Origin of the sequence: Pseudomonas sp. M47T1 (genome assembly GCF_000263855.1) — a bacterium.
Classification (GTDB): domain Bacteria; phylum Pseudomonadota; class Gammaproteobacteria; order Pseudomonadales; family Pseudomonadaceae; genus Aquipseudomonas.
The window spans coordinates 1-55587 of record NZ_AJWX01000035.1 but is presented as its reverse complement, the minus strand read 5'-3'; the positions used below and the strand labels follow the sequence as shown (position 1 = coordinate 55587).

The following is a 55587-nucleotide window of genomic DNA, read 5'->3' as shown; positions in this document are numbered from 1 at the left end:
GGCCAGGGTTTCCAGATGTTGCTCGATACGGTCGGCAATTTTCAGTAGCACCAGCGAGCGGGCCTGCACCGAGGTACTGCCCCAGGCGTCGGCAGCCGCGTGGGCGGCGTCCAGCGCTTTATCGATGTCTTCGGCAGTGGAACGGGGAAATTCGGCAATAGGCTGGCCATTGACCGGCGAAGTGTTGGTGAAGTACTGACCTTTGACCGGCGCGACGAACTCGCCGCCGATGTAGTTACCGTAACGGCTCTTGAAGTTGACCAGAGCCCCTTCGGTACCAGGATGTGCGTAACGCATGGTGAGTATCTCCTTGGTTTTTTGTACTTTTGGCTGGAGGACGCGCTTGCGGCGTTTAATAGCGTAGAGCAAGTGTCGGGCCAGTGCCTTGAAACCCCGTAAAGTCAGGGGGTTCAGGCCGCTCTGGAGGAAAAGTTAGCGGGCTGTCGTGGCAAAGCCGCTACAGGCTGGGTGACACTTTGTGCCATGGATGGGACAGCTGTGACCCATGGGTCGAAGGTGGCATTGCATTGGTCCAGCGCCTGGAGGATGCTTGAGCGGAACTCCACGGGAGAATAATAAAAAGTGCACAGTGATCATCTCAGCCGTCACGCCCGCCAGGTTCTCACCGTCACCCGGGGCCAGGCGTCGGCGCGCGGCCCTGCCAGCGACCCCTCCATTGCCCGTTCGTGGTTGCGTTGTCTGGAGGACTACCACCTGGATCCCTCCCTGGCCATGGCGCCCACAGTGCTGGAGCATGGGCGCATCCTTGAAAGCCGCGAACGCATGCGGCAGGTACTGCAGATTGCCGGCAGTGAAATGGCCAGTCTGCACCAGCAATTATCCGGCGCCGGCCATGCGGTGCTGTTGACCGACGCCTGCGGCATCATCCTCAACTGCGTCACCGCGCCCACCGAGCGCAAGGTATTCGAGCGCGCGGGCCTATGGCTGGGCGCCGATTGGAGCGAGGCCAGCGAAGGCACCAACGGCATCGGCACCTGCCTGGTGGAGCGCCAGGCCCTGACCATTCACCAGGACGAGCATTTCCGGGGCCGCCATACCGGGCTGACCTGTTCGGCCAGCCCGGTGTTCGACCCCAGCGGCGAACTGCTGGCGGTATTGGACGTTTCCTCGGCGCGCACGGATGTGTCTCGGCAGAGTCAGTTCCACACCATGACCCTGGTCAACCTCTCGGCCAAGGTGATCGAGAGCTGCTATTTCATGCGTCATTTCGAAGATCAGTGGCTACTGCGCTTCCATTTGCAGGCCGAGTCGGTTGGCATGTTCAGTGAAGGGCTGCTGGCGTTCGACGAGCAGGGGCGTATTGCAGCGGTCAACCAGAGCGCGCTGAACCTGCTGGGCCGGGGGCGCGGTAGCCTGGTGGGGCAGCCGGTTGAGGCATTTTTCGACTGCGCCCTGGGTGAGTTGTTGGCCCGCGCGACCAGCGAGGCGGGCGCTTGCTGGCCACTGCGCAGTCGTGATGGCCGCTCCTTGTTCGCCAGCCTGCGGGGGCGTCCGCGAGCCTTGGCCATTCCTGTGTCGCTGCCAGTGGCAACGCCGCCCGCCCAGGACATCTGCCTGGGCGACGCGCGTCTGCAACAGGATTTTCGCCGGGCGTTGAAGGTATTCGAGCGCGATGTGCCGCTGATGGTCCATGGCGAAACCGGTTCAGGCAAGGAGGCGTTCGCCAAGGCCGTACACCAGGCCAGCCAGCGCGCGGGCAAGGCCTTCGTCGCGCTCAATTGCGCCTCGCTGCCCGAAACCCTGATCGAAAGCGAACTGTTCGGCTACCGCGGCGGCAGCTTCACCGGCGCGCGCAAGGAAGGCATGCGCGGCAAGCTGCAGCAGGCCGACGGCGGCACCTTGCTGCTCGACGAAATCGGCGATATGCCCCTAGCCTTGCAGACCCGCCTGTTGCGCGTGCTTGAGGACCGCATGGTGGTACCACTCGGCGGCGAGGCGGTGGCCGTGGACGTGCGCATCATCAGCGCCACCCACCGCAATCTGCTGGAGCGCGTGCGTGATGGCAGTTTCCGCGAAGACCTTTATTACCGCCTCAATGGGCTGGAGATCGACCTGCCGGCGCTGCGCGAGCGCACCGACAAGCCGGCGCTGCTGGCTTTCATCCTGGCCCAGGAGGCGGGGGGCGAGCCTATTCACGTTGACCAGCAGGCCACCGAGGCGTTGCTGGCGTTCCACTGGCCGGGCAACGTGCGGCAGATGCGCAACGTGCTGCGCACCTTGGTGGCCCTGAGCGAGGGCGGTCGCGTGACATTCGCTGACCTGCCGGGTTACCTGCGCGAGCATGCCCAAGTGGCGCCATCGCCCGAACAGCCCTTGGCCGAGGCCGAGCGCACGGCGCTGATCAACGTTCTGGAGCGCCAGCGCTGGCACATGACCCATGTGGCGGAAGAATTGGGGGTAAGCCGCAACACGCTCTATCGCAAACTGCGAAAGCACGGCCTGAGCCGCCAGATCAACGCCTGAATGGCCACGCCGCGCCTATAGGAATCAGGTCACTGCACAGGAGTGAGGACATAATCAGCGCGTGAGATTTTTCCTACCCTACGTTAACCTGCCTCGATGTTTCGCGAGGTCAATCATGCATATTCACATTCTCGGTATCTGCGGCACGTTCATGGGCTCGCTGGCGGTACTCGCCAAAGAACTGGGCCACCACGTCACCGGTTCCGATGCCAACGTCTATCCCCCCATGAGCACGCAATTGCAGGCCCAGGGTATTGAGTTGACCCAAGGCTACGATGCCGGCCAACTGAATCCGGCTCCCGACCTTGTGGTCATCGGCAACGCGTTGTCGCGTGGCAACCCGGCGGTGGAGTATGTGCTGAACAAGGGCCTGCCCTACGTGTCGGGCCCGCAATGGCTGGCCGACCACGTGCTGCAAGGTCGCTGGGTGCTTGCCGTTGCCGGTACCCATGGCAAAACCACCACCAGCAGCATGCTGGCCTGGGTGCTGGAGCATGCCGGTATGGCGCCGGGCTTCCTGATCGGGGGCGTACCACAGAATTTCGCGGTATCGGCGCGCCTGGGCGATACGCCATTCTTCGTGGTGGAAGCCGACGAGTATGACAGTGCGTTCTTCGACAAACGCTCCAAGTTCGTCCACTACCGCCCGCGCACGGCCATCCTCAACAACCTGGAATTCGACCACGCCGACATTTTTCCGGACCTGGCCGCCATCGAACGTCAGTTCCACCACTTGGTGCGTACCATTGCGAGTGAAGGGCTGGTGGTCCACCCTACCACCGAGCCGGCACTCAAGCGTGTGATCGAGATGGGTTGCTGGACCCCGGTGCAAACCACGGGCGCCGGTGGCGAATGGCAGGCGCGGCTGCTGAGCGAAGACGGCTCGCATTTTGAGGTGCTGTTCAACGGCAAGGTCGAGGGCACGGTGAACTGGCCGCTGACGGGCCAGCACAACGTGGCAAACGCCTTGGCCACGCTGGCCGCTGCCCGCCACGTGGGCGTGGTCCCGGCCATGGGTATCGACGCCCTCAGCGCCTTCAAGAACGTCAAGCGCCGCATGGAAACCGTGGCCCAGGTTCACGGGGTTACCATCTACGATGACTTCGCTCACCACCCTACGGCCATTGCCACTACCCTGGATGGCTTGCGCAAGCGAATCGGCGATGCGCCGTTGATCGCCGTGATCGAGCCGCGCTCCAACTCCATGAAGCTGGGTGCCCACCGTGACGGCCTGCCGGATAGCGTGCGCGATGCCGACCAAGTGATCTGGTACGCACCACCGAACCTGGGCTGGGACCTGGCGGCCACCGCCGCGCAGTGCCCGGTTCCGGCCATTGTCGCGGATTCGCTGGAGGCGATCATCGCCCGGGTCAAAAGCCAGGCGCAGCCAGGTACCCACGTGGTGATCATGAGTAACGGCGGCTTCGGCGGCCTGCACCTGAAGCTAGCCGAGGCGCTCGCATGAGTGGCCCGGAACGCATCACGCTGGCCATGAGCGGTGCCTCTGGCGCCCAGTATGGCCTGCGCCTGCTTGATTGCCTGGTGCGGGAGGACCGTGAGGTGCACTTCCTCATTTCCAAGGCGGCCCAACTGGTGATGGCGACGGAAACCGACGTTGTCCTGCCGCCCAAGCCCCAGGCAATGCAGGCGTTCCTGACTGAATACACGGGGGCGGCGGCGAACCAGATCCGCGTGTACGGCAAGGAAGACTGGATGTCACCGGTGGCGTCGGGTTCCGGCGCCCCGGCGGCGATGGTGGTGGTGCCGTGTTCCACGGGTACCCTGTCGGCCATCGCCACCGGCGCCTGCAACAACCTGATCGAGCGCGCTGCCGACGTCACCCTCAAGGAGCGTCGGCAACTGATCCTGGTGCCCCGTGAGGCGCCGTATTCCACGATTCACCTGGAAAACATGTTCAAGCTGTCGCAAATGGGCGCGGTGATCCTGCCGGCATCGCCAGGCTTCTATCACCAGCCGCAGACCATCGATGACTTGGTGGACTTCGTGGTGGCACGGGTACTGAACCTGCTCAATATCCCCCAGGACATGCTGCCGCGCTGGGGCGAATACCACTTGGGCGGCGATGAATAAGTCGCTGGTCTGCCTGCTTGCAGGGTTGCAACTGAGTGGTTGTGCCAGTGTTCGTACGCTGGATGCGGCCAAACCCGGTGCGCCGATTGTCTATTCAGGGGCGCGCCTGGATTGGTATGCAATAGAAGGGGGGTGCTGCCCTGTGGACAAGTTCGGCGCCGAACCGCCGGCCTGGCCCCAGGTGGACTTGCCATTGAGCACGCTGCTGGACACGTTGTTGCTGCCCCTGTCGGCGCTCACGGTACTGGGCTTCGGCGTGCAGGCCCAGGGCGGCCTGTAGCGTCGTGGCTCCAGGGCGGGCGGGATAAACTATTTGCCCAACCTGCGCAGTTCATCCGATTCCACCACGCGTATCCCATCCTGCTCTTCCAGCGCCAGGCGCCACAGGGCACGGGCCAGTTGGCAGGCTTCGATGCCACGGTATTTGCCGGGGATCAGCTTGGCAAGCGGCGCCACCAGTTGCTCGCCCAGGCGCGGTTCGATGCGGCTGCCCAACAGCAGTGACGGCCGAGCGATGGTCAACTGTGGCCAGCCCTGCGCCTTCAGATCGCGCTCTGTCTCGCCCTTCACACGGTTGTAGAAGATCTTCGACGTGTCGTCGGCATCAATGGCGCTGATCACCAGCAGGTGCCGTGCACCCATGTCCCGTGCGCGCTGGGCGTAGGCCACCACCATGTCGTGGTCGACTTCACGAAACGCTTCCTGAGACCCAGCCTGTTTGATGGTGCTGCCCAGGCAGCAATAGGCGACGTCGACCCGCCCGTCCAGACCCGGCAGCAAGTCGCTGAATTTACCCACTGGATTTTCCAGGTGCGGGTGTTCGGCAAGGGGGCGACGGGTAGGCGCCAGAACCCGGCTGACCGTGGGTTCATTGAGCAGGCGGTCGAGCAAATGCTCACCAGTGAGACCGGTGGCTCCAGCAAGCAGGATGTGCTGCGGCGTCAAGTACATGATGTCTCTCCCTTGATACAACAAGCTTAGTGGCTTGCTGTACTTTTTGCCTGTTGCGCGCTTAGTGCCGCACTTTGCAGCGCTCGCTTGGCCTGCTGCTGGCGAAGCCGCTGCCAGTGGGCCAGAACACCTTTCGGAGCCCAGATCTGCGGGTCGGACGCTTCGAAACTGTCCGCTGCTTCACGTTCGGCAACATGCTTGCGGGCAAGTTCGAATGCTTGTTGCAGGTCATCGGTTTCGTTCAGCGCCTGGGCAAACAGGGCATCGCCGAAGTAGGTGAAGTCTGACTCTTCCGAGCAGCCGAACGACACGCGGTCGGCCCTGGACGCTGTCATCACCAGTGTATGCTCATCCTTGAGTGCCGGGATGAAACCTCCGGAGTAGCACGCTGATATCACCACGATCTTGTCGCGGTTCTTCAAGGGTGCCAGCACTGCGGCCAATTCGTCCGGTTGCAGGTCGGAGAGCTGCAGGCGCGGCTGGTCCAGCACCAGTTCGTGCTCATGGGTGCCGTGGCTGGTCAGGTAAATAAACACCAGGTCTTCGGCGCCGCTGCGCTGGGCAATGGTTTGCACCGCCCGGCTGAGGGTTTCGCGGCTGGCCATGGGGCGGTCATTCAAGTGATCGCGATGGTTGACCAGGTTCACCTGTCCGACCGCGCCGAAGCGGCTGGCCAGCATGTGATTCACGTAGTCGGCTTCGCGCATGAAGACACTTTGCTTGCCGTCGCCGGCCAGCGTCAGGCTGTACAGCTGGATTTCGCCATTGGTGGACGCAGGCACCGCCGCCAGCGCTTTTTCCAGCAGTGCGCCCTGGTTTAGCAGGCCCAGCTCCAGGGTGTCGGGCAGTAGTTTGCCTTCGGCGTTGCGTACGCGCTGGCCGTTGGTCCACAGGCCGGTTTCAACCTCGCCGTCCTTGTGGGTCAGGGTGCCTCGGCCGTCGTAGGTGTCGTTGTCGAAAGTGCCCACGTAGCTGCTGCCGTCGGCCAGCGACAGGCTGCCCGGCCCGGCAAAATGCCAGTCATCGAAGCGGCCCTTGTAGTGGCTACCGTCGCTGCCGAACATTTCGCCTTCGCCGGTCAGCGCGCCTTCCTTGAACTGGCCGATCCACACGTCGCCTTCGGCGCTTTCGTAGCGCCCGCGGCCTTGCAGCTGATTGCCGTGGAAGTCGCCAATGTATTGATCGCCTTCCGAGCTGCTGAAGGTGCCATGCCCCTCCAGCTCGCCATTGACGAAGGTGCCGGTGAACTGGTTGCCGCTGGCGTCGCTGCGCACGCCTTCGCCGTTGGGTTTGCCGTGGGCAAACACGCCCTGGTAGTCGCTGCCGTCGTCCAACTCCAGGTGCCCGGCACCGGAATACTGGTCGGCCTTAAATTCACCGCGGTAGGTTTGGCCGGGCTCCTTGAGAGTGCCTTCACCATCGCGGCGGCCCAGTTTGAAGGTGCCGGTGTAGGTGGTGCCGTTGGCGCTCAGCGTGCCCTGGCCATGAAACAGCCCCTGCTGGAAGTCGCCGCGATACACCTCGCCGTTGCTGCCATGCCATTCGCCCTGGCCATGCCATTGGCCGTTGAGGAAGGCCCCGGCATACCAGCTGCCGTTGGGGTAGTCGATCCGGCCCTGGCCCTGCAACAGACCATTGACCACCTCGCCACGGTAGCGGCCGCCATCGGGCAAGCGTGCATCGGGAGGGGAAAGGGACTCGCCATCGCCGCAGGCGGTGATCAATAAGGTCAGGGCGAGGGGAACGAGTGGGCGCATGGCGGGATCCGGGCAAGTAAGGCGCCGAGTATGCCGCACAATGACCCCGGTGAAACAGCCACCGGGGTGGTTTGAACGCTGGCCGGTATTAAACGAAGCAGAGCGACAGCGGTTCAGCTACATAGGCCGGTTTTTCCTGGCCTTCGATTTCCAGGGTAGCGACGGCCTTGAGCAGCCACTGCCCCGGTTTTTTCTCGGTGACCTCAGTCAGTTCCACCTTGAGGCGAACGTTCGAATCCACTTTCACCGGCTGGATAAAGCGCACGCTGTCCAAGCCGTAGTTCACCACCATTTTCAGGCCTTCAGGCACTACCAGCAGGTCCTCCATCAGCTTTGGAATCAGCGACAGCGACAGGAATCCGTGGGCGATGGTGCTGCCGAACGGGGTCTTGGCGGCTTTTTCCGGGTCTACGTGAATGAACTGAAAGTCGCCAGTGGCTTCGGCGAACAGGTTGATGCGTGCCTGATCAATCTTCAGCCATTGGGAGTACCCCAGTTCCTTACCTACGTACTGCTTGAGTTCTGCAACGGGTACAAAGGGCATCGAGACTCTCCTTGTTAAGTGGCGCGTGCCTAGATCAGCATGGCGAACCAGGCTGGTCAAGCTTCCATGGCTTTGGCGAATGGCGGTTTATAGCCGCCAGCCTTGCGTGCTTATAATGACCGCGCATGCCGGGGGCGGAGAGAATTATGTTGTTACGTGGTTTGACATGGCTGATCGTTTTCCAGTTGCTGGGCACCGCCCTCAACCATCTAGTATTGACCATGCTGCCGGGCCCCATCATTGGGCTCTTGCTGTTGCTGGGTTTCCTGATCATCCGGGGCGAGGTCGGCAAGCCGCTCAGCGAAGCCTCCGCCAGCCTGTTGCGCTACCTGCCACTGCTGCTGGTACCGCCGGCCGTGGGCGTGATGGCCTATGCCAGTGATATTGCCGCCGACTTCTGGGCCATCGTCGGCACGCTGTTCATTTCCGTGCTGGTGTCCATGGCGCTGGCCGGCTGGCTGATGCAGAAAATGCTGGCACGCCGGGGCGACCACTCATGACCCTGGACTGGCAAGGCGCGATTGAGTCGGTGATCCATCATCCGCTGTTCGGTATCGGCATTACCTTGGGCGCTTATCAATGGGTGCTGGCGGCCTATGAGCGCACCCGCTGGATTTTCCTGCAGCCGGTACTGGTCTCCATGCTGCTGGTGATCGGCGTGCTATTGCTGACCGGCGTGGGCTACACCGAATACCGCAAGAGCACCGAGATCCTGGGCACCCTTCTGGGCCCGGCCACAGTGGCGCTGGCGGTGCCCCTTTACCTCAACCTGCGGCGCATTCGTCAATTGCTCGTGCCCACCTTGGCTACGCTGGTGATAGGCGGGGTGTTCGCCACCAGCCTTGGTCTGCTGCTGGCCTGGAGCTTTGGTGCCGAGCACATGATTCTGATGACGCTGGCGCCGAAGTCGGTGACATCGCCCATTGCCATGCTGGTGGCGGAGCAGATCGGCGGTGTCGCCGCGCTGGCTGCGGTGTTCGTGCTGATTACCGGGGTGATCGGGGCGATTTTTGGCCCCGCCCTGTTGTCCATCCTCAAGGTGCGCAGCCCGGCGGCCCGAGGCATGGCGCTGGGCATGACCGCCCATGCGGTGGGCACTTCGGTGGCGCTGCAGGAGGGTGAGGAATGTGGGGCCTTTGCCGCGCTGGCGATGAGCCTGATGGGGGTGTCGACCGCGGTGTTCCTGCCGTTGGCCGTCAGCCTGTTTGCTTAAGGAAACCACTATGACGTTGCCGCTGTTTCCCCTCAATACCGTGCTTTTCCCGGGCTGCTTTCTCGACCTGCAGCTATTCGAGGCGCGCTACCTGGACATGATTGGGCGGTGCATGAAGCAGGGGGCCGGCTTTGGCGTGGTGTGCATCCTGGAAGGCCAGGAAGTGGGTCCGGCCCCCACGGGACACGCCATGATCGGCTGCGAAGCAGTGATTCGCGACTTCCAGCAGCAGGACAATGGCCTGTTGGGGATTCGCGTGGAAGGTGTGCGGCGCTTCCGCATCACTGGCACCGAGTTGCAACGCGATCAGTTGCTGGTGGCTGATGTGCAGTGGTTGCCGCCAGGCACCAACCCACCCTTGGTGGCCGACGATGACGACCTGGTGGCGTTGCTCCATGCCTTGGCCGAACACCCGATGGTGGCGGCCCTGGACATGGGCAGCGAGGTGCCGGACCGACAATCGCTGGCCAATCAGCTGGCGTACCTGCTGCCATTTCCCGAACAGGACAAGATAGACCTGCTGGCGCTGGACGATCCGGCCCAACGCCTGGCGGCCATCCAGGTATTGCTCGACGAACTGCAGGGCGAGCTTTTCGCCTGAGTTCCGACATCAGCCCCACATGAAGGATAGCGGCACCGCGGTTTCAATAGGCGTAACGCAGCAGCGAGTGCGAAAACCCGCGGGTGGCGAAGTACACCAGGATCGCCGCCACGATTGGCAGCACAACCCACCACACCCTCGGCGCCATTGCCGGCAATGGCTGGCGCCACTGGCTTGCGGTCAGGCTGGCGGCGCAAACGAAGCATGCCAGCAGCGAACCGGCGAGGATGTCGGTAGGCCAATGCGCCCCTAGGTACACCCGAGACAACGCAATCGCCGCCGCCGGCAACGCAGCCAACAAAAGCCAGGTCAGCCGCAGGCGTGGCGGCTGGCCACGACCGGCCAGCACGCCCAGAGTCAGGAACAGGGCGAATGAGGCCGAGCTGTGGCCGCTGGGCATGCTGAAGGCGCTCAGCGGATCGATCAGCACCGTCGGGCGGGCACGTGCGAATACATGTTTCATCACCATGTTGCCGAGCGCGGTGAACAACAAAGTGCTCAGGGCGAACAACGCCTGGCGCCATTGGCGAAACGCCAGCAGCAGGCTGCACAGCACGATGGCAATGACGAGCTGACAGCGAAGGTCGCCCATCTTGGTCAGCGTCACGGCAATCTCGTCGGCCATCAGCCCGCGGTGCTCTTGCACCAGGGTCATGATGCCCTGGTCAAAATGCACCAGGTGCGGCCAGCCCAGGAAGACCACCGCCAGCAACACCATGCACATGGCTGTGACCAGGCGGGTGCCGTGGGGGCGCGAGCGCCAGGCTGCGCTGATGCTCAGGCCGATCAGCACGGCAAAGCCGGCCGCCAGCACTCCAGCTTCGCCCCAGAATCCTTCTGGCAATGGCAGGCGCATGGCCGCCCCTGTCGCCCAGCCCGGCAGCAGGTAAACCACCGACCAGCCGGCGCCGGCCAGCAGGCTTACCGCGATAAAACGCAGCAGGGGCATGTCGAACATGCCCGCCACCATGGGCAACATGGGCCGCAGTGGGCCGATGAAGCGCCCCACCAGCAGGCTGGCAATACCGTAGCGCTGGAAATAGCCCTCGGCCCGGCCGATCCATTCCGGATGCTGGCGCAAGCCCGGCAGGCGCCGAATGTTCTGGTGAAAATGCCGCCCGGTGAAGTAGGACAGCGCATCACCCAACAGCCCGCCTACGTAGCCCAGCAACAGTGTCTCGCCCAGCGACAGGCTGCCGTTGCCCGCCAACACGGCAATGGCGAACAGCAGCACGGTGCCCGGCACGATCAGCCCCACGATAGCCAGGCATTCGGTGCAGGCCACCAGCACAATCGCCAGCCCCAGCCATTGAGGGTGAGCGGATAACCAGGTGGTCAGTCCGTCGAGCCATGGGCCCATGTTTCAGTTTCCTTGCGTGAGGATGAGGAAGTCGCGACCTTCGACTTGACCGCGGCGCAAGGGGTTCCTTGTGCAGTGACGGGCATGCTCGGCGTCCACGAAGCGATACAGCAGGTGTTCGTCGCGCCCGTGGGGGATGCCGAGGCGGGTGGTCTGGATAATTTGTTTCGGGATAATTCCCAGGTCTTCGACAAACAGCTGTTCGTGATCGAAGCGCTTGGCGTCCCAGTTCGGCACTTTCAGCCCCAGCGCCTTGCACAGCAGCGTCTGCCCCGCGCACAGGCGCTCGGGCGGCCGCAGGTTGCCGTTGGCATCGGGGTTGTTCAACTGCATCTGCGCCAGGGCGTTGGCATCGGCATGGCGGTCCACCCAGGGGTAGCCCGACTTGATCAGCACCGCGTTGCCAGGGCCCTGGGCGCTGAAGTTCAGCGAGTCGCCGCCGCGGGCGTAGTACATGTAGATATGCCCGCCGTCGAGGAACAGCGCCTTGCGTTTCTCGGTGTAGCCCAGCGAGGCGTGGCTGCCTTTTTCGGCGCAGTAGTAGGCTTCGGTCTCGATGATCCGCGCCGACAGCCAGTACGGCCCCTGGCGATGGCGAATGACCTTGCCCAGCAGTTCGCGCGCCAGCAGCTGGGCGTCGCGGTCGAAAAAAACATCCGTCAGCGGGTGGGCGTCGGGCCAGGGCAGGGCGGCAGGCAGCATCGGCAGTTACCGGAAGATACGAAAGAGCGTGCAAGGATAATATTCATCCATGGCTTAATCACGGCTGAATCGTTGCCTGTTGTGTGACTGTTTTCGACCATCCGCCTGCCACCGCTGTCGGTGGACCTTCGAGACAGCTATAATCAGCCGCTTTCCTCTTTGCCAAGACCACAGAGACCATGACTGAGTCCGTTCTTGACTACATGACCCGCCTGGGTCGCGCCGCTCGCGAAGCTTCCCGCGTGATCGCGCGCGCCAGCACTGCGCAGAAGAATCGCGCCTTGCAGGCTGCCGCCAACGCCCTGGACGCCGCCCGCAGCGAACTGACCGCCGCCAACGAGCAGGACCTGGCCGCTGGCCGGGCCAACGGCCTGGAGCCTGCCATGCTCGAGCGCCTGGCGCTGACCCCTGCACGCATCGACGGCATGATCGTCGGCCTGCGCCAGGTGGCCAGCCTGCCGGACCCGGTCGGGGCGATCCGCGACATGAGTTATCGGCCGTCGGGTATCCAGGTAGGCAAGATGCGCGTACCGCTGGGTGTGGTAGGCATCATTTATGAGTCGCGGCCCAACGTGACCATCGATGCCGCCAGCCTGTGCCTGAAGTCGGGCAATGCCACCATCCTGCGCGGCGGCTCCGAGGCCATCCACTCCAACCGTGCCATCGCCGCCTGCGTGCAGCGCGGCCTGGCCGAGGCTGGCCTGCCAGCGGCCGTGGTGCAAGTGGTGGAAACCACCGACCGCGAAGCCGTGGGCGCGCTGATCACCATGCCCGAGTACGTGGACATCATTGTCCCGCGGGGCGGCCGTGGCCTGATCGAACGTGTCAGCCGCGACGCCAAGGTGCCGGTCATCAAGCACCTGGACGGCATCTGCCACATCTACGTGGCGGCCGATGCCGACCTGGCCAAGGCCCAGCGCATCGCGTTCAACGCCAAGACCTACCGCTATGGTATCTGCGGCGCCATGGAAACCCTGCTGGTGGACGCGGCCGTGGCCGCCGACTTCCTGCCGGCCATGGCTGCGCAGTTCGCCGAAAAAGGCGTGGAGCTGCGCGGTTGTGAACGCACCCGTGACATCATCCAGGCCGTGCCGGCCACCGAAGCGGATTGGCACACCGAATACCTGGCGGCGATCCTGTCCATTCGCGTGGTCGACGGCCTGGACCAGGCCATCGCCCACATCAATCATTACGGCTCGCACCACACGGACTCCATTGCCACCGAGAACCTGGGCGAGGCTCGGCGCTTCACCGCCGAAGTCGACTCGGCTTCGGTGATGATCAACACCCCGACCTGCTTTGCCGATGGCTTCGAGTATGGCCTGGGTGCGGAAATAGGCATCTCCACGGACAAAATCCATGCCCGTGGCCCGGTTGGCCTGGAAGGCCTGACCTGCGAGAAATACATTGTGGTCGGTGACGGTCAGTTGCGCGGCCAGGAGCCCGTCTGACTTGGGTGACCTGAGCCAGCCTGGCAACAAGCCCGCGCCACGCCGTATCGGCGTGCTGGGCGGGACCTTCGACCCGGTGCATATCGGTCACCTGCGCAGCGCGCTGGAAGTGGCCGATGCCCTGCACCTGGACGAATTGCGCCTGACCCCCAATGCCCGGCCCCCGCATCGCGACACCCCCCAGGTGACGCCGCAGGACCGCCTGGCGATGGTGCAATGCGCGGTGCAAGGTGTGGCGCCGTTGACGGTGGATGCCCGGGAGCTGCAACGGGACAAGCCGTCGTACACCATTGATACGCTGGAGCTGATGCGCGCGGAACTCGCCGCTGATGACCAGCTGTTTCTGCTGCTGGGCTGGGATGCCTTCTGTGGCCTGCCTTCCTGGCATCGCTGGGAAGAACTGCTGCAGCACTGCCATATTCTGGTATTGCAGCGGCCTGACGCCGACAGCGAGCCGCCGGATGCCTTGCGCAACCTGCTGGCCGCGCGGTCGGTCAGCGACCCGTTGGCCCTTGATGGGCCTGGCGGGAATATTACTTTCGTCTGGCAGACACCCCTGGCGGTGTCGGCCACCCAGATCCGTCAACTGCTGGCCAGCGGGAAGTCGGTACGTTTCCTGGTGCCTGACGCGGTACTGGCCTACATCGAGGCGCACGGGCTGTACCGTGCGTCCAATTGAACTGAACGAGTTTTATATGACCAAGCAAAAAATCAGCGTGTCCGGCGAAGAGCTGGTTGAACTGGCCAAGGCCGCCCTGGAAGACGTAAAGGCCCAGGACATCCTGGTCATCGACGTGAAAGACAAGCACAGCCTGACCGACTACATGGTGATCGCCACCGGTACCTCGAACCGCCAGATCAACGCCATGCTCGACAAGGTGCGCGAGAACGTCAAGGCCAAGGGCGCACAGCCTCTGGGCGAAGAAGGCAAGGGCGAAAGCGACTGGGTACTGCTGGACCTGGGCGACGTCATCGTGCACATGATGACGGCCGCTGCTCGCCAGTTCTACGACCTGGAACGCCTGTGGCAGGGCGCCGAGCAGAGCCGTGCCGCCAGCGGCGCGCACCACACCCCAGGCAACGAATAAGGCCGGGCCATGCGTCTGCGTCTGATTGCGGTCGGCTCGCGCATGCCGAAGTGGGTGGAAGACGGTTGGCATGAATACGCCAAGCGTCTGCCGTCCGAGCTTGCGCTGGACCTGGTGGAAATTGCGCTCAACACCCGCGGCAAGAACGCTGACGTGGCGCGCTTCATCCGCCAGGAAGGCGAAGCCATGTTGGCCAAGGTTCAGCCGGGTGAGCGTATTGTCACGCTCGAAGTCCACGGCAAGCCGTGGAGCACCGAGCAATTGGCGGTGGAGCTGGATCGCTGGCGGCTGGATTCACGCACGGTCAATTTCATGGTGGGTGGGCCCGAAGGGTTGGCGCCGGAAGTGTGCGCGCGTGCCGATCAGCGCTGGTCGCTGTCGCCCCTGACGTTGCCGCACCCGCTGGTGCGCATCCTGATCGGCGAGCAGCTGTATCGCGCCTGGACGGTCCTGTCCGGGCACCCCTACCATAAATAAGCGTGTAAGCCGCCCTTAATGTCCCAGCCGATTCGCCTCAAGGATCACGAGAAAGACGCACGCCTGGTGCGTAGCCGCGTCGTGGTCGGTGCAATCGTGGTGATAGTGGCAGTGTGCGCGCTGGTGGCACGACTGTATTACCTGCAGGTCATCCAGTACGACTATCACTCCACGCTGTCGGAGAACAATCGGGTGCACGTGCAGCCGATCTCGCCCTCGCGCGGGCTGATCTTCGATCGCAACGGGGTGATCATCGCCGATAACCGCCCAAGCTTCAGCCTGAGCATGACCCGCGAGCGTGCGGGTGACTGGGCACAGGTGCTCGACAGCATCGTCCAGATACTCGAGCTGACCCCTGACGACCGCGCCATCTTCGAGAAGCGCATGAAGCAGGGGCGCCGGCCATTCGAGCCGGTACCGATCCTGTTCGAGCTCAATGAAGAACAGATCGCCCGTATCGCCGTGAACCAGTTCCGCCTGCCAGGCGTGGAAGTGGTCGCACAATTGGTTCGCCACTACCCCCAGGGTCCGCATTTCGCGCACTCGGTGGGCTACATGGGGCGCATCAACGAGAAAGAGCTGAAAAGCCTCGACCCCGTCAATTACAGCGGCACCCACCATATCGGCAAAACCGGCGTCGAACGTTTCTACGAAGACCAGTTGCACGGACAGGTGGGCTACGAGGAAGTCGAAACCAACGCCCGTGGTCGCGTATTGCGGGTGCTCAAGCGTACCGACCCGCAACCGGGCAAGGACATTGTCCTGAGCCTGGACATTCAATTGCAGGAAGCCGCCGAGGCCGCGCTGGCCGGGCGCCGTGGCGCCATCGTTGCCCTGGACCCGAAAACCGGCGAGGTGCTGGCCATGGTCAGCCAGCCAAGTTTCGACCCCAATCTTTTCGTCACCGGCATCAGCTTCAAGGCCTATGCCGACCTGCGGGACTCCATCGACCGGCCGCTGTTCAACCGCGTGCTGCGCGGCCTATACCCGCCAGGCTCGACCATCAAGCCCGCGGTGGCCATCGCTGGCCTGGACAGTGGCGTGGTCACGGCCAGTACGCGCGTGTTCGACCCAGGCTATTACCAATTGCCCAATTTCGATCACAAGTACCGCAACTGGAACCGCACCGGCGACGGCTGGGTGGACCTGGACACCGCCATCATGCGTTCCAACGACACCTATTTCTACGACCTGGCGCACAAGATGGGCATCGATCGCCTGTCCAGCTATCTCAACCGTTTCGGTATCGGTCAGAAAGTGTCCATGGACATGTTCGAGGAATCGCCAGGGTTGATGCCGTCGCGGGACTGGAAGCGCATCACCCGACGCCAGGCCTGGTTCCCGGGCGAAACCCTGATTCTGGGGATCGGCCAGGGCTATATGCAGGCCACCCCGTTGCAACTGGCCCAGGCCACGGCGCTGGTGGCCAACAAGGGCAAATGGAACCGTCCGCACCTGGCGCGCACCATCGAAGGTACGCCGCCCGTGGACGACAACCCCATGGACGACATTGTGTTGCGCGACCCCAATGACTGGGATCGGGTTAACCACGGCATGCAGCAAGTGATGCACGGTGCCCGCGGCACCGCGCGCAAAGCGTCGGTCGGCGCCCAGTACCGCATTGCCGGCAAAAGCGGTACCGCCCAGGTGGTTGCCATCAAGCAGGGCGAAAAATACGACCGCTCCAAACTTCAGGAACGCCATCGCGACCACGCCTTGTTCGTGGGGTTCGCGCCGGCCGACAATCCCCAAATTGTAGTTGCGGTGATGGTGGAGAACGGCGAGTCCGGTTCCGGCGTCGCAGCGCCCGTCGTTCGCCAGGTCATGGACGCCTGGCTGTTAGGCCCCGACGGTCAGCTCAAGCCCGAGTACGCCAGCAACACCGCAACGGAGACAACCGCACGTGAAGAGTAATTTCGATCGCATGCTCTCCAGCGAGGACGTGATGCGCCGCCGCGCCACCTTGCTGCAGCGCATCCACATCGACGGCCCGCTGTTGATCCTGCTGTTGACCCTGGCCGCCGGCAGCCTGTTCGTGCTGTATTCGGCCAGCGGCAAAAGCTGGGACCTGCTGATCAAGCAGGCCACCTCGTTCGGCATCGGCCTGGTGTCGATGCTGCTGATCGCCCAGCTGGAGCCACGGTTCATGGCGCGCTGGGTACCGCTGGCGTATTGCCTGGGGGTGATTCTGCTGGTGGCGGTAGATGTCATGGGCCATAACGCCATGGGCGCCACGCGCTGGATCAACATTCCGGGGGTGATCAAATTCCAGCCGTCGGAATTCATGAAAATCATCATGCCAGCCACCATTGCCTGGTACCTGGCCAAGCGCACCCTGCCGCCCACGCTCAAGCATGTGGGCGCCAGCCTGATGATGATCGGTATCCCGTTCATCCTCATCGTGCGCCAGCCAGACTTGGGTACCTCGTTGCTGATCCTGGCCTCGGGTACCTTCGTGCTGTTCATGGCCGGCCTGCGCTGGCGCTGGATCATCAGCGTGATTGCCGCGGCGGTGCCGGTGGCGGTGGCCATGTGGTTCTTCATCATGCACGACTACCAGAAGCAGCGGATCCTGACCTTCCTCGACCCCGAAAGCGACCCGCTGGGCACCGGCTGGAACATCATTCAGTCCAAGGCCGCCATCGGCTCGGGCGGCGTGTTCGGCAAGGGCTGGCTGCTGGGTACCCAGTCGCACCTGGACTTCCTGCCCGAAAGCCACACCGACTTCATCATCGCCGTGCTGGGTGAGGAGTTCGGCCTGGTCCCCTGTGTGCCTTGCTGCTGTTGTACCTGGCGCTGATCGGCCGCGGGCTGGTCATCACCGCCCAGGCCCAGACCCTGTTTGGCAAGTTGCTGGCCGGCAGCCTGACCATGACGTTTTTTGTTTACGTTTTCGTCAATATCGGTATGGTCAGCGGCCTGTTGCCTGTCGTGGGCGTGCCGTTGCCCTTCATTAGTTACGGCGGAACTTCGCTGGTGACGCTGATGTCAGCGTTTGGGGTTTTGATGTCGATCCATACCCATCGCAAGTGGATCGCGCAGGTTTGATTAAGGTGAAGAATTTCATGCAAGCAGTATGCAACTGGGCCGCTCGGTGCATTCCCTGGGTCGGCCTGGTGGGCATCCTCGGGTCGTCGCAGCAGGCGACGGCCGGCGACTACGATGGCACCCCGCAATTGGCCCAGTTCGTTGGCGAAATGACCCGTGACTACGGCTTTGCCGGTGAGCAGGTGATTGGGGTGTTCGAAGAGGTTCAGCGCAAACAGGCCATCCTCGACGCTATCTCCAGGCCGGCCGAACGGGTGAAGCCGTGGAAGGAATACCGCCCGCTGTTCATCACCGATGCGCGCATTGCCCGCGGCGTGGACTTCTGGCGCCAGCATGAAGCCGCGCTCAAGCGTGCCGAACAGGAATACGGGGTACCGGCGCAGATTATTGTGTCTATTATTGGTGTCGAAACCTTCTTCGGCAGAAACACCGGTAATTACCGGGTGATCGACGCACTTTCCACGCTGGCGTTCGATTATCCCCCGCGCGCCGACTTCTTCCGCAAGGAGCTGCGCGAATTCCTGCTGCTATCGCGTGAAGAGCAGGTTGACCCGCTCAGCATCAAGGGTTCCTACGCCGGCGCCATGGGCCTGCCGCAGTTCATGCCCAGCAGTTTCCGCGCTTATGCGGTGGATTTCGACGGTGATGGCCACATCAACATCTGGAGCGACCCCGACGATGCCATTGGCAGTGTCGCCAACTATTTCAAGCAGCATGGCTGGGTCATGGGCCAGCCGGTGGTGAGCCGCGCCTCGGTGCGTGGCGAACACGTGGATGAGGGGTTGAGCCCGGGCATTGATCCGGTAAAGAACGTTGGACAGTTGCGAGCACTGGGCTGGTCGAGTCATGATGCGCTGCGCGACGATATGCCCGTGACTGCTTTCCGCTTCGACGGTGAGTTCGGTCCGGAATATTGGATGGGCCTGGGCAACTTCTACGCCATCACTCGCTATAATCGCAGCGCTATGTATGCCATGGCCGTCTATCAACTGTCGCAAGCACTGGTTCAAGCACGGGGCGTCAAGTAATGCGGACTACGCCGATTCGCACACCACTGAAGCTGATGGGCTACGCGGCCCTCGCCCTGCTGGTCGTCAGCTGCTCGTCCACCAGCCGTTCCCCGCAAAGCGGCGGTTATACTGTGCGCTCGCAGCCAGGCCTGGACATCAACCGGGCGCACAAGGATGGCGCGCCGTGGTGGGACGTGGACGTGTCGCGTATTCCCGACGCCGTGCCCACCCTGCACAGCGGGCCCTACAAGGCCAACCCGTACACGGTGCTGGGCAAGACCTATTTCCCGCTCACTGATGCCAGCCACTACTCGGCCACTGGCACGGCGTCGTGGTACGGCACCAAGTTCCATGGCCAGAACACCGCCAACGGCGAAGTGTATGACCTGTACGGCATGAGTGCCGCACACAAGACCTTGCCGCTGCCCAGCTACGTGCGTGTGACCAACCTGGACAACAACCGCAGCGTGATCCTGCGGGTCAACGATCGCGGGCCGTTCTATTCCGACCGCATCATCGACCTCTCGTACGCCGCGGCCAAGAAGCTGGGCTACGCCGAGATCGGTACCGCACGGGTCAAGGTCGAGGGTATCGACCCGGCCCAGTACTGGGCCCAGCGTGGCCGCCCGGCGCCGTTGATGCTTGACCAGCCGCAAGTAGCCCAGGCACAGCAACAGCCGGTCATCACTGCGTCGGCCGGTACCATTGAGCAGTGGACGCCGCCGCCGCAACAGCACGCCGCCGCCGTCCTGCCTGCGCAGATCGACGCAAAAAAAAACGCTTCTGTACCAGCCTCTGGCCAGTTTCTCCAGGTGGGAGCGTTCGCCAATCCGGACGCTGCGGAGCTCCTGAGGTCGAAGTTGAGCTCGATGGTACGGGCCCCGGTGTTCGTGAGCTCCATAGTGCGCAACCAGCAGACACTCTATCGGGTGCGGCTGGGGCCGATCGGCACGCCGGTTGAAGTGCAGCAGACCCAGGACAGCGTGCGCCTGGCCAACCTGGGCTCGCCCAGCGTGGTCACCGCCGAATGAACTTCCCGACCTGGCAACAGGTCGGACCACGGCTGTCGCCTGTGCCTTGCGGCCAGCGACGGCCGTTTGATTAACGGCCCGAAGAAAGGCCGCGCTGTAACAAGGGGTCAACCCCAATAAACAGATTTTGCCCGCGAGGGCATGTGCCCATTAGCAATTTCGAGAGACGGATGAACATCACCACCTTTGCCAAACGACTGTGCCTGCCTGTACTGCTGCTGATCGCCCCAGTTGCCATGTCGGCCGAGCAAATGACCCCTGCGGCGCCGCAACTGGCTGCCAAGGCCTACGTACTGATGGAAGCGTCCAGCGGGCAAGTCCTGGTGGACAGCAATGGCGACCAGCGTCTGCCACCAGCCAGCCTGACCAAACTGATGAGCGCCTACATCGCCACGCTGGAGATCAAGCGCGGTCAGATCGGTGAGAACGACCCGGTTACCGTCAGCGAGAACGCCTGGCGTACCGGTGGTTCGCGGATGTTCCTCAAGGTGGGCTCGCAGGTGTCGGTCAGCGACCTGCTGCACGGCATCATCATCCAATCGGGCAACGATGCCACCGTCGCCCTGTCCGAGCACATCGCGGGCAGCGAAGACGCCTTCGCCGACATGATGAACAAGACCGCCGGCGACCTGGGCATGGAGAACAGCCACTTCATGAACCCTACCGGGCTGCCGAACCCGGATCACTACTCCACCCCGCACGACATCGCCAAATTGGCCCGCGCGATCATCAACATCGACCCGGCCCACTATGCGATCTACTCGCAGAAAGAGTTTTTCTGGAACAACATCAAGCAGCCTAACCGCAACCTGCTGCTGTGGCGCGACAAGACCGTCGACGGTCTGAAAACCGGCCACACCGAAGAAGCCGGCTACTGCATGGCGGCTTCGGCCGTACGTGATGGCATGCGCCTGATCGCCGTGGTGTTCGGTACTACCAGTGAAGCGGCCCGTGCTGCTGAAACCCAGAAGCTGTTGACCTACGGTTTCCGCTTCTTTGAAACCCAGACCTTCTACCAGAAGGGCACCGAGCTGGCCAAGGCGCCGGTCTGGAAAGGCGCGACCCACGAAATTCGCGCCGGCCTGGCCGACGACCTGACCCTGACCCTGCCTAAAGGTCAATTGAAAGGCCTGACCGCCACCATGACCATGAACCCACAGCTGACCGCGCCCATCGCCAAAGGTGACGTGATCGGTAAAGTGGAAGTCAAAAATGGTGACCAGGTTGTCCACAGCGCCAACCTGATTGCCCTCGACGCGGTCGAGGAGGGTGGCTTCATCCGCCGCATGTGGGATAGCATTCGTCTATTCTTCTACGGCTTGTTCAACTGATTACGTGAACAGCATGCCCCCTGGCCGCGCCGTGCGGACAGGGGGTTTGTCCGTCTTCACGGCTTGCGAGGCCGTTACTGCTATGACAGACACCGAAGTCAAGGCTCCTAAGATCGAATTCCCATGCGCCGACTATCCGATCAAAGTGATCGGCACCACCGGCGTGGGCTTCAAAGACACCGTGATCGGCATCGTTGAGAAGCACGCCACGGTAGAACACGAGAAAACCGCCGAGCGCCTGAGCAGCAACGGCAAGTACACCACGCTGCAGCTGCATATTCTGGCGACCGGGCAAGACCAGCTGTACAACATCAACAGCGAACTGCGTGCCACCGGCCAAGTGCAAATGGTGCTGTGATGTCGCAATGCCTGGGCTTTCGCGAGGTTGGCCTGATGGCCTACGAGCCGGTCTGGCACGCGATGCAGCGGTTCACCGACCAACGTACCCCGGCGACGAAGGACGAAGTGTGGCTGGTGCAGCACCCGTCGGTGTTCACCCAGGGCCAGGCGGGCAAGGCCGAGCACCTGCTGGTGCCCGGCGATATCCCGGTGGTACAGGTGGATCGCGGTGGCCAGGTGACCTACCACGGCCCCGGCCAGATGGTGGCCTACCTGTTGTTGGACGTGCGACGCCTGGGCTACGGCGTGCGAGACCTGGTCTCGCGTATCGAGCAGACCATCGTCGCGCTGCTGGATGAATATGGTGTACCGGCGGCGGCGAAGTCCGATGCGCCGGGTGTTTATGTCCAGGGGGCGAAAATCGCCTCGCTGGGCCTGCGGATCCGCAATGGTTGCTCCTTTCATGGCCTGGCCCTGAACGTGGACATGGACCTTGCGCCGTTCCGCCGTATCAACCCCTGCGGATATGCCGGGCTGGCGATGACCCAGTTGTGCGATCATGCAGGCCAGATTGAATATGCCGAGGTTGGTGCCCGGCTGCGCGCGCAGCTCGTCAAGCACCTCGACTACGCTGAGCAGACGACCCTGACGGGCGGAATCGATTGATATGACTACCGCGCAAGACACAGCTGAATCCGTGCAAACCATGATCCCGGTCACCAACGTGACCACGCCTCGGCCCAAGGTCGAAGCCGGCGTGAAATTGCGCGGTGCCGAGAAAGTCGCACGTATTCCGGTGAAGATCATCCCCACCGAAGAACTGCCGAAAAAGCCGGACTGGATTCGCGTACGCATCCCGGTTTCGCCGGAAGTCGACCGTATCAAGCAACTGCTGCGCAAGCACAAGCTGCACAGTGTCTGTGAAGAGGCTTCCTGCCCGAACCTGGGCGAGTGCTTCAGCGGTGGTACCGCCACCTTCATGATCATGGGTGACATCTGCACCCGTCGCTGCCCGTTCTGCGACGTCGGCCACGGCCGTCCGAAGGCGCTGGACGCCGACGAGCCGATGAACCTGGCTGTAGCCATCGCCGACCTGCGCCTCAAGTACGTGGTCATCACCTCGGTAGACCGTGACGACCTGCGCGACGGTGGTGCCCAGCACTTCGCCGACTGCCTGCGGGAAATCCGCAAACTGTCGCCGGGCGTGCAGTTGGAAACCCTGGTACCGGACTACCGCGGCCGCATGGACGTTGCCTTGCAGATCACTGCCGCCGAGCCGCCGGATGTGTTCAACCACAACCTGGAAACCGTGCCACGCCTGTACAAGGCCGCGCGCCCAGGTTCGGACTACCAGTGGTCGCTGACCCTGCTGCAGAAGTTTAAGGAAATGGTGCCGCACGTCCCCACCAAGTCCGGGCTGATGCTGGGGCTGGGCGAAACCGACGAAGAAGTGATCGAAGTGATGCATCGCATGCGCGAGCACAACATCGACATGCTGACCCTTGGCCAGTACCTGCAACCATCGCGCAGCCACCTGCCGGTGCAGCGTTTCGTGCACCCGGACACCTTCGCCTGGTTCGCCGAGGAAGGGTACAAGATGGGCTTCAAGAACGTCGCTTCCGGCCCGCTGGTACGTTCCTCGTACCATGCCGACCAGCAGGCGCACGAGGCCCGGATCAAGCTCTGATCAAGGCCTGCGGCACCGATGCCGGCCGGTGGTTCATTGAACCGCGGCCGGCATTGTCGTTTTTGCGATGTACCAAGTTACAAGACTATGCTGTTCTGTCATGGGGAACGCTCTAAAGTAGGCGTTTTCGATCCATGCAAGGAGCTCATCGAATGAAAGACACACCGGTTGTCGACGCAGCCACGCTGCCGCGTCGGGTGCCCACCGAAGCTCAAATCGCGCTGATCGCCCCGGCTGGGCCCAAGGAGTTCGATGTCCAGGCTGCCCAGCGCTGGGTAACCAGCCGTGGCCACTCGCTCAAGGTCTACCCCGGCGTGCTGGAGCATCAGGGCTACCTGGCCGGCAGCGACGCGATGCGCTTGCAGGACCTGCATGATGCCTTCGCCGACCCCGACATCGACGCCATCATCTGCCTGCGTGGCGGCTACGGAACGCCGCGGCTGCTGGACAAGATCGACTACGACCTCATTGGCCGGCACGTCAAACCCTTCATCGGCTACAGCGACATCACCGCGCTGCACCTGGCGTTTGCGCGCCATTGCAACTTCGTGACCTTCCATGGCCCGATGCTCACGTCCGACCTGCTGGCTAACCGCCAGGCGCCCACGGAAGACTCCATGCGCCGGTTGCTGCGCGGCCAATTGCGCGCGGGCGACCTGCTGGCGCACCCGGTGGCGCACCCGTTGACCTGCATTGAACACGGCGTGGCCAGTGGGCGCCTGACCGGCGGCAACCTGTCGATGATCTGCGCCACCCTGGCCACCGATTACGAAATCGACCTGGACGGCGCCATACTGTTCATCGAGGACGTTGGCGAGCCGTTGTACAGGGTTGATCGCCTGTTGACGCAATTGCGCCTTGCCGGGCGTTTCAAGGGCCTTCGCGGGGTATTGGTGGGAGATTTCGCCGGCCTGGACGTGCCGCGTCTGACGCCGTTGCTCAAGGAAGTCTTCGGCCCCATGGGCATCCCGGTGCTGGCAGGCTGGCGCAGCGGGCATTGCGACCCGAACCTGACGCTGCCATTGAACACCCAGGTCAGGTTGGACGCGGGGCAGAAAACCCTGATGCTGGAGCAGGACGTAGTCCGCTAGCCCAATCGGATTCGCCGCCATCACCCCCACGTAGGAGCTGCGGGGCGGCCATCCGCCGCCAGGCTGCGAAGGCCCGCATAGCGGGCCCGCGGGATGTTGCTTACTGCCCGCGCAGGCTGTCCAGCAGCTTGTGGTTGGCGTAGCCATCGGCCGGCCAGCCCAGCGCTTGCTGCACCAGGCGAATGGCCTTGCGGGTGTTGGCGCCGATGATGCCGTCCGGTGTTCCCGCCTCATAGCCCTTGGCCGTCAGCAGGGTCTGCAACTCTAGACGCTCGGTGCGGCTCAGCGGCAAGTCGTCACGTGGCCAGTCACCCATCACATACCCGCCACCATCAAAGCGTTGCGACAGCAGGCTGACCGCCAGCGCATAGGACGATGAGTTGTTGTACTTGAGAATGGCGCGGAAGTTGTCCAGCACCAGGAACGCCGGGCCGCGATAGCCCGCCGGTAGCAGCAACGCCGCCGACAACTGGTCGCTGCCAGCCGGCAGGCGCGTGCCTGGCGTCACCTTCACGCCCATTTTCAACCACTCCGCCACGGGCTTGCGCACCGTGCCGTCGGCCTGGGCGTAGTCGAAGCCGGGTGCCAGTTGCACTTCAAAGCCCCACGGCTGGCCACGCTGCCAGCCCGAGCTTTGCAGGTAGTGGGCGGTGGACGCCAAGGCGTCAGGCGCGCTGCCCCAGATATCGCGACGGCCGTCGCCATCGAAATCCACGGCATGGGAGTTGTAGGTGGTGGGGATGAACTGGGTCTGGCCCATGGCACCCGACCAGGAGCCCAGCATGGCTTCAGGCTGAATATCGCCGTTCTGCAGAATCTGCAGGGCGGCGATCAACTGATCCTGGGCAAAGCTCTGGCGACGGCCTTCGTAGGCCAGGGTCGCCAGCGAGCGAATCACCGACTTGTCGCCCTGAAACTGGCCAAAGCTGCTTTCCATGCCCCATACCGCCACCAACGCCTGCCGGTCTACGCCATAACGCTGCTCGATGCCTTGCAGCACGTCGGCGTACTGGCCAAGCAGTGCCTGACCCTTGCGCACGCGCACCGGCGAGATGGCACCGTCCAGGTACTCCCACACCGGCCGGGTGAACTCCGGCTGGCTGCGGTCGGCCTTGACCACGCTGGGGTCGGGGGTGACGCCAGCGAACGCGCGGTCGAACACGTCGGGGCGAATGCCGGCCTGTAGCGCCTGCTGGCGAAAGCTATCCTCCCATTGGGCAAAGGTCTCGGTGGGCAGCATCACGCCGTCGGCATCCACAGGCGCAGCAGTGGTCAACGGGGCTACGGGCGAGGTTTTTTGCGCGGGGGCAGGCAGGGCATCGGCGGCTACCGTAGGCTTTTCAGCACAGGCGCCCAGCAGAACGAGGGTGGAAGCAGCGAGCAGATGACGCATTTGCACACGCTGGAGACGACGAAGAGGCATTCACAGGTCCAGGTATTTCAAGTCAGATGCGGACCATATCATGAGAGCGGGGGGCGAGGGGCAACGCGTAGGAAAGTTCGTGGTAAACGATGATTTCAAGCCGCCAGAAAAGGAGAAGCCTCCCAGTTGTTCGACTGGAAGGCTTCGCGTTTGAAGCTGCCCTTGCCCTTGGCGGGTCGTTCCTGGCGGCTGCGGAACAGGGGCTGGGCGATAATGGATTTGGCCTTGTTGGGGCGCTTTTTGCTCATGACGGCACTCCTTGGTTGGAGCGCCGATGATACGCCTGCTGTCTCCTCACGCAAGCCCCGCAATCCAAGGAGCTGCCGCCAGGCTGCGAAGGTCCTGCGGACCTTTTCACAGCCTGACGGCAGCTCCTGCAGAGGTAGGTGGCCTACTGCGCGGGAAGCACCGTCCGCTGCCCCGCCATCAGCAGCGACAACCGCGACAAACTGATCCACACCGACCCCTGGGCCTGGCCCTTGATCTGCGCGTCGATGTGCTGGGCATCCTGCAAAAGCTCACCCCAGCGCTTGGCCGAGTGGCGTTGCAGGGCCTTGCTCATCAGCGGTTTGCGCTTGTCCCATACCGGCGGCTTGGCGCTGCTGAAAGCCTTGTCCAGCGGCGTGCCCTGGCTGTATTGCAGGGCAATGTTGGCCAGGGTGCGCAGCTCCCGGGCCAGCGCCCAGAGGATCACTGGTGGTTCAACGCCTTCGCCACGCAAGCCTTCAAGCATGCGCAAGGCATGCGCGGCTTCGCCGTTGAGCACCGCATCCACCAGCCCGAACACGTCAAAGCGGGCGCTGTCGGCCACGGCCGATTGCACCGTTTCCAGGGTGACCTGGTTATTTTCGGCCAACAGTTTGAGCTTTTCGATTTCCTGGGCCGCGGCCAGCAGGTTGCCTTCCACGCGCGCGGCAATTAGCTCCACCGCGTCCTGCTGGGCTGCCAGGCCTGCCTGGGACAGGCGCTGGCGAATCCACTGCGGCAGCTGGTTGGCGTCTACCGGCCAGATCTGCACGAACTGGGTGTGCTGGCCTTCGACCAGGGCCTTGCCCCACTTGGTCTTCTGCGCGCTGCCATCAAGCTTGGGCAGGCTGATCAGCAGCAGGGTGTCCTCGGCGGGGCGCGAGCAGTACTCGATCAGTGCCGCGGCGCCCTTGTCACCGGGCTTGCCCGAGGGCAGGCGCAGTTCCAGCAGGCGGCGCTGGGCAAACAGCGACAGGCTGGCGCCCGCTTGCAGCAGCGTGCCCCAATCGAAGCTGGCGTCGGCGCTGAATACCTGGCGTTCGTCGAAGCCTTGCTGGCGTGCGGCGGCGCGCACCGCGTCGGCGGCTTCCTGGCACAGCAGCGGGTCATCGCCGCTGATCACGTAGACCGGCGCAAGGCTGCCTTGCAGGTGTTTGTTGAGTTGGGCGGGGGTCAGTTTCATGGTGATGAAAGAAGGGGCGCCTGAGCGCCCCGTTCCTCTTTTACTTCGAAGGGATCTGGATCGGCGACTGCTGAGGCGTCGCGTCACGAATACGCTGGGCCTCGGCTTCCTGCTCTTCCAGGGCCTTGGCCTTGGCGTCGGCATCAGCCTGCAGCGTGGCCAGTTGTTCCGGCTTGATCTGTTCCAGGCGCAGCATCAGGCGCTGGATGATCTCGCGACGGATGTCTTCGCGAGTCTGCTGGGCCACCTGGTCGGAACCTGCCAGGTTGTTGCCATCCTGGGTGTAGACCTTGTCGACAACGATCTTGTCGCTCATCAGGTTGAGGTTGTTGTGGCCAACGATGTCGTAACTCAGGGTTGTGGTCAGCTCGTACTCAGCTGAACGCGTACCGCTGGTGTAGCTGGCCGAACGCTGGTCTTCCTGCTCGCGGCTCAGCACCAGCTTGTAGGGGGCGCCGTCGTAGACTTTCACACCGGCCGCGACAATCTGCTTGCGCAATTGCGTCACGGTAGGGCCGTAGGCATCGCGGGCGGACACGTTCAGCTCCTTGAGAGCCAGTTGGTTGGTGCCGGTGCCGCGCAACTGGAAACCGCAGGCGCCCAGCAGCATGGCCAGGCCCATAACCAGTAGATTGCGTTTGATCATCTTGATGCTCCCTAGAAACCTTGTGGGCCGACTCTGTATATGGCGCCCGGTTGCCCGGGCGCGCTGATCCGATCAGCTGGCGACGATATTGACCAGTTTGCCAGGCACGACGATGACCTTGCGGATCGTCAGGCCGTCGATGAAGCGCAGCACGTTTTCGTTGACCCGGGCCGCCGCTTCGATTTCTTCGCGGGTGGCGCTGGCCGGCATTTCGATCTGGCCGCGCAGCTTGCCGTTCACCTGGATGACCAGGGTCAGGCTGTCCTGCACCAGGGCGCTGTCGTCCAGCACCGGCCAGGCGGCGTCGATGACGGCACCGGCGTGGCCCAGGGCATTCCACAGCTCGTGGCAGATGTGCGGGGTGATCGGTGCCAACAGCAGGGTCACGGTTTCCAGGCCTTCCTGGATCAACGCGCGGTCCTGTTCGCTGGCCTGCGGGGCCTTTTCCAGCACGTTCATCAGCGTCATCACCTGGGCAATGGCGGTGTTGAACTTGTGATGCTGGCCGATATCCTGGCTGGCCTGCTTGATGGCCAGGTGAGTGGCGCGGCGGATGACCTTCTGCTCGTCCGACAGGCTGGCAACGTCCAGCGCGGCCGGCAGGCCATGGCCGACGTGGGCCTGGGCAAGGCGCCATACGCGGCGCATGAAGCGGTTCGAGCCTTCGACGCCGGAGTCGGACCATTCCAGGCTCATGTCGGGCGGCGAGGCGAACATCATGAACAGGCGGCAGGTGTCCGCACCGTACTGGTTGATCATCGACTGTGGGTCGACGCCGTTGTTCTTGGACTTGGACATCTTCTCGGTGCCACCGATTTCCACCGGCAGGCCGTCGCTGATCAGCTTGGCGCTGATGACCTTGGCCTTGCTGTCACGCTCAAGCTCGACGTCGGCCGGGTTGAACCAGGTCTTGCCGCCGTTATCTTCCAGGCGGTAGTAGGTTTCGGCGACCACCATGCCCTGGGTCAGCAGGTTCTTGAACGGCTCGTTGGAGCTGACCAGGCCTTCGTCGCGCATCAGCTTGTGGAAGAAGCGCGCGTACAGCAGGTGCAGGATGGCGTGTTCGATACCGCCGATGTACTGGTCTACTGGCAGCCAGTGGTTGGCCGCGGCAGGGTCGACCATGCCCTGGTCGTATTGTGGCGAGGCGTAGCGGGCGTAGTACCACGAGGACTCCACGAAGGTGTCCATGGTGTCGGTTTCACGCTTGGCCGCCGCGCCGCATTTCGGGCAGGTGCACTCGTAGAACTCGGGCATGCGCGCCAAGGGCGAGCCAGCACCGTCCGGAACCACGTCTTCGGGCAGCTTGACCGGCAGTTGGTCTTCCGGCACGGGCACGTCACCGCAGGCATCGCAGTGGATGATCGGGATCGGGCAGCCCCAGTAGCGCTGGCGGCTGATGCCCCAGTCGCGCAGACGGAACTGGGTGCGGGACTTGCCCAGTTCTTTTTTGATCAGCGCCACTTCGATGGCGTCGAAGGCGCCGGCGAAGTCCAGGCCGTCGAATTCGCCGGAATTGATCAGCGTGCCGTGTTCGCCATAGGCCTCCTGCCACGGGGCAGGATTGGTGTCACCGGCGCTGGTGCGCACTACCGACTTGATCGGCAGGCTGTACTTGGTAGCAAATTCGAAGTCGCGCTCGTCGTGAGCCGGCACGGCCATCACTGCGCCGTCGCCGTAGTGCATCAGCACGTAGTTGGCGACCCATACCGGCAGTTTTTCACCGGTCAGCGGGTGCTCGACGAACAGCGGCGTCGGCATGCCTTTCTTTTCCTGGGTAGCGACGTCGGCTTCGGCGACGCTACCGCTCTTGCATTCGTTGATGAACGCTTGCAGCTCAGGGTGGTTCTGCGCCGCCAGGGTGGCCAACGGGTGCTCGGCGGCCACGGCCACGTAAGTGGCGCCCATCAGGGTGTCTGGGCGGGTGGTGAAGACTTTCAGCGCGCCGGCTTCGCCAATGGAGGCGACGTTGTACGGGAACTGCACTTCCATGCCGCGCGACTTGCCGATCCAGTTGCGCTGCATGGTCTTGACCTGCTCAGGCCAGCCTGGCAGTTCGTCCAGGCTATCGAGCAGCTCTTCGGCGTACGCGGTGATCTTGAAGTAGTACATCGGGATTTCGCGCTTCTCGATCAGCGCGCCCGAACGCCAGCCACGGCCGTCGATGACCTGCTCGTTGGCCAGTACGGTCTGGTCCACCGGGTCCCAGTTCACGGTACCGTTCTTGCGGTAGATAACGCCTTTTTCAAACAGGCGGGTGAACAGCCACTGCTCCCAACGGTAGTAGTCGGGCTTGCATGTGGTGACTTCGCGCGACCAGTCGATCGCCAGGCCCAGGCTCTTGAGCTGGGTCTTCATGTAGGCGATGTTCTCGTAGGTCCACTTGGCCGGCGCGACCTTGTTCTTCATGGCGGCGTTTTCTGCCGGCATGCCGAAGGCGTCCCACCCCATGGGCTGCAGGACATTCTTGCCCTGCATGCGGTGGTAGCGCGAGATCACGTCGCCAATGGTGTAGTTGCGCACGTGCCCCATGTGTAGCTTGCCGCTGGGGTAGGGGAACATCGACAGGCAGTAGAAGGTCTCCTTGCCTGGCTGCTCACTTACTTCAAAGGACTTTTGCTCATCCCAGAACGACTGGGCGGCGGCTTCGATTTCGCGGGGCTGATAGAGTTCGTGCATGGCTACTTTGCGCTGAGAAATGGGTGACCTTATCCAGGCAGCGTAACATCCGCTGCACCCGGCAATCCGGCGGCGATCTTGAAACGCCGTAGCATACATGACCCCGCTTCAAGGAGGGAAACCCTGATTGCATCAAAGGCTGTCCGCGCCAGGCGGCGCACTGCCAGCAAACGCCCGCAGGCATTGCCCGTTGGTCGCAGCGGCGGGCTGGTTTCGTTCGCGCCGCTAAGCTCATCAATGGGGAGTGTGTTTTATCTTCAATGAGGTGAACGGATGGTTGAGTCACATGTTAAAGGTATGAAGCCGGAGCTGTTTGAACGTTTGATCGATCGCCTGGGGCTGGCCCTGGACGTTGCCAGAACGTCGGTACGCTTGCGCAATGAAGTACCTGACGAGCTGGAGTTGCGTGGCCTGAGCCGTGCCGAAGTGGAACTGATCAATGCCTACCTGGACTCCATGCCAGTGGGGCTGCACGCCGGTGCGGTGGTTCATGAGCGCAAGGCCCCCGTGCCTTCTGCCAGCAATAATGTAGTGTGGATCAAAGACAAGGCTTCCAAGAAGCCCATGACCAAAGCCAGGTCGATGCAGTTCAAATAAGACCGGGAGGTGATGCTCATGCACTCACGACTCCGGCACAGAACGCCTGGATACATTCAGATTGTGGCATCGCGCCATTGCCCTTAGGCTTCGAGCATCCTGGGAGATGCTCGATGCCTTTTCGTTACTTCATTAAATCCTTGATCCTGCCGCCTGGCCTTCTTTTCCTGTTCCTGCTGCTTGCGTGGTGGTTGCGGCGTTCGCGGCCGCGCCTGGCGATGGCGTGCTTTGTGGTCGGCCTGGGTGGCCTGTGGCTGATGAGCATGCCCCGGGCGGTCCAACTGGCCGCGCACGCGCTGGAGCAGGAACCGGCGTTGACTGCCGCTCAGTGGCCGCAACTGGCGCAGCGCGCTGACGCCATTGTCATTCTTGGCGCTGGCCGCGAGCGCGGCGACCCGGCGTGGGGGGGTGAAGACCAGCCAACCGGCGTGAACCTGGAGCGCGTTCGCTACGCCGCCCGCCTGGCCAAGGCGTCCGGGCTACCGGTGCTGACCTCCGGCGGCCTGCACTACGGCTCGCCACCCAGTGAGGCATTCATCATGGCCACGTCACTGCATGATGATTTCGGCGTCGAAACCCGCTGGCAGGAGGGGGCGAGCCGTACTACCTGGGAAAACGCAACCATGAGCGCCGAGTTGCTCAAGGCCCAGGGCATTCATCGCGTGGTAGTGGTTACCCAGGCCTGGCACATGCCAAGGGCGCGCTGGAGTTTTGAGCACGCGGGGCTGGAGGTGGTGAGTGCGCCGGTAGGTTTCCTGGGCATCGACAACGCCCGGCCGCTGGGCGGCTGGATGCCGGAGGGCAAGGCGTTCTGGCAGAGCGGGCAGTTGCTCAATGAGGCGGTAGGGTTGATTGGCTATCGGCTGTTTTACCGCTGAGCAATGTGGGAGCGGGCTGTGCCCGCGAAGGCGGCCCCGCGCAACAACTGAATGGCCGCGGTGCCCTTTTCGCGGGCAGAGCCCGCTCCCACAAGATGGTTTTCAGTACGGGGGCTGCGTTGCTCAGACAGTCTTGGCGATACGGCTGGCCAGCAGCGCCCAGCCGAACAGCACCAGGCACAGGATGATCAGCGGCCACGAACGCCATCGCAGGTAAGGCGTGAGCTTGTGCATCGGCACCACGTCACCGTACAGGATGCCTTTCTGGAACTGCGGGATCTGCTCGGTGATCTGCCCGTACGGGTTGATCAACGCCGTCACGCCGTTGTTGGTGGCGCGAATCATCCAGCGTCCGGCCTCCAGGGCGCGCATCTGGGCCATTTGCAGGTGTTGCAACGGGCCGATCGAGGTGCCGAACCAGGTATCGTTACTGATCGTCAGCAGTAGGTCGCTCTTGGCGGCCTCGCCTGCGGCGAACTCCGGGTATACCACTTCGTAGCAGATGAACGGCGCAATTTGATAGCCCTTGGCCTGTAGCAGCGCCTGGTTCGCCGGCCCGCGGGCGAAGTCCGACATGGGCAGGTCGAAGAAGGTGATCAGCCCGCGCAGCAAGTCCTGCAGCGGTACGTATTCGCCGAACGGCACCAGCTTCTGCTTGAGGTAGGTGCCATCACCCTGGCCTACCACGGTAATGCCGTTGTAATACTGCTTCTCGTGACGCACGGTCTGGCGAATCGGCACGCCGGTGATCAGCGCCGAGTTACGGCTTGTGGCGAAGTTGCCCATCATGTCCAGGTAACCCTGGGCATTGTCCATCAGGATCGGCACAGCGGTTTCCGGCCAGATGATCAGGTCGGTCTTCTTCGCGGTAAAGGTCATGTCGCGATACAGCGCCAGCTGGGCGTCGACCTGGGCCGGGTCCCACTTCATCTCCTGCTCGATATTGCCCTGCACGGCCGCCACGCTCAGGGGCTGGCCCAACGGCTCGGTCCAGGCGTGGTGCTTGAGGGCCAGCCCGACACCCCAGGGGGCCACCAGCAGGACGATGCCCGCCAGCAGGAACGAGGTGCGCTGGCGCAAGCGATGCAGGTTGCACAGCAGGGCTGCGGTCAGTGCCAGCACGAAGGAAATCAGCCACATGCCGCCCACCGGCGCCAGGCCCGTCAACGGCCCGTCCAGTTGGCTGTAACCGGCGTACAGCCACGGGAAGCCGGTAAGGAACCAGCCTCGGAAGGCTTCCTGAGCCACCCACAGGGCGCCGAACGCCAGGGCGTCGGCCAGCGGCGCTTCGTTGCGGCGAATCCAGCGTGCCCACAACCAGGTGGGCAGGGCGAAGAACAGTGCCACGGCGATGCTGAACAGCAGCATCAGGAAGCCGGCCAGCAGCACCGAGGCGCCGCCGAAGTTGTGGATGCTGACGTAGATCCAGCTGGTGCCGGCGCCGAACAGGCCGAAGCCGTAGCCCCAGCCGCGCATGAAGGCCTGGCGCGGGTTGAGCCCGCGCAGGCCCAGGTACAGCAACGCAAGCGACAGCAACGACAGCGGCCAGATGTTGAACGGCGCCAGCGCCAGGGGAGTCAGGGCACCGGCCGCCACGGCCAGCAAGTTACCGGGCCAGCCGGGGCGGGTGATCCAGCGCATCTCGATCCTTAATGCGTTTTCAGCGGGAAATGGGGGTCAGGCGCAGCAAGTGTATCCGGCGGCTGTCGGCATTGAGGATGCGGAAGCGATAAGCGCCAATTTCCGTGGTCTCGTTGCGCTTGGGCAGGTGGCCAAAGGCGCTCATCACCAGGCCGCCAACAGTGTCGAACTCATCGTCGGAGAATTCGCTGTCAAAGAACTCGTTGAAGTTCTCGATCGGCGTCAGCGCCTTGATCAGGAAGTCACCGCTGGGCAGGGGCTTGATGTAGCTGTCCTCTTCCACATCGTGCTCGTCTTCAATGTCGCCGACGATCTGCTCCAGCACGTCTTCGATGGTCACCAGGCCCGCCACGCCGCCGTATTCGTCAATGACGATGGCCATGTGGTTATGGTTGGCGCGGAATTCGCGCAGCAGCACGTTCAGGCGCTTGGACTCGGGCACGAAGGTGGCCGGGCGCAGCAGGTCCTTGATGTTGAAACTGTCGCCGTTCTCCTGAAGGATCAGGGGCAACAGGTCCTTGGCCAGCAGTACGCCGATCACGTCGTCATGGCTGTCGCCAATCACGGGATAGCGTGAGTGGGCGGCGTCGATCACCGCAGGCAGGAATTCGCGAGGGGTCTGGGTCGATTTGATGCTGATCATCTGTGAGCGCGGGACCATGATGTCCCGTACTTGCAGGTCGGCAACCTGGATGGCGCCTTCGACAATGGTCAGCGCTTCGCTGTCGAGCAGCTTGTTCTGGTGGGCTTCGCGCAGCAGCTCCAGTAGCTCCTGGCGGTTTTTCGGCTCATGGGCAAAAGCCTGGGTGATTTTACCCAGCCATGACTTCTGCCCGTTGCTCGATCGATCTTCGCTCATAGCCCTTTTCTCGTGATCCTTGCTGTTTCGGTGGTCAAGTTTAATGTTCATCGTCTGCGTACGGGTCCGGATGGCCCAGCTTGGCAAGCAACGTTCGTTCCAGTGATTCCATCTCCTCGGCTTCCTCGTCCTCTTCATGGTCGAAACCAAGCAGGTGCAGGCAGCCGTGGATCACCAGGTGCGCCCAGTGCGCTTCCAGCGATTTACCCTGTTCGGCAGCTTCACGCTCTACCACCGCCACGCAGATCACCAGATCGCCCAGCAATGGGATATCGAGCATGTCGTCGGGCACGTCCGCCGGGAAGGACAGGACGTTGGTGGCGTAATCCTTGTGCCGGTAGGTGTGGTTCAGCTCCCGGCCTTCAGCCACGTCCACCAGGCGGATGGTCAGCTCCGAGTCGCCCTTGCGCATGGCCAGAGCCGTTTCGCACCATTGGCGCAACAGGGCCTCGGCGGGGGTGTGGTCTTTGGTTGCAACCTGCAGATCAAGTTCAACCATTGTGGCGGTTGTCCTTGTCGGTGCTGCGCGATTCGAAGCGCTCGTAGGCTTCGACAATGCGCTGCACCAGTGGGTGGCGAACCACATCCTTGGGCTTGAAATGGGTGAAGCTGATGCCTGGCACGCCGTCCAGCACGTCAATGACATGGGCCAGGCCCGACTTGGTGCCCTTGGGCAAGTCGACCTGGGTGATGTCACCGGTGATCACGGCGGTGGAGCCGAAGCCGATACGGGTCAGGAACATTTTCATCTGCTCGACGGTGGTGTTCTGACTTTCGTCGAGAATGATGAAGCTGTTGTTAAGGGTGCGGCCGCGCATGTACGCCAGCGGTGCGATTTCGATCACCTGGCGCTCGATGAGCTTGGCCACGTGTTCGAAACCCAGCATCTCATACAGCGCGTCATACAGCGGGCGCAGGTACGGGTCGATCTTCTGGGCCAGGTCGCCGGGCAGGAAACCCAGCTTTTCACCTGCTTCCACGGCCGGGCGAACCAGCAGGATGCGGCGCACTTGCTCGCGCTCCAGCGCGTCTACCGCGCAGGCCACGGCCAGGTAGGTCTTGCCGGTACCGGCCGGGCCGATGCCGAAGTTGATGTCGTTGCCCAGTATCTCCTTCACGTAGCGCTGCTGGTTCAGCCCGCGTGGGCGAATCATGCCCTTGTGCGTGCGCAACGACACCGGCACTTCGTTGTTGGAGGGGTTGTCCAGCTCTTCGATGGCCGATTCCTGCAAGTACAAGTGCACCAGGTCCGGCGACAGCTCGGTGGCCTTGGTTTCCCGGTACAGGCGGCGCAGCAGGTGTTCGGCAGAGGTGGTGTGCTGGGGTTCGCCAATCAGTTCGAACTGATTGCCGCGGTTGCGGATCTCGATTTCCAGGCGCTGTTCGATCAGGCGCAGATGCTCGTCGAACTGCCCGCAGAGGTTGGCGAAGCGGCGAGCCTCGAAGGGCTCGAGGATGAAGCGATGAGGTTCTATGGGTGCGTTCAAGGTCGTTTTAAGCCGCCCGACGGCAATTAAGATGGACTCAAGGATAACCCCAGTGGGCTACCGGCGAAAGGCCCCAGATGGCCAGTGGTCATCTAACGCCTGACCCCCTCCCTGTAGCCGGTGCCGCAGGCTGCGGCCACCCGTCCCTGTGGGAGCGGTTTCTACCGGTGAAAAGAACACCACTGCGTACCTGAAATACCGCGGCGCCCTCTTGGCGGGCAGAGCCCGCCCCCACAGAAGACAGCTGCTGCTACAGGGGGCAGTGGCCGGTCAGATCAGCGTGCCGCGCAGCGAGTGCGGGCGCGCTTCGCCGATGTGCACGTCGACGAACTGGCCGATCAGCTTGGCGTCCAGGCAGGCGAAGTTGACGATGCGGTTGTTCTCCGTGCGCCCCTGCAGCTCGCCGGGGTCCTTGCGCGAATAGTCGGTGACCAGAATCCGCTGGGTGGTACCCACCATTTGTCGGCTGATCTCGAAGCCTTGCTGGTTCAGGCGGTGCTGCAAGGCTTCCAGGCGCTGCTTCTTCAGCGCTTCGGGGGTGTCGTCGGCAAGGTCGGCGGCCGGGGTGCCCGGGCGCTGGCTGTAGACGAACGAGTAGGAGAAGTCGAAGCCCACGTCGGCCACCAGCTTCATGGTCTGCTCGAAGTCCTTCTCGGTTTCGCCCGGGAAGCCGACGATGAAGTCCGAACTGATGCAGATGCCCGGCACGGCGGCCTTCAGCTTGCGCAGCTTGGACTTGTACTCCAGCACCGTGTGGTTGCGCTTCATGGCCGCCAGCACACGGTCGGAGCCCGACTGAACCGGCAAGTGCAGGTGCTTGACCAGTTCAGGTACCTCGGCGTGGGCCTGGATAAGGCTGTCGGAAAATTCCAGCGGGTGCGAGGTGGTGTAGCGGATGCGGTCAATGCCATCCACGGCGGCTACCACACGGATCAGCTCGGCAAGGTCAGCCAGGCGCCCGTCGTGGGTCAGGCCGCGGTAGCCGTTGACGTTCTGGCCCAGCAGGGTCACTTCACGCACGCCGTTCTCGGCCAGGTGCATGACTTCGGCAATCACGTCGTCGAACGGACGGCTGACCTCTTCGCCGCGGGTATAGGGCACCACGCAGAAGGTGCAGTACTTGCTGCAGCCTTCCATCACTGACACGTAGGCGGTAGGGCCATCGATGCGCGGCTCGGGCAGGTGGTCGAACTTCTCGATCTCGGGGAAGGAGATGTCCACCTGCGGCAGCTTGGTGGTGCGCGCCGCGTCGATCATTTCCGGCAGCCGGTGCAGGGTTTGCGGGCCGAACACCACGTCCACATAGGGCGCGCGGTCGCGAATGGCCTCACCTTCCTGGCTGGCCACGCAGCCACCCACGGCGATGACCATCTCGGGGTTGGCCAGTTTCAGTTCACGCCAGCGGCCCAGCTGCGAGTACACGCGGTCCTGGGCCCGCTCGCGGATCGAGCAGGTATTGAGCAAGATGACGTCGGCGTCTTCTGCGCGGGCAGTGACTTCCAGGGCTTGATGTTCACCCAGCAGGTCGACCATGCGCGAGCTGTCATACTCGTTCATTTGGCAACCGTGGGTTTCGATGTAAAGCTTCTTGGCCATGCGAGATCATCAGGTCGTTCAAAGAACCGCACATTATAGGGGTCAATGGTCGACCTTCCTAGCATTGCCTGTGTGGCGCCTATGCTATAGTTTTCGCCCTCTTTACCTCCCCCGACTGTATACCCACCCAAGATGACCAAACGCGAAGCTCCAATCTACAAAGTGATTTTCCTCAACCAGGGCCAGGTGTTCGAAATGTATGCCAAGCAGATCTTCCAGAGCGATCTGTGGGGCTTCCTGGAAATCGAGGAATTCGTCTTTGGCGAGCGCACCCAAGTGGTCGTCGACCCTAGCGAAGAAAAGCTCAAGGCCCAGTTCGAAGGCGTGGTGCGCAGCTTCGTGCCCATGCACTCCATCGTGCGCATCGACGAAGTGGAACGCCTGGGCACGCCGAAAATCAGCGAAGCGCGCGGCGTGAGCAACGTCATGCCGTTCCCGATGCCGATGCCGGAGAAGTAGGATCCTTCAAGTGTGGGACATGCCCTCACAAGGTTTTGATGCCGAACCCCCAAGGCTGGCAACGGTGATCTGACAGGCCATGGCCTGATAGATAGGCGTCGCCAGCCTTGTTTGCCCGCCTCAGGTAAATATTACCTGCGAAGACTCAAGGCAGGGGCGAGAAAGGCGAGCGCCCGTCGGCGGTCTGCAGTTCCAGCAGGTACTTGCGGAAGATCTGCCCCAGCACCTGGGTAGCCATTTCCAATTGGTCGCGCGGCATTTGCGCGGCCACTTCATCGGCGGTGTCCAAGGCATCTTCCTGGCCGTTGACCGCAGCCATCTTCAGCACGATGTAGGCCTGGATGTTGTTGGCCGGCACGCCTTCGCCGTGGAAGAACATCACGCCCAGGTGGTACTGCGCATCGGCCTGGCCTTGCAGCGAAGCCTGCTCGAAGTAATTGAGCGCCTGGTTGAGGTCGCGCGGGGTGGCGGTGCCGTCGTAATAGAACTGACCCAATTCGTATTGCGCCTGGGCGTCACCGGATTTTGCCGCCTGCTGACAGGCAGCCAGGGCCTGTGGCAGGTCCTGCGGCTGGGTGTTGAGGGTGCAACGACCCATCGCCGGGATCAATAGCGAATTGCCGCCTGCAAATGCCAGCAGGGGCTGAAGGAGCAACAGGCAGCCCAGGGCAAGGGCGCGGCCGGTGCGGTTCATGGGGATCGACTTACCTCAACAGGAAACGGGCGGACCCGGCCAGAACAATGGACTGGTTGCGCATTATGAAATAAGCCGGGCCGTCCTTACAAAGTCTTTACTCGTTTTTCTGCTCTGCGGGCCGGTAATGCCCGTATCTGTGGGAGCGGACCGTGTCTGCGAAGGCCCGCTCCTACAGGTATTGCGCTATCAGGCATCTTTCAGCGCGGCGAAGGCACGCTCGGCAGCGTCCAGGGTGATTTTCAGCTCCGCATCACCGTGGGCGATGGAGGTGAAGCCGGCCTCGAATGCGCTGGGTGCCAGGTACACGCCGCCTTCCAGCATCAGGTGGAAGAAACGCTTGAAACGCTCGGCGTCGCTGGCCATCACGTCTTCGAAGGTGACGATGTCGTCGGCACCGCTGAAGTACAGGCCAAACATGCCGCCCGCCTGGGTGGTCACGAACGGGATGCCGGCGGCATCGGCGCGCTGCTGCAGGCCGTCGAGCAGGCGCGCGGTGAAGGCGCTCAGCTCGTCATGGAAGCCGGGGCGGCTGATCAGGTTCAGCGTGGTCAGGCCGGCGGCCATGGCCAGCGGGTTGCCCGACAGCGTGCCGGCCTGGTAGACCGGGCCCAGTGGAGAGATCTGCGACATGATTTCACGCTTGCCGCCGAAGCAGCCCACGGGCATGCCGCCGCCGATGATCTTGCCGAAGGTGCTCAGGTCCGGGGTAACGCCGTAGTAGGCCTGGGCGCCACCCAGGGCCACGCGGAAACCGGTCATCACTTCGTCGAAGATCAGCACCACGCCGTGCTGGTCGCACAGCTCGCGCAGGCCTTGCAGGTAGCCCCGCGCTGGTGGCACGCAGTTCATGTTGCCGGCAACCGGCTCAACGATGATGCATGCCACTTCCTCGCCTACTTCGCCAAGCATCTCGGCCACGGCTGCCAGGTTATTGAATGGCAGGGTCAGGGTGTGCTTGGCAAACGCTGCCGGTACGCCTGGCGAGCTTGGCACGCCCAGGGTCAGGGCGCCGGAACCGGCTTTCACCAGCAGGCTGTCGGAGTGGCCGTGGTAGCAGCCTTCGAACTTGATGATGCTGTCACGGCCGGTGTAGCCGCGGGCCAGGCGAATGGCGCTCATGGTGGCTTCGGTGCCGGAGCTGACCATGCGCACCATTTCCATGGAAGGCACCAGCGAGCAGACCAGGTCGGCCATCTGGGTTTCCATTTCGGTCGGCGCGCCATAGGACAGGCCATGTTCCAGCTGCTTGCGCACGGCATCCAGCACGTCCGGGTGGCTGTGGCCCAGAATCATCGGGCCCCACGAGCCCACGTAGTCGACATAGCGCTTGTCATCTTCGTCGGTGACATAGGCGCCGGCGGCGTGTTTGAAGAACAGTGGCGTGCCGCCCACGCTCTTGAAGGCGCGTACAGGCGAATTAACGCCGCCGGGGATGTGCTTCTGGGCGTTGGCAAACAGCGTTTCGGAGCGGGACATGGCAGTCATCTCTATAATCAGGCGGATTCGAACAGGGCGTTGAACGCACGGGCGCGGCGTGTCACGTCCTGGGCGCTGTCGGCGCCAAACAGGGCATTGACCACGGCGAGCAAGTCGGCGCCCTGTTCCAGCAATTGCGGGGCGTTGTCCAGGGTAATGCCGCCAATGGCGCAGATCGGCAGCTTCAGCTGGGCGCGGGCCTGGCTGATTGTGTCCAGGCTGACCAGGCCGGCATCGGGCTTGGTGCTGGAGTTGAAGAACGCACCAAAGGCCACGTAGCTGGCACCTTCACGCGCTGCCTGCTCGGCCAGGGCCAGTTGGCCGTGGCAGGTGGAACCAATGATGGCGCCACGGCCCAGCAGGGCGCGGGCGGGGGTTAGCGGGCCGTCGGTCTGGCCCAGGTGCACGCCCACGCCCAGGCGCGCGGCCAGTTCGGCATCATCATTGATGATCAGCTGGGTCTTGTAGGGTTCGCAGACCTTGCGCAGGGCTTCGGCTTCGCGCAGGCGGCGGGCCTCGTCGCTGCTCTTGTCGCGGTATTGCAGCAGCACGATGCCACCGTCCAGGGCTGCCTTGACGTAATCAAGGAACTTGCCGGCCAACAACTGGCTGTCGGTAATGGCGTACAGGCCACGTAGTTTCATCAAGCGCACCTCTAAATGGCGTGGCGTTACGAGCAGAAATCCAGCGGCAAGCGGCGTGGCACGAACTGGCCCTTACCGAGCTGTTCGGCGTCACGCAGGGTGCGCCATGTGTAGTTGAGTGCCGATTGCACGGCGCTTTCCAGTTGCTCGCCCAAGGCCAGGCGGCCGGCCAGGGCACTGGCCAGGGTGCAGCCCGAGCCGTGGTAGCTGCCGGGCAGGCGCTGGCAGGTAAACGTCTGGCTGCGGCCATCGCGGCTGTACAGGCGGTTGTGGATCTCGACTTCGTCGCCGTGGCCGCCGGTGATCAGCAAATGCCGGACATAGGGCAGCAGTTTTTCCGCGCATTCGTCGGCGCTGCCTTCGGGCAGTTCGGCCAGGATGCGAGCTTCGGGCAAGTTGGGGGTTGCGATGATGGCCAGTGGCAGCAGGCGCTCGCGCATGGCGTAGCCCACTTCATCCTTGCCCAGGCGGCCACCGCCGCCGGCGCGCAGCACCGGGTCGCAGACCATGGGCAGGTGCGGGTGCTGGCTGAGCAGTTCAACCACCGTGTCGACCATCTCCAGCGAGCCGAGCATGCCCAACTTGACCGCAGCCACTGGCGAGTCGTTGAGCACGGCATTGGCCTGGGCCAATACCCACTCGCGATCCAGTACGCGGAAGTCGGTGACATTCACAGTGTCCTGAACGGTCAGGGCGGTCACCGCGGGTGCGGCGTGACAGCCTTGGGCAATCAGGGCTTCGATATCTGCCTGAAGGCCGGCGCCGCCACTGGGGTCGTGGCCGGAGAGACAGAGGACAACGGGGCGGGAGCTATAGATATTCATGGTGCGCGAGCTTACCACCAATCGCTTTTGCGGGGTTTGCCGGGGCCAGGTGATTTTTTCTCGAGACGCCTGTGTACGTTTTTGCTACAAAGGCTGAAAGTGCTGTTCTAGAGCCTTTGTTACATTTTTATACGGCCGGTGCGCTAGTGGCCAGAAGCTATGCTAGAGTGCTTCGAAACCGATAACAGGCACTGCCGACGACGTCGTCTCAAAGGGAATGGGGGCTTCCTGGCGCGTTCGGACAGGCTACGCTGGGGCTGTATGCGCTATTTGCTTATTTTACTGGTGGGCTGGCTTCCGCTGCTGGCCTGCGCGTTTGATTTTGACGAGTCCACGCGCACCCTTCCCCTGGGGCACGTGATGCAGGTGTATGAAGACACCGACGGCTCGGCCAGCATCGAACAGGTGACATCTGCGGCCTTTGCCGAGAAATTCCATCGGCAAAGCGAAGCCGTGCTCAACGCGGGCTACTCGCGCTCGGTGTTCTGGCTGCGCGTGGACCTGCGCTTTGTGCCCAAGGACCCTGACGCGGTGGGCAACTGGCTGCTGGAACTGGCCTACCCGCCCATGGACAGCATCGAACTGTTCATGGCCGACAAGCAGGGCCGCTTCCGGCTGACCCAGGCCACGGGCGACGAACTGCCGTACTCGGTGCGCGAGATCAAGCAGAACAACTATGTGTTCGCGGTCCCGTTCCCCGCCTACCAGCAGCAGACCGTGTACCTGCGCATCCACAGTGAGGGCTCGGTACAGGCGCCACTGAACCTGTGGTCCTACACCGCCTACCTGGAAGACCAGCCCACGCGCCTGTATGTGCTGGGCCTGATCTATGGCGTGCTGCTGGGCATGCTGGTCTACAACCTGTTCATCTACCTGAGCGTGCGCGACCGCAGCTACCTCTACTACATCCTCTATATCGCCTCGTTTGGCCTGTACCAAGTGTCGGTCAACGGTGCCGGGGTGCAGTACTTCTGGCCAGAAAACCCGTGGTGGGCCAACGCGGCCACGCCCTTCCTGATCGGCTCGGCGGCCTTCTTCGGCAGCCAGTTCGCGCGCAGTTTCCTGCAAACCGCCGACCATAGCCGCTGGCTCGACCGCCTGCTGATGGGCCTGATGGGCGTGGGCGTGGTCACCATGCTGCTGTCGCTGACCTCCACCTACGGCCTGGCGCTGCGCCTGGCCACGGCGCTGGCGCTGGTGTTCACCGTGGTGATCTTCAGTGCCGGCCTGATCGCCTGGTGGCGCGGCCTGCGCCTGGCGCGCTATTTCATCATTGCCTGGACCGCCTTCCTGGCGGGCGGCATCATCAATACGTTGATGGTGCTGGGCTATTTGCCCAACGTATTCATCACCATGTACGCCAGCCAGATCGGCTCGGCGCTGGAAGTGGGCCTGCTGTCGCTGGCGCTGGCGGACCGCATCAATTCCATGCGCGAACAACAGGCGCGCGTGCTGTTGGAAGCCGGGCAGAAACTGGAGCTGCTCAACCAGCAACTGGCCAACAGCAACCGTCTGAAAGACGAGTTCCTGGCCACCGTGACCCACGAACTGCGCACGCCCATGAACGGTGTGATCGGCTCGCTGGAGCTGATGCAGACGGTGCCCATGGACACCGAACTGGCCCAGTATCAGCAAACCGCGGCAGGGTCGGCGCGAGACATGATGCGCATGGTCGACGACATCCTGATCCTCACCGAATTGCAGGCCGGCAAGCTTTACCCGCGCCACGAGCCATTCGGCGTGCAGGCCTTGCTGGATAACCTGCAAATGCAGTTCGCCCGTGTCGCGCAAGCCAAACACCTGGCGTTTTCGGTGGAAACAGACAGCGACTTGCCCGAGCGCCTGCAAGGCGACTCGAAAAAGCTCATCCTGTGCCTGGGTTGCCTGCTCGACAATGCCATCAAGTTCACCCGCCAGGGCTCGGTGGGCCTGCGCGTGCGCGCCGGTGTACGGACGGCGGACAGCCTGGTGCTGAGCTTCAAGGTCAGCGATACCGGTATCGGTTTCAGCCAATTGGCCGACGCCACTCTGTACCAGCGGTTTTCCCAAGTGGACGGGTCCATGACCCGCGAGTACGGCGGCCTGGGGATTGGCCTGGCCATCTGTCGGCAGTTGGCCGAGCTGATGGGTGGTGAAATCAGTCATCATTCCGAACCGGGCCGTGGCAGTTGGTTCCAATTGCAGGTGCAGTTGGGCCTGGTCAACGACTCCGGCATCGCGCCACCTGGCCTGCGGCCCAACCCGCAAAGCGTGCAACGCTCGCCCCACGACTGCACGGTGTTGCTGGTGGATGACAACAGCATCAACCAGTTGGTGATCCGCGGCATGCTGCTCAAGCTGGGTTACCGCGTACGCACGGCCGACGACGGCATCACCGCGCTGGAACTGCTGCACCGCGAGCGTTTCGACGCTGTGCTGTTGGACTGCCAGACCCCGCTCACCGATGCCTTTGCCACGTGCCGGCGGCTGCGCGAATTGCCTGGCTGTGCACGGCTGCCAGTGCTGGCGGTGGTTACCCATCGGCATGAGCGCGAACGCTGCCTGGACGCAGGCATGAGCGACTGCCTGAGCCGGCCGGTTCGTTTCGAGGATCTGCAAGCGGCCTTGCACCGCTGGTTGCTGGTCAAGGCGCAGGGTGAAAGCGCCGATATTTAGGCCGATATGTCACTTTGACGCAGGGTGGTAGCGTGATTCACTGGGGCATGAACGTGCCTCAGGAGCCTGCGATGAACCTGCATCAGTTCGCCGAAACCCACGAAGTCACCAACCAGCCGCCCTCGCTGGACGGCGCCAACCTGTGGCGCGTCGACCTGCCGTTGCAGGACTGGGTGCGCCGTTGTGGCGGTGGCTGGGCCGAGTCGCGCATCGATGCCTACGGCGCCCTGGCCGGCGGCCCGTTGATGGCGGCGGGGTTCCTGGCCAACCAGAACAAACCGGTGTTCAGCAGCCACGACCGCTACGGCCACCGCATTGATCTGGTGGAGTTTCATCCCGCTTATCACGAACTGATGCGCACGGCCGTCGAGCACGGCCTGCCGTCATTGCCCTGGGCCGATCCGCGCCCGGGCGCCCATGTGGCGCGGGCGGGCATGACTTACCTGCACACACAGGCCGAGGCCGGCAGCGGTTGCCCGTTGACCATGACGTTTGCCAGTGTGCCAGCGTTGAAACTGCAACCCGACCTGGCCGAGCAGTGGTTGCCCAAGGTGCTGGCCACCGAGTATGACCCGCGCAACGTCGGCATGGCGCACAAGGCCGGGGTTACCCTGGGCATGGCCATGACCGAGAAGCAGGGCGGTACCGACGTGCGTGCCAACACCACCCGTGCGTTCGCCGTGGGCGTGCCGGGGCCGGGGCAGGCGTATGAACTGGTGGGGCACAAATGGTTTTGCTCGGCGCCCATGTGCGATGCCTTCCTCACCCTGGCCCAGACCGACAAGGGGCTGAGCTGCTTCCTGCTGCCGCGTCACCGCCCTGATGACACGCGCAACGAGTTCTATATCCAGCGCTTGAAGAACAAACTTGGCAACTGCTCCAACGCCTCCAGCGAAGTGGAGTTTCGCGGCGCACTGGCCTGGATGATCGGCGAGGAGGGGCGCGGCGTGCCCACCATTATCGAGATGGTCGCCATGACCCGCTTCGATTGCATGGTCGGCTCCAGCGCGCTGATGCGCCAGGCCCTGACCCAGGCCGCCCACCACTGTGCGCACCGCCAGGTCAGCGGTCGCGTGTTGGCCGATCAGCCGTTGATGCAGAACGTGCTGGCTGACCTGGCCCTGGAAAGCGAAGCGGCGTTGGCACTGAGCCTGCGCATGGGCCAGGCGCTGGATCATCTGGACGACGGCCAGCAGACGCGCTTCGCCCGGTTGATGACCGCCGTTGGCAAATACTGGGTCTGCAAGCGTGCGCCGGCCATGATCAATGAGGCCGCCGAATGCATGGGGGGGGCCGGTTATGTCGAAGACAGTATCCTGCCGCGCCTGTACCGCGAGGCGCCGGTCAATTCCACGTGGGAGGGCTCGGGTAACGTCCAGTGCCTGGACGTGCTGCGGGCGCTGTCAAAAGAGCCCGGCGTGCTCGATGCGCTGTTTGCCGAACTGGGCGACGGCCATGGCGACCGCCGCCTGGCGGCGCACATCGATAACCTCAAGGCGGCGTTCAAGGACACCACCGACATCCAGTACCGCGCCCGCCAGCTCACCGAAGACATCGCCCTGGGCGTACAGGCCAAACTGCTGCTGGACGCGGGCAACGCGGCGGTCAGCGATGCTTTTATCGCCAGCCGCCTGAGTGGCAGCGGCCGCGTCTATGGCGCGCTGCCGCGTGGCATTGATGTAGAGGCCCTGGTTCAGCGTTCAAGCCCGTTTTCAAATTGATCGTTGTGGGCGCTGGCAAGCCAGCTCCCACAAACACCTTGAGCGCGTGCCTTTGTGTGTTGTTACAGGCAAGATGGGGGCCTGCAAGATCAGACAGGAAGCGCACCGTGACTCGAACTGCCGAAGCCTTTGTTGTTGTTGAAACCGCCGAACAAGCCGTCGATCGTCTGGCTGAACTGCACGAGCGGGGTACTCAGGCCCTGAGCCAGGCGCTCAAGCAATACCTCAAGGATCGCAGCGAACCCGACGCCGCCCAGCGGGCCTTGTTCCGCTACCCCGAACTGCGCGTCACCTACACCTATAACGGTGAAGTGCCGCCCATCACCCGGGCCTACGCCAAGGTGCAGTCGCCAGGTACCTACTCGGTCACCGTGACCCAGCCAGCCGCCTTCCGCACCTACCTGACAGACCAGCTCAAGCCGTTGATGCGCGACTTCTCCGTCACCGTCGAAGTGGGCGTCAGCGAGCAGAACATTCCTTACCCGTACGTGGTCGATCAGGGCGACGAACTGGCCGGCAGTGGCGTTACCGCTGCCGCCCTGGCCCGCGTGTTCCCCAGCACCGACCTGTCCGCCGCCACCGATGGCGTGGCCGACGGCCTGTATGACTGGGCCACCGCCGACCCCATGCCGCTGGCCCTGTTCGACGCTGCGCGCGTGGACTTCTCCCTGCGCCGCCTGATCCACTACACCGGCAGCGATTGGCGCCATGTGCAACCGTGGATTTTGCTGACCAACTACCACCGCTATGTCGACCAGTTCGTCAGCCACGGCCTGGAGCAATTGCAGAGCGACCCGCGCTTCGTGCGCATGGTGATGCCCGGCAACGTGGTGATCGAGAAGGGCATGGGCACCGAGCAGGCCCAGGCCCTGGTCGACGCCGTGGTATGGCACCGCTACCAGATGCCGGCCTATCACCTGATTGCCGCCGATGGCGATGGCGTGACCCTGGTCAACATTGGCGTGGGCCCGTCCAACGCCAAGAACATCACCGACCACCTGGCCGTGTTGCGCCCGCACTGCTGGCTGATGATTGGCCACTGCGGCGGCCTGCGCCAGTCGCAGACCATCGGCGACTACGTGCTGGCCCACGCCTATATGCGCCAGGACGGCATTCTTGACCGCGTGCTGCCGCCGAATATTCCGATTCCGGCCTTGGCTGAAGTGCAGATGGCCCTGCAGGAAGCGGCGGCGCAGATCACCGGCGAGCGTGGCGACGAGCTGAAAAAGCGCCTGCGCACCGGCACCGTGCTGACCTACGACGACCGTAACTGGGAGCTGCGCTGGGCTCAGGAACGGCCGTTGATCAACCTGTCCCGCGCCGTGGCGGTGGACATGGAGAGCGGCACCATCGCGGCCCAGGGCTATCGCCTGCGGGTTCCGTACGGCACGCTGCTGTGTGTGTCCGACAAGCCGCTGCACAGCGAGATCAAGCTGCCGGGCTCGGCCAACGCCTTCTACAACCGTGCGGTCAGCCAGCACCTGAAGATCGGTATCGCGGCCCTGGACCTGCTGCGTACCGAGCTGAACTCGCTGCACTCGCGCAAACTGCGCAGCTTCGACGAACCGCCCTTCCGTTGAGGTTTGCCCAAAGCAGCCGGGCCCACTAGCATAGTCGGCCCAGCTGCCTTGAATTGTTCCCCCATGCCTTTGCCTCCACGTTCCACTGCCCGTCGTCCGGGCGCCAAACCTGTCAGCAAGCCCGGGCAACCGCGGCGCGTGGCCAAGGCGCCGCCGGCCGAGCCGCGGCTAATCCTGTTCAACAAACCCTTCGATGTGCTGACACAATTCAGCGACGGCGAAGGGCGGGCGACGCTCAAGGATTTCATCGACATACCGGGCATCTACCCTGCCGGGCGGTTGGACCGCGACAGTGAAGGCCTGTTGCTGCTGACCAACGACGGCCAATTGCAGGCGCGCATTGCCGACCCCAGGCACAAACTGGCGAAAACCTATTGGGTGCAGGTTGAGGGCGAGCCTACCGAGGCCCATCTCACGCAACTGCGCCAAGGTGTGCAGTTGAACGACGGCATGACCCTGCCAGCCCAGGCGCGCTTGCTGGAAGAGCCGGACCTGTGGCCGCGTGATCCGCCGGTGCGCTTCCGCAAAAGCGTGCCTACCCATTGGCTGGAGCTGATCATCAAGGAAGGCCGCAACCGTCAGGTGCGACGCATGACCGCCGCGGTTGGCCTGCCCACCCTGCGGCTGGTGCGCGTGCGCATCGGCAACTGGGCGCTGGACGGCCTGGAACAAGGCAAATACCGCGAGGTACCCGCCAGGCTCTGAAAGCTCGCTGGCAAGCCAGCGCCTACAGGTGATCAGTGGGACTCGATAACGGCAATCACCACTGACTTGATCACAAACGCCAATATCCCCAGCCCCAGCACCGCGAACAGGATGATGGTGCCAAAGCGCCCGGCCTTGGACTTCTTCGCCAGGTCCCAGACAATAAACCCCATGAAGCCGATCAGTATCGTGACCAGGATGGTCATCATCCATTCTTCGAATACGGCCGGGTCCATGGCGGTCTCCTCAGGTGCGCAGGTGGGTCAGGGGCAATTCGGTGCTGGCCAGCACCTGGTTCAGCACAAAGCTTGAACGCACGCTGGTGACACCGTCGATGCGGGTCAGGTGGCCCAGCAGCAGTTTCTGGTAGTGATCCATGTCAGGCACCACCACCTTGAGTTGGTAGTCCGCCTCCATGCCGGTCACCAGGCTGCACTCCAGCACCTGGGGCAATGCGCGCACGGCGGCCTCGAAGTTCTCGAAGCGCTCGGGGGTGTGGCGGTCCATGCCGATGTGCACGTAGGCCGTCAGGGTCAGCCCCAGCATCTTGCGGTCCAGCAAGGCCACCTGGCGGGTGATGTAGCCGTCGTCTTCCAGCTGCTTGACCCGACGCGAGCACGGCGATGGCGACAGGCCGATGCGCTCGGCCAGTTCCTGGTTGGAAATACGAGCATCGCGCTGCAATTCAGCCAGAATGCTCAGGTCATATCGGTCCAGCTTGCTCATGGATCAGCCCTTGATCTTTAATATTGCTGCAAATTATCCATCTGAAGGCAAAAATTGCGCAAGTGATGTTTTCGTCAGCAATCTTAGCAATCATGTGCCGGCGCCTTCGACGTATTCTTTTAACCAGAATCACTACCCGGACACGAGTCCACTGCAACCAGACCCAAGCAGGCAGGTTGCGGCCACCACCCCCACAGGGGATGTGCTGGCCCCCGGGTTGCACACTGCCCAGAAGGCGGCGTGAGGTGAGCCGGCGCCACAAGCGTCGAGCCGGACAGAAGATACTCAAGGGAGGCCGACGGGCCTCCCTTCTTTATTTGTGCGCGCAAGAAAAGCGTGTGCGCGCCGATACCCTCTGCATACAGACTGATAAACTTGAAGAACCGAAACCGGTTTTTCAAGTCTTATCTATACGCCCCAATCCCCCCGTGAGGAACAGCATGAAGTCGCGCATCTGGCAGTTGGCAGGTGTTGGTTTGCTCTGTGTGAGCGTCAGCGCTCAAACCCTGGCCGAAGGCCAGGGGCAGGAACAACGGCAGCAGGAACAGCAGCAACAACAGCGGGGCAATCAGCATGGCCAAGAACATGGTGGCCAGCCGCAGAACCATCCGCAGCCGCAACAGCCGCCCCAGCAGCAACCGCAACAACGCCCGCAACAAAGTGGCCAGTATCAGTTCCACCAGCAGAATTTCAACCGCGAGGAGGGCGCCGCACGCCCCCAGAACGCGCAGCCGCAATTCCACCAGCAGCAGAACACGCCCACGCAGTTCCATCAGGAGCAACAGCGTGCGCCGCAGCAAAGTGGCCAGTACCAGTTCCACCAGGAACCGCGCGAACAGCAGGCGGAGCAACCGTCGATTCGCCCACGGCCCGATGAGGTGCGCCAGACTCAGCAGCCTATCCGTGGCAATTACGCCGACATGCCCAACCGCGACCGGCACGATGATCACCGCTGGCCGGGGCGCCCGGACGGCCATGGCAATGGCTGGGGCCCTGGGCCGCAGTACCGGCCGGGCCAGTACGTGGACCGCTTCCCCGGTCAGTCCTATCGCGTGCCGTACCGCGGTGGTGATTATTTCTTCTCGGGTGGCTACTGGTATCGCCCGGACGGTCCGCGCTACGTGGTAGTAAGCCCGCCCTATGGCATTCGCACCCGGTACCTGCCCGACTATGCCAGCGAAGTGTGGGTAGGCGGCGCGCTGTTTTTCCTCGCCGCTGGCAGTTATTACCAGTGGATGGATGACAGCCAGGATTACGTGGTGGTCAACCCGCCGGTGGCCCAGGAGCAGCCGCAGCCCGAACCGCAACCGCAACCGGCAGCCGATCCTTATGACGTGGCGGTGTATCCGGCGTATGGCCAAGGCCCCCAGCAGATCCAGCAGGACAAGTACGACTGCTATCGCACCGCCGTGCAGCAGACCGGCTTTGACCCGGCCAATGCCACCTACGCGCCGGACCCGGCGGTGGTCTACAGCTATCGCAATGCCATGGCGTCCTGCCTGAGCACCCGCGGTTACAGAGTGAACTGAGGCGTATGGGCCTTGCCGGCCCGCACCACTTCTTCAGGGTCGGCGTGCACCAGCACCTCGGCCTTCGGATACTGCCCCATGATTGCCGCCTCGGCCTGTTCGCACAGGGCGTGGGCGGCGGTCAGGCTCAAGTCGCCCGGCAACTCCAGGTGCAGTTGCACAAACCAGTGATTGCCCGACACTCGCGTTCGCAGGTCGTGGGCACCCAGTACCCCGGGCACTTCGCAGGCCAGCTTGAGCATTTGTTCACTGACATCCACGGGCAGTTCCTGGTCCATGAGGATGGCTGAGCTTTCACGGGCGATCTGTACCGCGCTCCAGAGGATGTACACCGATATGCCCAGGCCGAAGAAGGCGTCGACCTGCCCGAAGCCGAATTGCGCCAGCAGCAAGGCCACCAGGATGCTGCCGTTGAGCATCATGTCCGAGCGGTAGTGTAACGAGTCAGCGCGAATGGCCGTGGAGCCGGTTTCGCCGATTACCTTGAACTGGATGGCCAGCAGCCCGGCAGTCAACACCAGCGACAGCACCATCACCGCGATGCCGATCCCGGCCTGGCCCAGTGGCTGCGGGTTATGCAGGCGATCGATGGCCTGGTAGGCGATCAGCACGGCACTGAAACCGATGAACAGCGCTTGCGCCATGCCGGCCATGGCCTCGGCCTTGCCGTGGCCGTAGCGGTGGTCGTCGTCGGCCGGGCGCAATGCATAATGCACGGCCAGCAGGTTGAGGAATGAGGTGGCGCCGTCCAGCACCGAGTCGGTGAGGCCGGCCAGCAGGCTGACCGAACCGCTCAACCACCAGGCGATGGCCTTGGCAACGATCAGGATGGCTGCCGTGGCCAGGGACGCACGGGTGGCCAGGCGCAGCAGCTTGATGTGTCGAGCGGATGTGGTCATGGGGGCCTGTTCTTAGGCGGCGGGCTTGAGGCCATACATGGCCAGTTGTTCAACGCTGCCACGGCTCTGGATCAGGCGTGGATCGTTCAGTGGCAGGGTACGGCCCAGTTCGTTCTGCAGGATAGCTTCCAGTTTCGCGCGGTCCACCTTGCCGTCGGCGGAGATCGCCTCGTGCAGTTTTTCCGGCGCAACCTGAGCCGTCTTGCCATGGGGGAAGTAAATGGCGCCGGTGGCGAAGTCGACGCCAAACGCTACCAGGCCCGGAATGATATAGAACAGCAGCCCGACGGCGTCTGCCACGGCGATTACCGGGTCGATACGGCCTTCGATCTGGCCGCGACGCTCAGGGTAGAACAGGCTGCCGCAGGCCGTCAGCTGGGTGAGCAGGGCGCCCACCAGAACACCGCCAATCAAACGGGAAGGAATACGCATGGGAATCTCCGAAAGGGTGGATGCAACGATACCGCGTTGCTGTTAGCTAAGACCATGATTATGCGGCGCAAGTTCGCCGTTATACTCGTCGGCTTGCTTGGGAGCCACCATGATTTCATTGCCGATTGATGCCGTTCTGCCAGCCCTGCGCGAGGCCCTCGCGGTACGCCACGAAGCCGTCCTCGAAGCGCCGCCCGGCGCGGGTAAAACCACCCGTGTGCCGTTGGCGTTGCTGGATGAACCGTGGCTGGCTGGCCAGACCATCCTGATGCTGGAGCCGCGCCGCCTGGCCGCTCGCGCCGCCGCCGAGCGACTGGCCAGTGAGCTGGGCGAGAAGGTCGGCGACACCGTGGGCTACCGCATCCGCCTGGAAAGCCGCGTGGGCCCGAACACCCGCATCGAAGTGGTGACCGAAGGCATTCTGACCCGGCGCCTGCAGGAAGATCCAGCGCTGGACGGCGTGGGCCTGGTGATCTTCGATGAATTTCATGAACGCAGCCTGGACGCCGACCTGGCGTTGGCCCTGAGCCTCAACGGTCGCGAACTGCTGCGCGATGAGCCGCCCCTGAAGATTCTGCTGATGTCGGCGACCCTGGAAGGCGAGCGCCTGGCCGCCATGCTCGACGATGCCCCAGTGGTGCGCAGCGAAGGGCGCATGTTCCCGGTAGCCATGCGCTGGGGCAGGCCATTCCAGCCCGGGGAGTTCATCGAGCCACGGGTGGTCAGCGCTGTGCTCGAAGCGCTGAACGATGAAAGCGGCAGCCTGCTGGTGTTCCTGCCGGGCCAGGCCGAGATCCGCCGGGTGCACCAGCAATTGCTGGATGCGCTGGGCGAGGGCGGCCCGGTGTTGCTGTGCCCCTTGCACGGCGAACTGGACCTGAGTGCCCAGCGCGCCGCCATCGAACCGGCGGCGCCAGGCAAGCGCAAGGTGGTGCTGGCCACCAACATTGCCGAAACCAGCCTGACCATCGACGGCGTGCGCGTGGTCATCGATGCCGGCCTTGCGCGGGTACCGCGTTTCGACCCGGGCAGCGGCATGACCCGCCTGGACACCCAGCGCATTTCTCGCGCCAGTGCCACCCAGCGCGCCGGCCGAGCCGGGCGCCTGGAGCCCGGCGTGTGCTATCGGCTGTGGTCCGAAGCGCAGCATGAACAACTGGCCGCCTACGGTGCTGCGGAAATTCTCCAGGCCGACCTGGCCGGCCTGGCCTTGCAACTCAACCGCTGGGGCGTCACCCCCGGCCAGTTGCGCTGGCTCGACCTGCCGCCCGCCGCTGCGTACGGCCAGGCGCTGGACTTGCTGGTGCGCCTGGGTGCCTTGGCCGATCCCGGCGCCACCAGCCTCACCGAGCACGGCCAGGCCATGGCCCAACTGCCGGCGCACCCGCGCATCGCCCACTTGTTGTTGCGGGGGCAGGCGCTGGGGTTGGCGGGGTTGGCGTGTGACGTGGCGGCTTTGCTCGGCGAGCGGGATATCTTGCGCGGCGCCGGTGCCGACCTGCACAGCCGCCTGGGCCTGGTGTCCGGCGAGCAGCGCGGCGCCCGGGGCAGCCAGGGCGGGGTACAGCGCGTGCGCCAATTGGCCCGCCAGTACCGCGGCTACCTCAGGGGCAACCCCAGCGAGCCGGTGGCCAACCCCGACCACCCGCGTTGGCTGGGCGCCTTGCTGGCGCTGGCCTACCCGGACCGCGTCGCCCAACAGCGTCGTGCTGGCGGTGGTGAGTACCGCCTGGCCAATGGCCGCGCCGCGCAATTCGGCGAGCCGGACGCGCTGATGAAAAACGAGTGGCTGGTCATCGCCGACCTGGGCAGCCGCCAAGGGCAGCGTGAAGAGCGCATCTACCTGGCCACCGATTTCGACGCGCAGTTGTTCGACGGCGTGCTGGCCGAGCAGGTGCGTCAGGTCGACCAGTTGGAATGGGACGAACGCGAAGGCGTGCTGCGCGCCGAGCGCCAGCGCAAGGTCGGCGAACTGGTGCTCAGCCGCGAGCCTTTGCCGGGGCTGGACGACTCGGCCAGGGCGCACGCCTTGGCCGGGCTGGTGCGACGCAAGGGGCTGGAACTGTTGCCTTGGACCCCCGAATTGCGCCAATGGCAGGCGCGGATCAACCTGTTGCGTAGCCTTGATCTTAAGGGGCAGGGCAGCAGCGAATGGCCTGACGTCAGCGACGCTGGCCTGCTGGCTACCCTGGAAAACTGGTTGGAGCCGTACCTGGGCAAGGTCACGCGCTTGAGTCATTTCGGCAACCTGGACCTGTCATCGATACTGCGCAACGCCTTGCCCTGGCCGCTGCCCCAGCGCCTGGACGAATGGGCACCGCAGCACCTGGCGGTGCCGTCGGGCAGCAACGTGCGCCTGGACTATAGCGAGCATCCGCCGATTCTGGCGGTGCGCTTGCAGGAGCTGTTCGGCCTGGCCGACACCCCGCGTATCGCCAACGGCCGCCAGCAAGTGCTGTTGCACCTGCTGTCGCCGGCGCGGCGGCCGGTACAGGTCACCCAGGACCTGGCTAACTTCTGGCGCAGCACCTATGCCGAGGTGAAGAAGGATTTGAAGGGGCGCTACCCCAAGCATTATTGGCCCGAAGACCCATTGGTGGCTGAGCCAACCGCGCGAGCCAAGCCCAGAAAATCCTGATGAGGGATGAGAATGTTGCTGGCGGCGTTGTGAGGCTGCCTTCGGCAGTCATTGAACCGTGATCCGCTAACCAAAACCCGCATGCTTCTCTTGTTTCGCATGTGTCAAATAAGACGCTAACAGGGTGATAAATGTGTTGGTGAGGTATTAAGCCTCATCAATGAATTTTTGAATCTCGCCGTCCCCGTACTTTCGGTCATCCCAATCGATATGCATATTCCAGTCTTCCATGAAAGTTCTCAGCTCATTCAGGGCTGCCTCTAAGGTTTCTTCCATTTTCTTGCATTCGGGTGCCCCGACCTTATAACTGGCGGAAAGAGTTTTGGCTTGTAATAAGTCATTGTAGGCCCCCCACCTACTGTTCATAATATCAATTAAGCTGGGTGGGTCTGAGTAATCGTCCATCTCTTCGATTGCTGATTTGACTTCGTCGATCTTAATCTGGACTTTAGACAAATGTTCCTCTATTGCCGACATGGTGCTTTCTTCGGCTGCCGCCTTAATTCGCTTGCCGCTTGATTCGGTGAAGTGCTCATTAACTAAATCAAAATCAATCCGGACTGAGTCTTTCTCAGTTATGTGGTAGCGGGATTTTTTCTTTATTTGATGCAAGTGAATAGTCTGCTTTTTTAGCGAGACCAATGCAACAAATACCGGTATGTCCATGTCGCGCCAGTAGTCGAGCTGATTTTTCGAAACGTACCAGTAAGGCTGAGGCTCCTCATCTGCAGAAGTTTTCACTTGGAAGGCGACAAATCGCCCGGTGCTATTTCGATTCTCGTCCAGTATTTCGACTTGTGCATCAATGCCAATGTCGATATCGAAGAGCCGACAAGGCCAACCGAGAACATACGAAATCTTGTAGGCAAAAAAATATTCTCCAGCATCGCCTGTTGCAATCTTGGATGGGTATTTCATGTTTTGTCGAGTTGCCTTTAGATAAGGTTTACCGAAAATTAAGCTTCCTTGGCAGTCCGAGTTCTTCCGGAGCCTCTCCATGCATGAATGCCAAGAGGTAAAGCACCTGGCCCACTGGCTGTGGTTTCTGCTGCGGTTCGGAGGCGTCCTTCTGCACTATCTGTCTGGTCGCGTAGCGTAACGTTACGCCCAG

The 55587-nt window shown here is 63.0% G+C and carries 53 protein-coding genes and 1 pseudogene (1 of these 54 only partly in view); 29 read left to right on the top strand and 25 right to left on the bottom strand.

The window, feature by feature from the left end; all coding sequences use genetic code 11:
* Positions 1–297 carry the 5' portion of an acetaldehyde dehydrogenase ExaC gene (gene exaC, locus PMM47T1_RS26150; RefSeq protein ID WP_008374792.1) on the bottom strand. The gene continues 1224 nt to the left of window position 1, outside the view, so only the first 297 of its 1521 coding nucleotides appear in the window; it begins with the start codon at positions 295–297; its stop codon lies off the left edge, out of view.
* A 285-nt stretch (positions 298–582) separates the two neighbouring features.
* On the opposite strand from exaC, the gene PMM47T1_RS26145 reads away from it, so the two are divergent.
* From PMM47T1_RS26145 to PMM47T1_RS26130, 4 genes are all read left to right on the top strand, one after another.
* Positions 583–2484: a sigma-54-dependent Fis family transcriptional regulator gene (locus tag PMM47T1_RS26145; protein WP_008374790.1), complete on the top strand. Its 1902-nt coding sequence runs from the start codon at positions 583–585 to the stop codon at positions 2482–2484.
* A gap of 115 nt (positions 2485–2599) precedes the next feature.
* On the top strand, positions 2600–3949 hold the full coding sequence (gene mpl / locus PMM47T1_RS26140) for a UDP-N-acetylmuramate:L-alanyl-gamma-D-glutamyl-meso-diaminopimelate ligase (protein ID WP_008374788.1): 1350 nt from the start codon (positions 2600–2602) through the stop codon (positions 3947–3949).
* The gene (gene ubiX, locus PMM47T1_RS26135) at positions 3946–4575 is read left to right on the top strand and encodes a flavin prenyltransferase UbiX (protein WP_008374786.1); all 630 of its coding nucleotides are present in this window, start codon (positions 3946–3948) and stop codon (positions 4573–4575) included. Before mpl ends, ubiX begins: the two co-directional genes overlap by 4 nt.
* Positions 4568–4855: a YceK/YidQ family lipoprotein gene (locus PMM47T1_RS26130; protein WP_043301552.1), complete on the top strand. Its 288-nt coding sequence runs from the start codon at positions 4568–4570 to the stop codon at positions 4853–4855. Before ubiX ends, PMM47T1_RS26130 begins: the two co-directional genes overlap by 8 nt.
* Positions 4856–4884: 29 nt before the next feature.
* On the opposite strand, the gene PMM47T1_RS26125 is transcribed toward PMM47T1_RS26130, so the two are convergent.
* The 3 genes from PMM47T1_RS26125 to PMM47T1_RS26115 form a co-directional block, all read right to left on the bottom strand.
* Positions 4885–5526, bottom strand: a complete 642-nt coding sequence (locus PMM47T1_RS26125) for an oxidoreductase (protein ID WP_008374782.1) — start codon at positions 5524–5526, stop codon at positions 4885–4887.
* Between the two features lie 26 nt (positions 5527–5552).
* A complete protein-coding gene (locus PMM47T1_RS26120) occupies positions 5553–7283 on the bottom strand; it encodes a C13 family peptidase (protein WP_008374780.1) in 1731 nt (576 codons plus the stop codon).
* 88 nt (positions 7284–7371) lie between these two features.
* Positions 7372–7827 (bottom strand): MaoC family dehydratase, encoded by a 456-nt coding sequence (locus tag PMM47T1_RS26115; RefSeq protein WP_008374778.1) that lies wholly within the window; start codon positions 7825–7827, stop codon positions 7372–7374.
* A gap of 146 nt (positions 7828–7973) precedes the next feature.
* Here PMM47T1_RS26115 and PMM47T1_RS26110 point away from each other — a divergent pair, with 146 nt between their 5' ends.
* Genes PMM47T1_RS26110 through PMM47T1_RS26100 form a run of 3 tightly spaced genes read left to right on the top strand, consistent with a single transcriptional unit; the run spans position 7974 to position 9641 of the window.
* Positions 7974–8327, top strand: coding sequence for a CidA/LrgA family protein (locus PMM47T1_RS26110; protein WP_008374776.1), 354 nt, complete (start codon positions 7974–7976; stop codon positions 8325–8327).
* Positions 8324–9040, top strand: coding sequence for an LrgB family protein (locus PMM47T1_RS26105; protein WP_008374775.1), 717 nt, complete (start codon positions 8324–8326; stop codon positions 9038–9040). Before PMM47T1_RS26110 ends, PMM47T1_RS26105 begins: the two co-directional genes overlap by 4 nt.
* Positions 9041–9050: 10 nt before the next feature.
* The gene (locus PMM47T1_RS26100; RefSeq protein WP_008374773.1) at positions 9051–9641 is read left to right on the top strand and encodes an LON peptidase substrate-binding domain-containing protein; all 591 of its coding nucleotides are present in this window, start codon (positions 9051–9053) and stop codon (positions 9639–9641) included.
* A 43-nt stretch (positions 9642–9684) separates the two neighbouring features.
* Here PMM47T1_RS26100 and PMM47T1_RS26095 read toward each other — a convergent pair whose 3' ends face one another.
* The gene (locus tag PMM47T1_RS26095; RefSeq protein ID WP_008374770.1) at positions 9685–11001 is read right to left on the bottom strand and encodes a bifunctional DedA family/phosphatase PAP2 family protein; all 1317 of its coding nucleotides are present in this window, start codon (positions 10999–11001) and stop codon (positions 9685–9687) included.
* A 3-nt stretch (positions 11002–11004) separates the two neighbouring features.
* On the bottom strand, positions 11005–11703 hold the full coding sequence (locus PMM47T1_RS26090; protein WP_008374768.1) for a DNA-3-methyladenine glycosylase: 699 nt from the start codon (positions 11701–11703) through the stop codon (positions 11005–11007).
* 179 nt (positions 11704–11882) lie between these two features.
* On the opposite strand from PMM47T1_RS26090, the gene PMM47T1_RS26085 reads away from it, so the two are divergent.
* The 13 genes and pseudogenes from PMM47T1_RS26085 to PMM47T1_RS26025 all read left to right on the top strand — a co-directional run bounded on the left by PMM47T1_RS26085 (position 11883) and on the right by PMM47T1_RS26025 (position 24256).
* Positions 11883–13154 carry a glutamate-5-semialdehyde dehydrogenase gene (locus tag PMM47T1_RS26085; protein ID WP_008374765.1) on the top strand — a complete coding sequence of 424 codons (1272 nt, stop codon included), beginning with the start codon at positions 11883–11885 and terminating at the stop codon, positions 13152–13154.
* Positions 13155–13164: 10 nt separating this feature from the next.
* The gene (gene nadD, locus PMM47T1_RS26080) at positions 13165–13833 is read left to right on the top strand and encodes a nicotinate-nucleotide adenylyltransferase (RefSeq protein WP_043301553.1); all 669 of its coding nucleotides are present in this window, start codon (positions 13165–13167) and stop codon (positions 13831–13833) included.
* 16 nt (positions 13834–13849) lie between these two features.
* Positions 13850–14242: a ribosome silencing factor gene (rsfS, locus tag PMM47T1_RS26075; RefSeq protein ID WP_008374761.1), complete on the top strand. Its 393-nt coding sequence runs from the start codon at positions 13850–13852 to the stop codon at positions 14240–14242.
* Between the two features lie 9 nt (positions 14243–14251).
* Positions 14252–14719 (top strand): 23S rRNA (pseudouridine(1915)-N(3))-methyltransferase RlmH, encoded by a 468-nt coding sequence (gene rlmH, locus PMM47T1_RS26070; protein ID WP_008374759.1) that lies wholly within the window; start codon positions 14252–14254, stop codon positions 14717–14719.
* An 18-nt stretch (positions 14720–14737) separates the two neighbouring features.
* The gene (gene mrdA / locus PMM47T1_RS26065) at positions 14738–16633 is read left to right on the top strand and encodes a penicillin-binding protein 2 (RefSeq protein WP_008374756.1); all 1896 of its coding nucleotides are present in this window, start codon (positions 14738–14740) and stop codon (positions 16631–16633) included.
* Positions 16634–16664: 31 nt separating this feature from the next.
* Positions 16665–17767 (top strand): annotated as a pseudogene (gene rodA, locus PMM47T1_RS26060) (rod shape-determining protein RodA).
* 17 nt (positions 17768–17784) lie between these two features.
* Positions 17785–18795, top strand: coding sequence for a lytic murein transglycosylase B (mltB, locus tag PMM47T1_RS26055; protein ID WP_008374748.1), 1011 nt, complete (start codon positions 17785–17787; stop codon positions 18793–18795).
* Complete coding sequence (locus PMM47T1_RS26050) at positions 18795–19808, top strand: septal ring lytic transglycosylase RlpA family protein (RefSeq protein WP_008374747.1); 1014 nt, start codon at positions 18795–18797, stop codon at positions 19806–19808. Before mltB ends, PMM47T1_RS26050 begins: the two co-directional genes overlap by 1 nt.
* A 170-nt stretch (positions 19809–19978) precedes the next feature.
* Positions 19979–21139 (top strand): D-alanyl-D-alanine carboxypeptidase family protein, encoded by a 1161-nt coding sequence (locus PMM47T1_RS26045; protein ID WP_008374745.1) that lies wholly within the window; start codon positions 19979–19981, stop codon positions 21137–21139.
* 82 nt (positions 21140–21221) lie between these two features.
* Entirely contained in the window at positions 21222–21497 is a 276-nt protein-coding gene (locus PMM47T1_RS26040) for a DUF493 domain-containing protein (protein WP_008374744.1), read from the top strand.
* Positions 21497–22144 carry a lipoyl(octanoyl) transferase LipB gene (lipB, locus tag PMM47T1_RS26035; protein WP_008374741.1) on the top strand — a complete coding sequence of 216 codons (648 nt, stop codon included), beginning with the start codon at positions 21497–21499 and terminating at the stop codon, positions 22142–22144. The genes PMM47T1_RS26040 and lipB overlap by 1 nt, the downstream gene beginning before the upstream one ends.
* A 40-nt stretch (positions 22145–22184) precedes the next feature.
* Positions 22185–23165 carry a lipoyl synthase gene (lipA, locus tag PMM47T1_RS26030; RefSeq protein WP_177323405.1) on the top strand — a complete coding sequence of 327 codons (981 nt, stop codon included), beginning with the start codon at positions 22185–22187 and terminating at the stop codon, positions 23163–23165.
* Positions 23166–23317: 152 nt separating this feature from the next.
* Positions 23318–24256 carry a S66 peptidase family protein gene (locus PMM47T1_RS26025; protein ID WP_008374734.1) on the top strand — a complete coding sequence of 313 codons (939 nt, stop codon included), beginning with the start codon at positions 23318–23320 and terminating at the stop codon, positions 24254–24256.
* 100 nt (positions 24257–24356) lie between these two features.
* On the opposite strand, the gene PMM47T1_RS26020 is transcribed toward PMM47T1_RS26025, so the two are convergent.
* From PMM47T1_RS26020 to leuS, 5 genes are all read right to left on the bottom strand, one after another.
* Positions 24357–25679 (bottom strand): lytic murein transglycosylase, encoded by a 1323-nt coding sequence (locus PMM47T1_RS26020; protein WP_043301551.1) that lies wholly within the window; start codon positions 25677–25679, stop codon positions 24357–24359.
* A gap of 95 nt (positions 25680–25774) precedes the next feature.
* Positions 25775–25927 carry an alternative ribosome rescue factor ArfA gene (arfA, locus tag PMM47T1_RS26015; RefSeq protein ID WP_008374729.1) on the bottom strand — a complete coding sequence of 51 codons (153 nt, stop codon included), beginning with the start codon at positions 25925–25927 and terminating at the stop codon, positions 25775–25777.
* Positions 25928–26070: 143 nt separating this feature from the next.
* Positions 26071–27108, bottom strand: a complete 1038-nt coding sequence (gene holA, locus PMM47T1_RS26010; protein WP_008374727.1) for a DNA polymerase III subunit delta — start codon at positions 27106–27108, stop codon at positions 26071–26073.
* Between the two features lie 40 nt (positions 27109–27148).
* Positions 27149–27754 (bottom strand): LPS-assembly lipoprotein LptE, encoded by a 606-nt coding sequence (locus PMM47T1_RS26005; RefSeq protein WP_008374724.1) that lies wholly within the window; start codon positions 27752–27754, stop codon positions 27149–27151.
* 72 nt (positions 27755–27826) lie between these two features.
* Positions 27827–30433, bottom strand: coding sequence for a leucine--tRNA ligase (gene leuS / locus PMM47T1_RS26000; protein ID WP_008374722.1), 2607 nt, complete (start codon positions 30431–30433; stop codon positions 27827–27829).
* Positions 30434–30706: 273 nt separating this feature from the next.
* Here leuS and PMM47T1_RS25995 point away from each other — a divergent pair, with 273 nt between their 5' ends.
* A complete protein-coding gene (locus PMM47T1_RS25995) occupies positions 30707–31030 on the top strand; it encodes a hypothetical protein (protein ID WP_043301549.1) in 324 nt (107 codons plus the stop codon).
* 113 nt (positions 31031–31143) lie between these two features.
* Positions 31144–31908 (top strand): YdcF family protein, encoded by a 765-nt coding sequence (locus tag PMM47T1_RS25990; RefSeq protein WP_008374718.1) that lies wholly within the window; start codon positions 31144–31146, stop codon positions 31906–31908.
* A gap of 123 nt (positions 31909–32031) precedes the next feature.
* Here the strand turns inward: PMM47T1_RS25990 and lnt are convergent, their stop codons facing one another.
* The 5 genes from lnt to miaB form a co-directional block, all read right to left on the bottom strand.
* The gene (lnt, locus tag PMM47T1_RS25985; protein WP_008374716.1) at positions 32032–33549 is read right to left on the bottom strand and encodes an apolipoprotein N-acyltransferase; all 1518 of its coding nucleotides are present in this window, start codon (positions 33547–33549) and stop codon (positions 32032–32034) included.
* A 19-nt stretch (positions 33550–33568) separates the two neighbouring features.
* Positions 33569–34408: an HlyC/CorC family transporter gene (locus PMM47T1_RS25980; protein ID WP_008374714.1), complete on the bottom strand. Its 840-nt coding sequence runs from the start codon at positions 34406–34408 to the stop codon at positions 33569–33571.
* 40 nt (positions 34409–34448) lie between these two features.
* Complete coding sequence (gene ybeY, locus PMM47T1_RS25975; protein ID WP_008374712.1) at positions 34449–34907, bottom strand: rRNA maturation RNase YbeY; 459 nt, start codon at positions 34905–34907, stop codon at positions 34449–34451.
* Positions 34900–35895 carry a PhoH family protein gene (locus PMM47T1_RS25970; RefSeq protein ID WP_008374710.1) on the bottom strand — a complete coding sequence of 332 codons (996 nt, stop codon included), beginning with the start codon at positions 35893–35895 and terminating at the stop codon, positions 34900–34902. Before PMM47T1_RS25970 ends, ybeY begins: the two co-directional genes overlap by 8 nt.
* 270 nt (positions 35896–36165) lie before the next feature.
* Positions 36166–37491 (bottom strand): tRNA (N6-isopentenyl adenosine(37)-C2)-methylthiotransferase MiaB, encoded by a 1326-nt coding sequence (miaB, locus tag PMM47T1_RS25965; protein ID WP_008374708.1) that lies wholly within the window; start codon positions 37489–37491, stop codon positions 36166–36168.
* Positions 37492–37623: 132 nt separating this feature from the next.
* Here miaB and PMM47T1_RS25960 point away from each other — a divergent pair, with 132 nt between their 5' ends.
* Positions 37624–37950 carry a DUF1820 family protein gene (locus PMM47T1_RS25960; RefSeq protein ID WP_008374706.1) on the top strand — a complete coding sequence of 109 codons (327 nt, stop codon included), beginning with the start codon at positions 37624–37626 and terminating at the stop codon, positions 37948–37950.
* A gap of 145 nt (positions 37951–38095) precedes the next feature.
* On the opposite strand, the gene PMM47T1_RS25955 is transcribed toward PMM47T1_RS25960, so the two are convergent.
* The 4 genes from PMM47T1_RS25955 to PMM47T1_RS25940 form a co-directional block, all read right to left on the bottom strand.
* Complete coding sequence (locus PMM47T1_RS25955) at positions 38096–38644, bottom strand: tetratricopeptide repeat protein (protein WP_008374703.1); 549 nt, start codon at positions 38642–38644, stop codon at positions 38096–38098.
* Positions 38645–38833: 189 nt separating this feature from the next.
* Positions 38834–40123 (bottom strand): glutamate-1-semialdehyde 2,1-aminomutase, encoded by a 1290-nt coding sequence (gene hemL / locus PMM47T1_RS25950; protein ID WP_008374701.1) that lies wholly within the window; start codon positions 40121–40123, stop codon positions 38834–38836.
* Positions 40124–40140: 17 nt separating this feature from the next.
* Positions 40141–40767, bottom strand: coding sequence for a thiamine phosphate synthase (gene thiE, locus PMM47T1_RS25945; RefSeq protein ID WP_008374699.1), 627 nt, complete (start codon positions 40765–40767; stop codon positions 40141–40143).
* 26 nt (positions 40768–40793) lie between these two features.
* A complete protein-coding gene (locus PMM47T1_RS25940) occupies positions 40794–41591 on the bottom strand; it encodes a hydroxymethylpyrimidine/phosphomethylpyrimidine kinase (RefSeq protein ID WP_008374697.1) in 798 nt (265 codons plus the stop codon).
* Positions 41592–41852: 261 nt separating this feature from the next.
* Between PMM47T1_RS25940 and PMM47T1_RS25935 the strand changes: the two genes are divergently transcribed.
* The 4 genes from PMM47T1_RS25935 to PMM47T1_RS25920 all read left to right on the top strand — a co-directional run bounded on the left by PMM47T1_RS25935 (position 41853) and on the right by PMM47T1_RS25920 (position 48252).
* Positions 41853–44246: a hybrid sensor histidine kinase/response regulator gene (locus PMM47T1_RS25935; RefSeq protein ID WP_008374694.1), complete on the top strand. Its 2394-nt coding sequence runs from the start codon at positions 41853–41855 to the stop codon at positions 44244–44246.
* 71 nt (positions 44247–44317) lie between these two features.
* Complete coding sequence (locus PMM47T1_RS25930; RefSeq protein ID WP_008374692.1) at positions 44318–45967, top strand: acyl-CoA dehydrogenase family protein; 1650 nt, start codon at positions 44318–44320, stop codon at positions 45965–45967.
* Between the two features lie 107 nt (positions 45968–46074).
* Positions 46075–47547, top strand: a complete 1473-nt coding sequence (gene amn, locus PMM47T1_RS25925; RefSeq protein ID WP_008374690.1) for an AMP nucleosidase — start codon at positions 46075–46077, stop codon at positions 47545–47547.
* A 138-nt stretch (positions 47548–47685) separates the two neighbouring features.
* Positions 47686–48252 (top strand): pseudouridine synthase, encoded by a 567-nt coding sequence (locus PMM47T1_RS25920; RefSeq protein ID WP_177323403.1) that lies wholly within the window; start codon positions 47686–47688, stop codon positions 48250–48252.
* Positions 48253–48284: 32 nt separating this feature from the next.
* Here PMM47T1_RS25920 and PMM47T1_RS25915 read toward each other — a convergent pair whose 3' ends face one another.
* Positions 48285–48488 carry a DUF2788 domain-containing protein gene (locus PMM47T1_RS25915; protein WP_008374686.1) on the bottom strand — a complete coding sequence of 68 codons (204 nt, stop codon included), beginning with the start codon at positions 48486–48488 and terminating at the stop codon, positions 48285–48287.
* 10 nt (positions 48489–48498) lie between these two features.
* Positions 48499–48978 (bottom strand): Lrp/AsnC family transcriptional regulator, encoded by a 480-nt coding sequence (locus PMM47T1_RS25910; RefSeq protein WP_008374683.1) that lies wholly within the window; start codon positions 48976–48978, stop codon positions 48499–48501.
* Positions 48979–49418: 440 nt separating this feature from the next.
* Between PMM47T1_RS25910 and PMM47T1_RS25905 the strand changes: the two genes are divergently transcribed.
* Positions 49419–50507: a DUF6515 family protein gene (locus PMM47T1_RS25905; protein ID WP_008374681.1), complete on the top strand. Its 1089-nt coding sequence runs from the start codon at positions 49419–49421 to the stop codon at positions 50505–50507.
* Here the strand turns inward: PMM47T1_RS25905 and PMM47T1_RS25900 are convergent.
* Together PMM47T1_RS25900 and PMM47T1_RS25895 are read right to left on the bottom strand one after the other, a co-directional pair.
* Positions 50492–51406, bottom strand: a complete 915-nt coding sequence (locus tag PMM47T1_RS25900) for a cation diffusion facilitator family transporter (protein WP_008374678.1) — start codon at positions 51404–51406, stop codon at positions 50492–50494. The two genes, PMM47T1_RS25905 and PMM47T1_RS25900, sit on opposite strands and share 16 nt — an antisense overlap.
* A gap of 12 nt (positions 51407–51418) precedes the next feature.
* Positions 51419–51838 carry a hypothetical protein gene (locus PMM47T1_RS25895; protein WP_008374676.1) on the bottom strand — a complete coding sequence of 140 codons (420 nt, stop codon included), beginning with the start codon at positions 51836–51838 and terminating at the stop codon, positions 51419–51421.
* A gap of 109 nt (positions 51839–51947) precedes the next feature.
* Between PMM47T1_RS25895 and hrpB the strand changes: the two genes are divergently transcribed.
* Positions 51948–54476 (top strand): ATP-dependent helicase HrpB, encoded by a 2529-nt coding sequence (hrpB, locus tag PMM47T1_RS25890; protein WP_008374674.1) that lies wholly within the window; start codon positions 51948–51950, stop codon positions 54474–54476.
* A gap of 147 nt (positions 54477–54623) precedes the next feature.
* On the opposite strand, the gene PMM47T1_RS25885 is transcribed toward hrpB, so the two are convergent.
* A complete protein-coding gene (locus tag PMM47T1_RS25885) occupies positions 54624–55394 on the bottom strand; it encodes a DUF4365 domain-containing protein (RefSeq protein WP_008374671.1) in 771 nt (256 codons plus the stop codon).
* Between the last annotated feature and the right edge of the window lie 193 nt (positions 55395–55587).

Excerpts from the sequence above, each read along its gene's own strand:
- hemL (WP_008374701.1), bottom strand. The coding sequence starts at position 40,123 with ATGTCCCGCTCCGAAACGCTGTTTGCCAACGCCCAGAAGCACATCCCC.
- PMM47T1_RS26025 (WP_008374734.1), top strand. The coding sequence starts at position 23,318 with ATGAAAGACACACCGGTTGTCGACGCAGCCACGCTGCCGCGTCGGGTG.
- PMM47T1_RS26090 (WP_008374768.1), bottom strand. The coding sequence starts at position 11,703 with ATGCTGCCTGCCGCCCTGCCCTGGCCCGACGCCCACCCGCTGACGGAT.
- PMM47T1_RS25955 (WP_008374703.1), bottom strand. The coding sequence starts at position 38,644 with ATGAACCGCACCGGCCGCGCCCTTGCCCTGGGCTGCCTGTTGCTCCTT.
- ybeY (WP_008374712.1), bottom strand. The coding sequence starts at position 34,907 with ATGGTTGAACTTGATCTGCAGGTTGCAACCAAAGACCACACCCCCGCC.
- lipA (WP_177323405.1), top strand. The coding sequence starts at position 22,185 with ATGATCCCGGTCACCAACGTGACCACGCCTCGGCCCAAGGTCGAAGCC.
- PMM47T1_RS26020 (WP_043301551.1), bottom strand. The coding sequence starts at position 25,679 with ATGCCTCTTCGTCGTCTCCAGCGTGTGCAAATGCGTCATCTGCTCGCT.
- PMM47T1_RS26100 (WP_008374773.1), top strand. The coding sequence starts at position 9,051 with ATGACGTTGCCGCTGTTTCCCCTCAATACCGTGCTTTTCCCGGGCTGC.
- hrpB (WP_008374674.1), top strand. The coding sequence starts at position 51,948 with ATGATTTCATTGCCGATTGATGCCGTTCTGCCAGCCCTGCGCGAGGCC.
- ubiX (WP_008374786.1), top strand. The coding sequence starts at position 3,946 with ATGAGTGGCCCGGAACGCATCACGCTGGCCATGAGCGGTGCCTCTGGC.
- rsfS (WP_008374761.1), top strand. The coding sequence starts at position 13,850 with ATGACCAAGCAAAAAATCAGCGTGTCCGGCGAAGAGCTGGTTGAACTG.
- PMM47T1_RS25905 (WP_008374681.1), top strand. The coding sequence starts at position 49,419 with ATGAAGTCGCGCATCTGGCAGTTGGCAGGTGTTGGTTTGCTCTGTGTG.
- thiE (WP_008374699.1), bottom strand. The coding sequence starts at position 40,767 with ATGAAACTACGTGGCCTGTACGCCATTACCGACAGCCAGTTGTTGGCC.
- PMM47T1_RS25885 (WP_008374671.1), bottom strand. The coding sequence starts at position 55,394 with ATGAAATACCCATCCAAGATTGCAACAGGCGATGCTGGAGAATATTTT.
- PMM47T1_RS26040 (WP_008374744.1), top strand. The coding sequence starts at position 21,222 with ATGACAGACACCGAAGTCAAGGCTCCTAAGATCGAATTCCCATGCGCC.
- PMM47T1_RS26095 (WP_008374770.1), bottom strand. The coding sequence starts at position 11,001 with ATGGGCCCATGGCTCGACGGACTGACCACCTGGTTATCCGCTCACCCT.
- PMM47T1_RS25900 (WP_008374678.1), bottom strand. The coding sequence starts at position 51,406 with ATGACCACATCCGCTCGACACATCAAGCTGCTGCGCCTGGCCACCCGT.
- PMM47T1_RS26050 (WP_008374747.1), top strand. The coding sequence starts at position 18,795 with ATGCGGACTACGCCGATTCGCACACCACTGAAGCTGATGGGCTACGCG.
- lipB (WP_008374741.1), top strand. The coding sequence starts at position 21,497 with ATGTCGCAATGCCTGGGCTTTCGCGAGGTTGGCCTGATGGCCTACGAG.
- PMM47T1_RS25895 (WP_008374676.1), bottom strand. The coding sequence starts at position 51,838 with ATGCGTATTCCTTCCCGTTTGATTGGCGGTGTTCTGGTGGGCGCCCTG.
- PMM47T1_RS25990 (WP_008374718.1), top strand. The coding sequence starts at position 31,144 with ATGCCTTTTCGTTACTTCATTAAATCCTTGATCCTGCCGCCTGGCCTT.
- PMM47T1_RS25940 (WP_008374697.1), bottom strand. The coding sequence starts at position 41,591 with ATGAATATCTATAGCTCCCGCCCCGTTGTCCTCTGTCTCTCCGGCCAC.
- PMM47T1_RS26105 (WP_008374775.1), top strand. The coding sequence starts at position 8,324 with ATGACCCTGGACTGGCAAGGCGCGATTGAGTCGGTGATCCATCATCCG.
- PMM47T1_RS26130 (WP_043301552.1), top strand. The coding sequence starts at position 4,568 with ATGAATAAGTCGCTGGTCTGCCTGCTTGCAGGGTTGCAACTGAGTGGT.
- lnt (WP_008374716.1), bottom strand. The coding sequence starts at position 33,549 with ATGCGCTGGATCACCCGCCCCGGCTGGCCCGGTAACTTGCTGGCCGTG.
- PMM47T1_RS26120 (WP_008374780.1), bottom strand. The coding sequence starts at position 7,283 with ATGCGCCCACTCGTTCCCCTCGCCCTGACCTTATTGATCACCGCCTGC.
- PMM47T1_RS25995 (WP_043301549.1), top strand. The coding sequence starts at position 30,707 with ATGGTTGAGTCACATGTTAAAGGTATGAAGCCGGAGCTGTTTGAACGT.
- mltB (WP_008374748.1), top strand. The coding sequence starts at position 17,785 with ATGCAAGCAGTATGCAACTGGGCCGCTCGGTGCATTCCCTGGGTCGGC.
- rlmH (WP_008374759.1), top strand. The coding sequence starts at position 14,252 with ATGCGTCTGCGTCTGATTGCGGTCGGCTCGCGCATGCCGAAGTGGGTG.
- PMM47T1_RS26045 (WP_008374745.1), top strand. The coding sequence starts at position 19,979 with ATGAACATCACCACCTTTGCCAAACGACTGTGCCTGCCTGTACTGCTG.
- leuS (WP_008374722.1), bottom strand. The coding sequence starts at position 30,433 with ATGCACGAACTCTATCAGCCCCGCGAAATCGAAGCCGCCGCCCAGTCG.
- holA (WP_008374727.1), bottom strand. The coding sequence starts at position 27,108 with ATGAAACTGACCCCCGCCCAACTCAACAAACACCTGCAAGGCAGCCTT.
- PMM47T1_RS25960 (WP_008374706.1), top strand. The coding sequence starts at position 37,624 with ATGACCAAACGCGAAGCTCCAATCTACAAAGTGATTTTCCTCAACCAG.
- PMM47T1_RS26125 (WP_008374782.1), bottom strand. The coding sequence starts at position 5,526 with ATGTACTTGACGCCGCAGCACATCCTGCTTGCTGGAGCCACCGGTCTC.
- mrdA (WP_008374756.1), top strand. The coding sequence starts at position 14,738 with ATGTCCCAGCCGATTCGCCTCAAGGATCACGAGAAAGACGCACGCCTG.
- PMM47T1_RS25980 (WP_008374714.1), bottom strand. The coding sequence starts at position 34,408 with ATGAGCGAAGATCGATCGAGCAACGGGCAGAAGTCATGGCTGGGTAAA.
- PMM47T1_RS25915 (WP_008374686.1), bottom strand. The coding sequence starts at position 48,488 with ATGGACCCGGCCGTATTCGAAGAATGGATGATGACCATCCTGGTCACG.
- PMM47T1_RS25930 (WP_008374692.1), top strand. The coding sequence starts at position 44,318 with ATGAACCTGCATCAGTTCGCCGAAACCCACGAAGTCACCAACCAGCCG.
- PMM47T1_RS25910 (WP_008374683.1), bottom strand. The coding sequence starts at position 48,978 with ATGAGCAAGCTGGACCGATATGACCTGAGCATTCTGGCTGAATTGCAG.
- PMM47T1_RS26110 (WP_008374776.1), top strand. The coding sequence starts at position 7,974 with ATGTTGTTACGTGGTTTGACATGGCTGATCGTTTTCCAGTTGCTGGGC.
- PMM47T1_RS25935 (WP_008374694.1), top strand. The coding sequence starts at position 41,853 with ATGCGCTATTTGCTTATTTTACTGGTGGGCTGGCTTCCGCTGCTGGCC.
- PMM47T1_RS26005 (WP_008374724.1), bottom strand. The coding sequence starts at position 27,754 with ATGATCAAACGCAATCTACTGGTTATGGGCCTGGCCATGCTGCTGGGC.
- PMM47T1_RS26085 (WP_008374765.1), top strand. The coding sequence starts at position 11,883 with ATGACTGAGTCCGTTCTTGACTACATGACCCGCCTGGGTCGCGCCGCT.
- PMM47T1_RS26115 (WP_008374778.1), bottom strand. The coding sequence starts at position 7,827 with ATGCCCTTTGTACCCGTTGCAGAACTCAAGCAGTACGTAGGTAAGGAA.
- miaB (WP_008374708.1), bottom strand. The coding sequence starts at position 37,491 with ATGGCCAAGAAGCTTTACATCGAAACCCACGGTTGCCAAATGAACGAG.
- arfA (WP_008374729.1), bottom strand. The coding sequence starts at position 25,927 with ATGAGCAAAAAGCGCCCCAACAAGGCCAAATCCATTATCGCCCAGCCC.
- mpl (WP_008374788.1), top strand. The coding sequence starts at position 2,600 with ATGCATATTCACATTCTCGGTATCTGCGGCACGTTCATGGGCTCGCTG.